The sequence below is a fragment of the Cellulosimicrobium sp. CpK407 genome (assembly GCF_051844275.1).
In the GTDB taxonomy this organism is placed as follows: Bacteria; Actinomycetota; Actinomycetes; order Actinomycetales; family Cellulomonadaceae; genus Cellulosimicrobium; species Cellulosimicrobium cellulans_G.
In genome coordinates, this window is record NZ_JBGNYC010000038.1 from 1 (window position 1) to 44,507 (window position 44,507).

A 44,507-nucleotide genomic window follows, 5' to 3' on the forward strand; every position below is an offset into this window, starting at 1 on the left:
CCGCGTCGCGGTCCGGACCCTCGCCGCGGCGGTGGTGGTGACGGCCGGCGTCGTGGTCGTCGAGGGCGGCGGCTCCGGCGACCCCGTCGGCGTCGCGCTCGCGCTCGGCGCGCTCGCGTGCGAGGTGTGCTTCTCGCTGCTCGCCGTGCCGCTCCTGCCGACGCTCGGTACGCTGCGCGTCTCCGCGTACGCGTGCGTCCTGGCCGTCCCGCAGCTCGCGCTGCTCGGCCTCGTCCGGCAGCAGGTCACGGGGCAGGCGTTCCTCGTCGTGCCCGACGCAGCCGAGCTCGCCGCGCTCGCGTACCTCGCCGTCGTCGTCACGGCCGTGGCGTTCCTCCTCTGGTACTCCGGGCTGGCCGCGATCGGCCCCGCGCGGGCCGGGCTGTTCGCGGGCCTCCTGCCCGTCGCGGCGCTCGGGGCCTCGGTCGCCCTCGGGTTCGAGTCGCCCGACGCCCGCTCCGTCGTCGGGACCCTCGTCGTCGGGGCCGGGCTCGTCCTCGGCCTCGCGGCGACGTCGCGGCGTCCCGACGCGCCGGCGCCCGCACGCCGCGCCGAGGAGCCGGCCCCCGCACCGAGCGCGAGCCTCGCCCCGCAGCGGCTACCGTGACGGTCGTGACCAGCACCGACCCCACCCCCGCAGCCCCCGCCGACGGCCCCCGCCCGCACGCGCTCCCCCGCCAGGTGTCGGAGACGTTCGACCCGGGCGCGTGGCGCGACGTCGCCGGGTTCGAGGGACTGACCGACGTCACCTACCACCGGGGCGTGGAGCGCGACGCGGACGGCGCCGTCGTGCGCGACCTGCCCGTCGTGCGCGTCGCGTTCGACCGGCCCGAGGTGCGCAACGCGTTCCGCCCTCACACCGTGGACGAGCTGTACCGCGTGCTCGACCACGCGCGCATGACGTCCGACGTCGGGACGGTGCTCCTCACGGGCAACGGCCCGTCCCCCAAGGACGGAGGGTGGGCGTTCTGCTCCGGGGGCGACCAGCGGATCCGCGGGCGCTCGGGCTACCAGTACACGACCGCGCCCGACGGCGGCGGCGAGGTGCACACGCGCGACGCCGTCGACCCGGGGCGTGCGGGGCGCCTGCACATCCTCGAGGTGCAGCGGCTGATCCGGACGATGCCCAAGGTCGTGGTCGCGGTCGTCAACGGGTGGGCCGCAGGAGGCGGGCACTCGCTGCACGTCGTCGCCGACCTGTCGATCGCGAGCCGCGAGCACGCGCGGTTCAAGCAGACCGACGCGAACGTCGGGTCGTTCGACGGGGGCTACGGCTCGGCGTACCTGGCGCGGCAGGTGGGGCAGAAGCGGGCGCGGGAGATCTTCTTCCTCGCGCGGGAGTACTCGGCGCAGGACGCGTACGAGTGGGGCGCGGTGAACGAAGTCGCGGACCACGCCGACCTGGAGGCCCTCGCGATCGAGTACGCGCGCGTGATCGCGACGAAGTCGCCGCAGGCGATCCGGATGCTCAAGTTCGCGTTCAACCTCGCGGACGACGGGCTCATGGGCCAGCAGGTCTTCGCGGGCGAGGCGACGCGGCTGGCCTACCTCACGGACGAGGCCGTGGAGGGTCGCGACGCGTTCCTCGAGCGACGCGACCCGGACTGGGGCCGGTTCGGCTACGCGTTCTGACCCGCGGGTCAGGAGCCGCCGACGAAGCTCGTCAGCATCTCGATGAGGCCGCGGCCGACGAACGCCGCGGCGACGGCGAGGCCGAACAGGAGCCCGACCGAGATCGCGACGGGCGCGGCCGAGCGGGCGACGCCGGGCTCGTCGTCGCGCGGCGTGCGCGGCGCGTAGGACGGCGGGAGCTGGCCCTCGGTCGGGCGCGGGGCGCCCTCGCCGGGGGTGCCGGGCTGGGACGGGTGGACGGGGTGCGGGACGACGGTTGCCATGACTCCACGGTGCCGCCCGGGACCCCGTCGGCGCGTCGGCCCCGCGGCTCGACCTGGACGTCCACCGGTCCCCCTCGGGGCGGAGCGGTCGTACGCCGTGGGGAGGACCCGGAGCCCGCCGCCGGGCGAGCGAGCCGTCAGGAGATCTCCCAGCTCCCCGACCCGACCGGCACGAGCTCGATCCACGAGGCCCCGGGCTCGAGCTCGACGGGCGCGCCGTCCGCCCCCGTGAGCACGAGCGGGGCGTCGACCGCCTCCTTGGACCAGGACACCGCCACCTGCTTGCCGCCGCTCGCGACGACCCCCTCGCCGGTCCCGACGAGCTTCGTCTCCGGGACGGGCACCCCCGCGGGATCCTTGAACGAGGTGTTCTCCATCGGCGCGGCGAGCAGCACGACGTTCGTGGCCGCGAGCCGCACCTCGTCCGACGACACGGCCGGGGTGTCGCCCTCGCTGCGCACGTACCGGCCCTCGTCGGCGCTCCACTCCCACACGGCGCGGCTCGCGTGCGTGAGCCGGACGTCGAGGCGCGCCGCGGACGCGCCTGCCGCGGTGGCCGTGCCGGACCCCGGCTCCCGGGCGAAGACGAGCTGGGCGGGCGGGGGCGACGTGCGGTCGCCGTCGGCCTGGGCCCAGAACTCCTCCGGGCTGCCGTACACGTTGTGCGGCGCCCGGCGCGCGCGCGTCGTGGTGAACCCGTCGTCGCCCTCGTCCATGACGACCGACTGGGTGCCCGCCGCACCGACGGCGTCGATGAACGGCTGCTGCCCACCGGTGTACGCGAGGATCCCGTGCAGCGGCCCGACGATCGCGGGGTCCATGGGCCGGACCGACCGGACGGGTCCCACGCGCTCGGGGACCTGCGAGTGGTAGACGGCGACGAAGCGCGTGATGCCGCCCTCGACGACCTCCTCCCACACGACGTCGGCCTGCTCGAGGCCCGTCTGCGGACGCGCCTGGGGCGCGTTCTCGATCTTCACCGCGAGCGCCGGCCGGTCGGCGACCTCCTCGGCCGCGACCCCGGTGAGCGGCCACACCAGCGGCACGTCCGGTTCCGGCGGCGTGCCCTTGTCCGCGGACACGTCGGCGTCGACCGTCTCCGTCACGGGCGCGGCGGGCTCGCCGCCGCACCCCGCGAGCAGGACCGTCGCCGCGGCGAGCGCGGCGACCAGCCCCGCCCGGAGCGTGCCGGCCCCTCGTCCCGTCCTCGTCATCCTCGACCTTCCCGTCGGCCCAGGACCGGTCCTGGGGCAGCCCCTGCGACGGACGTGCGTCTCCGGGCCACCCTACGGCCCGGCCTACGCTGATCCGGTGAACCGCGCCGTCGTCCCCGCCGATCTCGACGCCCTGGTCGCGGCGGTCGGCGCCGCCCTGGACGGCGAGGGCGCCCCGGTGGCGCCCGTCCCGCTGCTCGACCGTCCCGGGCGCGCCGACGTCCCACCAGGCGCCGCGCTCGTCCTGCGCACGTCGGGCTCGACGGGCGCGCCGCGCGAGGTCGTGCTGTCCGCGACCGCGCTGCGGGCCTCGGGCGCGGCGACGCACGACCGGCTGGGCGGCCCGGGCCACTGGCTCCTCACGCTCCCCCCGACGCACGTGGCGGGCGTCCAGGTCGTCGCCCGCGCCCACGCGGCCGGGCGAGGCCTCACCGTCGCGCCACCGGACGAGCCCTTCACCCCCGCCGGCTTCGCGGCGCTCGTCGGCCGCACCCCGCCCACGGAGCGCCGGTACGTCTCGCTCGTCCCGACGCAGCTCCACCGCCTCCTCGTCGCGGCCGACGCGGGCTCCGACGGCGGCACGGCGGGCCTCGACGCGCTCTGCGCCCTTGACGCGGTCCTGCTGGGCGGTGCCGCGACGCCTCCCACCCTGCTGCGCCGCGCGCGGGCGGCGGGCGCGCGCGTCGTCACGACCTACGGCATGACGGAGACGAGCGGCGGGTGCGTGTACGACGGCGTCCCGCTCGCGGGCGTGCGCGTGCGGCTCGGCGCGGGCCAGGAGGGGACGGACGCGTCGGGAGGGGCCGCGGGCGTCGTCGAGCTCGCCGGGCCCGTCCTCGCGGACGGCTACCTCGGTGACCCCGGCGCGACCGGGCACGCGTTCCGGACCGACGACGACGGCACGCGCTGGTTCCGCACGAGCGACCTCGGTCGGCTCGACGGGCCTCCGGACGACCCGACGCTCACCGTGCTCGGCCGGGCCGACGACGTCGTCGTCTCGGGCGGCGTCAACGTCGCCCCGGCCGCGGTCGAGGCCCTCGTCGCCGAGGTCGAGGGCGTGGGCGAGGCGTGCGTCGTCGGCGTGCCGCACCCGGAGTGGGGGCAGGAGGTCGTCGCGGTCGTCACGACGGCGGGGCGTCCACCCGCCCCGTGGACCGCCGACGGCGCCCACCCCGACGGCGGCGTCGCGGACGCCCCGACGTCGCTCCTCGCGGCGGTCCGGAACCACGTCGCGGATAGGCTGGAGCGTGCGGCGGCACCGCGTCGCGTGCTCGTCGTCGGGGAGCTCCCGCGCCGCGGGCCCGGCAAGGTGGACCGCGCCGCGGTGGCGCGGCTCGCCGTCGGGCACCTCCAGGTCCCCCCTGGGTGAGCCCGCCCGCGGTCCCACCACCCTGCACGACCCGCACGACCGAGACGGAGCACCATGGCCAGCACCACCGAGTGGGTCGCGGGCGCGCGCCCGCGCACCCTCCCCGCCGCCGCGACGCCCGTCATCGTCGGGTCCGGCGCCGCGGCCCAGGTGGACGGCTTCGCCTTCTGGCCCGCGCTGCTCGCCCTCGGCGTCGCGCTCGCGCTCCAGGTGGGCGTGAACTACGCGAACGACTACTCCGACGGCGTGCGGGGGACCGACCTCGACCGCGTCGGCCCCATGCGGCTCACCGCGACCGGCGCCGCGCGACCCGGTCAGGTGCGCGCCGCGGCGTTCGGCGCGTTCGGCGTCGCCGCCGTGCTCGGGCTCGTGCTCTGCGCGGTGACCGGCCACTGGTGGCTGGTCGCCGTCGGCGCCCTCGCGATCCTCGCGGGCTGGTACTACACGGGCGGGCGCAACCCCTACGGCTACCGGGGTCTCGGCGAGGTCGGGGTGTTCGTGTTCTTCGGGCTCGTGGCCACGCTCGGCACCACGTACACGCAGGCGGGCGTCGTGACGTGGCCGTCGGCCGTCGGCGCGGTCGCGGTGGGCCTGCTCGCGTGCGCGATCCTCATGGTGAACAACATCCGCGACATCCCCACCGACGTCGCCGCGGGCAAGCGGACGCTCGCGGTGCGGCTCGGCGACTTCCGTGCCCGCCGGGCCTACGTCGCGATGATCTGGTTCCCGCTGCTGCTGGCGGTCGTGTGCGCGTTCGCGGCGCCCTGGTCGCTCGCCGTCCTGCTGCTCCTGCTGCCCGCGGTGCTGCTCACGGTCCCGGTGATCGCGGGGGCACGCGGGCCGCTCCTCGTGCCCGTGCTCGCCGGGACCGGGCTGTTCGAGCTCGCGTACGGCGTGCTGCTGGGGGTCGGGCTGGCGCTCTGAGCGCCGTCGGTCCTGCGCCGGGTGCAGCGGCAGGGCTCAGCGGGCCGACGACGCCCCGGGCTGCTCGGTCGGCGTCGTGTCCGCACCTCTCGAGGCGGCGTCCTCCTGCGCGTCGAGGGCCGCGTCCTCGGCCGCCGCGTCGTCCTCGATCTCGCGCGAGAACCGCTCGCCCGTCCGGGCGCGGTGCTCGGCCCGCTCGGCGAGGTAGCGCGACGCCGCCTCACGGGGCGTGCGCAGCGTCAGGTAGGACAGCATGAGCGCGACGACCGCGGCGACCAGGACGAGCAGCCAGCCCCGGAGGCCGGCGAACCAGAGGACGCCCAGCGCGACCGCGAAGAGGAGCAGACGCAGGACGGAGTAGATCACGACAGGCACGACTCCAGGGTACGGCCCGTAGGCTGGAGCCATGCTTCGCGTGCTGCTCCCCCTCCTCGCCGTCGGCCTCGCGGTCTACGCGCTCGTCGACCTCGCCTCGAGCGACGAGGAGGAGCGCGGCGGCATCCCGAAGGGGCTGTGGATCGTCCTCATCATCCTGCTGCCGTTCCTCGGCCCGGTCGCCTGGATCCTCGTCAAGCGCTCCGCGTCGCGGTCCGGCTCGCGGTACGCGGCCGGTCGGCCGTCGGGCGGTGCGTCGAACGGCGGCACGCGCCGCCGTCGCAACGCCCCCGTCGCGCCCGACGACGACCCCGAGTTCCTCTGGCGGCTCGAGCAGCAGCAGCGCCGCCAGGCGCGGGACGAGGCGCCCTCGCCCGCGACGGACGACGCTCCCCCGGCGGCCGGGGGCACGACGGAGGACGACCGCACCGAGGACGACGGCGACGCGCACCCTCCCGGCGCGAGCAACGGGTCCGACGACGGCGACGACACCGCCCGCTGACCGACCCACCGCAGTGAGGTCGAGCGCGGTGTCGGACCGGGTCAGTCGCCCGGGTTGAGGCCCGAGTACGAGTGCTTGCCGTTGAACAGCAGGTTCACGCCCGTGAAGTTGAACAGGACGCACGCGTAGCCGACGATCACGAAGTACGCCGCCCGGCGGCCGGACCAGCCGCGGGTCGTGCGGGCGTGCAGGTACGCCGCGTACACGATCCAGACGACGAAGCTCCAGACCTCCTTGGGGTCCCAGCCCCAGTAGCGGCCCCAGGCGTGCTCCGCCCAGATCGCGCCGCCGATGATGGTGAACGTCCACAGCACGAACGCGACCGCGTTGAGGCGGAAGCTGAGCGCCTCGAGCTGGAGCGGGCCCGGCGTCGAGTCGAGCCAGCGCCAGCCGCGCGCGCCGAGGAAGGCGTTCCCGGAGTCGCGCGAGTCGCGCAGGAGCTGGAGCACCGACGTGACGAACGCGACGGTGAAGATGCCCGTCGCGATGATCGCGACGCCCACGTGGATGACGAGCCAGTAGGACTGGAGCGCGGGCTGCACGCCGGTCGCGGCGACGAAGAACGCGTTCTGCGCGAGCACGAGGAACAGCACCGCGAGGCCCGTGACGAACGACCCGAGGAAGCGCACGTCCCGCTTGAGCGACACGGCCAGGAACACCGCGAGCGCGACGAACGCGCCGACGAGCGTGAACTCGTACATGTTGGCCCACGGCGTGCGGCCGGCAGCGATCCCGCGCGTGACGATCGCGACGAGCAGCAGCGCCGTCCCGAGCCACGTCAGCGAGATCCCGATGTTGGCGGCCTTGCGCGACGGCTCGGGCGCGGCGACGGGTGCGGCGTCGACGACGTCGGGCGTGTCCGGGCCGTACGGCGAGACGGACGCGCCCGCGCCCGCGAGCACCTCCGCGCCGGGCACCTTCGCGTCGGCCCGTGCCTCGGCCCGCTCGTCGTCGGCGCGGCCCGCGAGCCGCGCGAGGTCGATCGCGAACGCGACGAGCGCGACGGTCAGGGCAGTCGCAGCGGCCCAGACGAGGTCCTGGCTCAGCTCGGCTACGGTCATCGGTCAGCCTTTCGTGCGCGGTCGCGCGGTCGGGTCCTGTGCGGGACGCGCGGTGGAGCGGGTGCGGTCGGCCGGTGCGCGTCCCGACGACGTGGTGAGGTCACCCTCACCCGATGGTGCCACGCCCGGGAGCGCGGCGAGAAGCGAGTCCACCTCGCCCTGGAGCCCGGCATCGTCCCCGCGGGCGAGACCCGCGACGGCGACGACGGTGCGCTCGCGCGGGCCGTCGTCCCCGTCACCGGGCACCTCCTCGCGCCACGCGCGCACCCACACGCGGCGGCGCGGGGTGAACAGCGAGACGGCGAGACCCGCGAGCGCGCCGAGCGAGAACACGAGCACCCACGTGAGCGACGGGTCGTGCCGCAAGTCGAGGGCGACGTAGCGCGGCAGCGAGTCGAACGTGATCGTGCCGAGGCCGTCGGGCAGGTCGACCGTCTCGCCCGGGGCGACGAGCAGCTTCACGCGCTCGCCGTCCGCGTCGACCGACGGCGTGAGATCGTCCGTGTCGAGGCGGTAGACGTTCTGCGGCAGGCCCTCGTCGAGACCGAGGTCGCCCCGGTAGACCTCGAGCACGAGGAGCGGGTTGATCGGCTGCGGGTACACCGACTCCGCGGTCTCGCCGTCCTCGCTGAGCTGGGCCGTCGGGAGGAAGTACCCGACGAGCCCGATCTGGTCGAGGCCGGACGACACGTCGGGCACCTTGATGACGCCGCGCGAGGTGTACATCGTGTCCTCGGGCAGGAACGGCACGCGGCCCGAGAACGCCACCTCGCCGTCGGCGTCGTGCACCGTGACCTCGGGCGCGAACCCGTTGCCCTGGAGGTAGATCTTGGCGCCGCCCGCGGTGAGCGGGTGGTTGACCTTGATGGTCTCCTCGTGGGACTCGCCGTCGGGGTCGCGCACGGTGACCGTCGCGGTGAAGTCGCGCGACTGCGCGAACGCGACGGAGTCCTGGGCGAACTCCGACTCGAACGCGTCGAGCGTCATCGAGAACGGCACGAGCGACGACGGCCGGAACCACGCGCCGTTCTCGAACGTGTCGTAGTCGACGACCGCGTTCGCGAACCCCCGGCCCTCCGTGACGATCGCCTGGCCGCGGTAGTGCAGGAGCTGGCCCGTCGCGACGGCGACCAGGAGGCCGACGAGAGACAGGTGGAACAGCAGGTTGCCGGTCTCGCGCACGTAGCCGCGCTCGGCGGACACCGTCCGTGCCGCGGGCCGCGCGGCGGCACGGCCCCGCGCCGGGGCGGCCTCCTCGGCGCCCGTGTCGACGCGGAACGTCGGCAGCCAGCGGAGCCGGCCGCGCAGGTGGCTGCTCGCCGCCGCGACGACCTCGTCCGGAGAGGCGTCGGTGACGGCGCGCGCCTGCGCGGGGAAGCGGTCGAAGCGTCGCGGCGTGCGCGGGGGCCGCGTGCGCAGCGCCTGCCAGTGCGCCTTGGTCCGCGGCAGGATGCAGCCGACGAGCGAGACGAACAGCAGGATGTAGATCGCGGAGAACCACACCGAGGCATAGACGTCGAAGAAGCCGAGCCGGTCGAGCCACTCCCCCGTCGTCGGGTTCTCCTGCAGGTACCGCAGCACGGCCGCCGGGTCCTGGGGGCGCTGCGGCAGGACGGAGCCGGGCACCGCTGCGACCGCGAGCAGCATGAGGAGCATGAGCGCGACGCGCATGCTCGTGAGCTGCCGCCACGTCCAGCGCAGCGTGCCGCGCCACCCGAGCCTCGGGAGCGCCGGGCCGCCGTCGCCTCCCGCGCCGCCCCCGCCACCCGACGGCGTCCGGTCACCCGGGCCGTCGCCCGCGGAGAACGCGTCGTCGATGCCCTCGGGGCGGTAGCCCGTCGGCGTCGGACGCTCTTCTGATCTCTCGGCCTGGCCGGTCCGCTCGGTCATCTCACACCACCGTCACGTAGCCGTCGATCCAGCCCTGCATGGTCGTCGTCCACGTCGTCCACAGGCCCGTGACCAGCGCGAGGCCGATGAGCACGAGCAGCCCGCCGCCGATCCGCATGATCGCGAGGCGGTGCCGGCGCAGGAAGCCGAGCATGCGCTGCGAGCTCTGGAGCCCGAGCGCGATGAGCAGGAACGGCACGCCGAGACCGAGGCAGTAGGCGACCCCGAGGACCGCGCCACGGCCCGCCGAGGCCTCGTTCAGCGACAGCGACTGCACGGCGACGAGCGTCGGACCGAGGCACGGCGTCCAGCCGAGCCCGAACACGATGCCGAGCAGCGGCGCTCCCCACAGCCCCGCCTGAGGGCTCAGGTGCAGGCGCCGCTCGCGCTGGAGGAACGGGACCGCCCCCATGAAGGCGAGCCCCATGAGGATGACGACCACGCCCAGGACGCGAGTGATGACGTCCTCCCAGCGGACCAGGTGCACGCCGACCGCGCCGGCGGCGACCATCAGCGCGACGAACACGAGCGTGAAGCCGGCGACGAAGAGCCCGACGCCCGCGAGGACGCGGCCGCGGCTCGGCGCCGCGACCCGCGTGGCCGTCGTCGTCCCTCCGGACGCGCCACGCCCGCTCCCGGCGTTCGCCGCGGCCATGCCCGAGACGTACCCGACGTAGCCGGGCACGAGCGGCAGCACGCACGGCGAGGCGAAGGAGACGAGCCCCGCCAGGATCGCCACCGGGACCGCCAGCAGCATCGACCCGCTCCAGACCGTCGCGGCGAACGTGTCGCCGACGCTCGTCGCGGCGGCGGGGAGCGCGGCGGCCGGGACGGTGGCGGCGAGGGACGCGAGGGTGACCACGGTCAGCCGGCCGCCTCGTCCTCGGCGAGCACGTCGTCGACGAGCGCGTTCAGGGTCGAGCCCTCGGCGAGCCCGATGACGCGTGCCGCGACGCGGCCCTCGCGGTCGAGCACGACCGTCGACGGGACCGCCTGGAGCGGCACCGTGCCGGAGAGCGCCGCGACGACCTCCCCGCTGCGGTCGTCGATCGACGGGTACGGCACCTCGAACCGGCGCTGGAACGCCTGCGCGGCCCCGGCCTCGTCCGTCGTGTTGATGCCGAGCACCTGCACGCCGTCGTCGGCGCGGTCGTTCGCGAGGGCCACGAGGTCGGGCGCCTCGGCGCGGCACGGCGCGCACGCGGCGTACCAGGTGTTGAGCACGACCACGTCGCCCAGCCAGGCGCTCGTGTCGACCGGCTCGCCCTCGTAGTCGGTGCCGGTGAGCGCGACGACGTCGCCCCGCTCGCCCGCGTCCCAGGTGCGGACCGAGCCGTCGCCGGAGACGTAGCCCTGCCCCACGACGTCCGTCGTCGCGCCGGAGTCCTGGGCGCACGCCGCGAGGCCGAGCGTCGCGGCGAGCACGACGCCCGCGGTCAGCACGCGGCGGACGGGCGGGAGGGCGCGCGCGGCACGCGCGCGCGAGCTGGCGGTCACAGCGGCATCACGGGAGGCACCCTGCCCGGGGTTCCTGGACGCCACCTGGGAGACGTGACCTCCGCCACTCCCGAACGGGACGGTTCGGGCGTCCGGACGGCGACGACTGCGCGAGACATGACCGACGTCACGCCCCCGCGACGGTCGCGGCGCCCGGGAGGAGGTCGGCGACCGGCTCGGAGTAGTGCAGGCCGACGAGGCGGTCGTCCTCGAAGTGCAGCGACGTGAGCGACGCGAGCGAGCACTGCCGCTTGCGCGGGTCGTGCCACAGGCGGCGGTTCTCGAAGCTCAGGCGCGTGAGCCACACGGGGAGCTGGTGGCTCACGAGGAGCGCCTCGTGGCCCGCGGCCTTGTCCCGGGCGTCGGCGACCGCGGCGCGCATGCGCGCGACCTGCTCGGTGTACGGCTCGCCCCAGGACGGCCGGAACGGGTTCCACAGGAAGCGCCAGTGCTGCGGGTGGCGCAGCGACCCGTCCCCGACGCCGAAGGTCATGCCCTCGAAGTGGTTCGCGGCCTCGATGAGCCGGTCGTCGGTGCCGAGCTCGAGCCCGAACGCCTCGGCGGCGGGCGTCGCCGTCTCCTGGGCGCGCTGGAGCGGCGACGCGACGACGACGGCGAGGTCCGCGCGGGGGCGGGACGCGCCGTCGGGCCCGGGCTCGCCCGCGAGGTGCGCGGCGACGCGGCGGGCCATCTCGTGGCCTCGCTCGGAGAGGTGGTAGCCGGGGATGCGGCCGTAGAGGACGCCGTCGGGGTTGTGGACCTCGCCGTGGCGCAGGAGGTGGACGATGGTGGAGACCATGCGCACCAGTGTCCCGCACTCCCGGCCCTGACCGGCACCCGCGGGCCGGCGGCTCCCGGAGCGACCCGGGTCAGGAGTCGCGGTCGGCCTTGCACGCCTCGGCGACGGCCGCCATCGCCTCGCCGAGCGCCCGGAACTGCTCCGGCGTGAGCACGTCGACCATGAACCGGCGCACGGCGGCCACGTGGGCGGGAGCCGACGCCACGAGGACGCGGTAGCCCTCGGTCGTCATCTCGCAGTTGACCCCGCGGCGGTCGCCCGTGCTCGCCGAGCGCCGGACCAGGCCGCGTGCCTCCATGCGCGCCACGGTGTGGGTCACGCGGCTGCGGGACCGGGCGAGCCCGTCGGCGAGGGCGGACATCCGCAGCGTGTGGTCCGGGCTCTCCGAGAGCCGCACCAGCAGCTCGTACTCGTTGAGCGACACGTCCGACCGCTCCTCGTGGTCGCGCCCCAGCGACTCGATGAAGCGCACGGTCCCGTCGAGGTAGGCGCGCCACAGGCGCTGCTGCTCGGCGTCGAGCCAGCGCGGCTCCGCGCTCGCGGCCGCGGTGGTCCCGCGGGCGGTCGTCGTCAGCTGGTGGTCGACGTCGTTGCTGGTCATGGGTCCTCGGGCGCTGGCGGACGGGGGCGGGTTCAGGGGTGGAACCTCGCCGAACATTGTTCCACCTCACCGGGAATAGACGGATCACCCCCTGCTGTTGATACGCTCGTACGAAGTTGAACCTTCAACCAAGTTCGGTCCCCCGGGACCCTCGACCCCTTCAGGAGCACCCATGGCCACGCCGCTGCCCGCCGGGCTCAACGCCGGTACCTACGCCCTCGACTCGTCCCACTCGCAGGCGGCCTTCACGGTCCGCCACGCCGGCATCTCCAAGGTGCGCGGCACGCTCGCCATCACGGCCGGCACCATCACCGTGGGCGACGACCTCGAGTCGACCTCCGTGACCGCCGAGCTCGACGCCGCGTCCGTGAGCACGGGCGACGCGAACCGCGACAACCACCTGCGCAGCGCGGACTTCTGGGACGCCGAGAACAAGCCGACGTGGACCTTCGCGTCGACCAGCATCTCCGGCGACGGCGACGACTTCGTCGTGGCGGGCGACCTGACCATCAACGGCGTGACCAAGCCGGTCGAGCTCGAGACCGAGTTCGCGGGCACCGCGACCGACCCGTTCGGCAACGCGCGCGCCGGGTTCGAGGCGACCACGGAGATCTCCCGCAAGGAGTTCGGCCTCACCTGGAACGCCGCGCTCGAGACCGGCGGCGTGCTCGTGGGCGACAAGATCAAGATCGCCCTCGACGTCTCGGCCATCAAGCAGGCCTGACGACCGGCTCCCGGGACACTCTTCCCCGGTACCGTTCCCCGAAACACTGCACCCCCGGCAGGGGTGCCGCCCCGAGGGGCCGCGTGCGCGAGCACGCGGCCCCTCGTCGTTCAGCGGTCCTGCGCCTCGGCGAGCGCGCGCGCCTGGGAGTGGAACGCGAGGATCTGCAGCTCGCTGCCGACGTCCACGCCGCGCACGTCGACGTCCGCGGGCACCTGCAGCGCACGCGGCGCGAAGTTGAGGATCTCCCGCACGCCCGCCGCCACGACCCGGTCCGCGACGGACTGCGCGTGCGCCGCCGGCGTCGCGAGGACCACGATCGACACCTTCTCCCGCGCCACGACCTCCTCCAGCGCGTCGACGTGCTCGACGACGAGGCCCGCCGCCCGCGTGCCCACGACCTCCGGCGACGCGTCGAGGAGCGCCGCGACGTGGAAGCCCCGCTGCTCGTACCCCGAGTAGTTCGCGAGCGCGTGCCCCAGGTTGCCGATCCCGACGATCGCGATGCGGTGCTCGTCCACGAGCCCCAGCGCCTCGGTGATGTACTGCGCGAGCGAGTCCACGTCGTAGCCCACGCCGCGCGTGCCGAACGAGCCCAGGAACGACAGGTCCTTGCGGAGCTGCGCCGGACCGACGCCGGAGAGCTCGGCGAGCTCGACCGACGACGTCGTCGCGACGCCCCGCGCCACCAGGTCGCGCAGCGCCCGCAGGTAGGACGGGAGCCGCGCCACCGTCGCGCTCGGGATACCCGGCGCCGTCACCTCACCGACTACCTGCTCAGCCACCCGTCACCCCGTCGTCCTGGGACCGTCCTCGTCGACGGTCGCGCTCCACCGGGAGGAATCATCCCAGGTCCGCGCGCGCCGTCGAAATCCGACCCACCGCGCGGGCGAGCCGGCGGGCGTCCACGCGCCAGAACCCCTGCTGCACGCCGCCGACCGTCACGACCGGGACGTACTCGCCGTACTGCTCGCGCAGCGCCGGGTCCGCGTCCGGCGCGTCCACGTCCACCTCCGCCCACGCGACGCTCGCCTCGGCGCACACCGCCGCGACGACGGCGCGCGCGTCGTCGCACAGGTGGCACCCCGCTCGGCCGTAGAGGAGGACGGGAGGGGCCGGCGCGTCGGAGGTGCTCACGCCTCCCAGGGTACGAGGACGCGGCCCCGGGCCGAGCGCGGGACCGCCTAGAGTGGGGACATGGCGACGTCTTCCGGTCCGGGCCCCGTCCCGACCCCCGGGTCGACCGCCTCCGAGGCCGCGCCCGACGCCGGCCGCACACCCCCCGCACCCGCGCACCGCACCGCCGCGTTCTTCGACGTGGACAACACGATCATCCGCGGCGCGTCGTCGTTCCACCTCGCCCGCGCGCTGTACCAGCGGGAGTTCTTCTCGACGCTCGACATCGTGCGCTTCGCCGTGCACCAGGCGCGCTACCTCCTGTTCGGCGAGAACAAGCAGCAGATCGACCGCATCCGGTCCCGCGCGCTCGCCCTCATCGCGGGTCGCTCCGTCGCCGAGGTCACCGCGATCGGGGAGGAGGTCTACGACACCGTCCTCTCGCTGCGCATCTACCCCGGCACGCGCCGCCTGCTCGACGAGCACCTCGCCGCCGGTCACCAGGTGTGGCTCGTCTCCGCGACCCCGGTCGAGATCGGGGAGCTCATCGCCCGCCGGCTCGGGACGACCGGCGCCCTCGGCACCGTCGCCGAGCACGAGGACGGCTTCTACACCGGCCGCCTCGTGGGCGACATGATGCACGGCCGCGCCAAGGCCGCCGGGGTGCGCGCGCTCGCCGAGCGCGAGGACATCGACCTCGACGCGTCCTACGCCTACGGCGACTCGCTCAACGACGTGACGATGATGGAGGCCGTGGGGCACCCGTGCCCCATCAACCCCGACGCCCGCCTGCGCCGCCACGCGCAGGACGTCGGCTGGCCCATCCGCGAGTTCCGCGGCCGACGCCGTCGCGTCGCCCGCAGCAGCGTCCGCACCGCGAGCTGGGCCGGCGCCGCCTGGGCCGCCGCCCTCGTCCTGCGCTCCGTCCGCCGCGCCGTCGACCGCCGCATCTCGCGCCTCTGACCACCCCGCTCCCCCGAGCCGGCGCCCTCGCCCCCGCCCCCGCCCCCGCGAGAGAGAACCCTGGTCCCGCGAGGTAGAGGCCTGGTAGGCCAGGGCTCCACCTCGCGTGATCGTCCGAGACGCGTCGAGCCCGGTCCCTCGGGAGGGGCCGGGCTCGACGGCGGGTCGGCGCGTCAGGACGCGCGCGACGTCACTTCTTGTTGCGACGCTGGTGACGCGTCTTGCGAAGCAGCTTGCGGTGCTTCTTCTTGGCCATGCGCTTGCGGCGCTTCTTGATGACGGAGCCCATACGGTCCTCGCAATGCTCGAGCGGCGTGTCGGTCGGCGACCGGTCGACCGGCCGCGTGTGGTCCACGGTTGATCGGGGCGCCCGGCGACCACGAGGGCGCCGCGAGCCGACCAACACGAGAGAAATCCGCCCCCTAGACTACCCGCTCGCGCTCGTGCCCCGGTACGCCGCCCGGCGCGCGGACCCGCACGACGCCCCGGGCATCCCGGGGGACGACCGCCTCAGTCGAAGTGCGGGTCGAGGCCGAGCAGCGGGAAGACGGCGCGGCGCGTGGCCGCGACGGCGCGGTCGACGTCGTCGTCGGGGTCGTAGCCGCTGCTCCAGCGGCGCACGTCGACGGGCGGGCCGAAGGCGAGCGGGGCGTCGAACCCGGCGACCTCGGCGACGCGGGCGCGCCACTCCTCGGGCAGCGGCTCGCCCGCCGTCACCGGCCGGTGCACGACCTCCCCCACGACCGCCGTCCACACGAGCGGCACGACGCGCGCGATCGCGTACCCGCCGCCGCCGAGCGCGAGCCAGCGTCCGCCGGTGAGCTCGTGCGCGAGGTCGTGCACCTGAGCGAGCGCCGTGCGCTGGGCGTCCACGGAGACGTCGAGGTCGGAGAGCGGGTCCTCGCCGTGCGCGTCGCACCCGTGCTGGGTGACGAGGACCTCGGGCCGGAACGCCCGCAGCACCGGCGGCACGACGGCGTCGACCGCCCGCAGCCAGCGCGCGCCGTCCGTGCGGCGGGGCAGCCCGACGTTGACCGCCGTGCCCTCGGCGCCCGCGCCCCCGACGTCGGTCGGGTGCCCGGTACCGGGAAAGAGCGTCGTGCCGCTCTGGTGGACGGACACGGTGAGGACGCGCGGGTCGTCCCAGAACGCCTCCTCCACGCCGTCGCCGTGGTGGGCGTCGAGGTCGACGTACGCGACGCGCGCGACGCCGTCGTCCAGGAGGCGCCGGATCGCGACGGCCGCGTCGTTGTAGACGCAGAAGCCCGACGCCGCGCCCGCCTTCGCGTGGTGCATGCCCCCCGCGACGTTCACCGCGTGCCCGACGCGCCCCGCGGCGATCTCCCCCGCCGCCTCGTAGGAGCCCGCGACGATCCGGGCCGCGGCCTCGTGCATCCCCGGGAAGACCGGGTCGTCCTCGGTGCCGAGACCACGGGCCGGGTCGGGGGTCCCGTGCTCCGACGCCGCGCGCACGGCCGCGACGTACGCCGGCTCGTGCACGAGGCCGAGGACGTCGTCGCTCGCGGGCTCCGGCCCGACGACGCGGGGCGCACCCTGAGGCGCACCGTCGCCGTCGAGCAGGCCCAGCGCGCGCACCAGACCCATGGTCAGGTCGAGCCGGGCCGGGGACATGGGGTGCCCGGGACCGAAGTCGTACCCGAGGAGCTCAGGGCTCCACACGACGCAGGATCCGGGCGCCGCGGCGCTCCCCCGGGCGGAGGCGGGCGACGACGGGGGGTCGGTCGTGGGCATGGCTCACGGTAACGCCCGGCGCCGCGGCCCCCGCCCCGACGGACCGGTCACCGGACCGCGGTGCGGCGCACGGGGGCCGGACGCGGCATGATGTCCCGGCGCCGGAGCGGCGACATGACGGGTCACCAGGCCCGTGGCAGAGTGACGCGAGTGGTGAGGGAGGCTCCATGCCGACGAGCATGACCGGGCGCCTGTTCAAGGGGCGGGAGATCGTCGACCGCCTCGCCCGGCAGTCGCCCGCACGCCTCGCCGTCACCGTGTTCGCCGCCGTCATCGCGGTCTTCACCGCGCTCCTCATGGCCCCCTGGGCGACCGCGAGCGGTCGCGCTGCCCCGTTCGTCGACGCCCTCTTCACCGCGACGTCCGCGGTGTGCGTCACGGGTCTGGTCGTCGTCCCGACGGGCACGTACTGGTCGACGTACGGGCAGGTCGTCATCCTGCTCGGCATCAAGATCGGCGGCCTCGGCGTCATGACGCTCGCGTCGATCCTCGGCATGGCCGTGTCGCGGCGCATCGGCCTCACGCAGAAGCTCCTCACCGCGTCCGAGACGAAGACGACGCGGCTCGGCGAGGTCGGCTCGCTCGTGCGGGTCGTCGTCATCACCTCGACGTCGCTCGAGCTCCTCATCGCGCTGCTCCTGCTGCCCCGGTTCATCGTGCTCGAGGAGACGTTCGGCGAGGCCGCGTGGCACGGCATCTTCTACGGCATCTCGGCCTTCAACAACGCCGGGTTCATCCCGACCGAGCAGGGCCTCGCGCCGTACGTCGGCGACTGGATGCTGTGCCTGCCGATCATCCTCGGCGTGTTCATCGGCTCCCTCGGCTTCCCCGTGATCCTCAACGTCATGCGCAACCGCAAGCGCGTGTCGAAGTGGAGCCTGCACACCAAGCTCACGCTCACGACGAGCGCGGCCCTCGTCGTGGTCGGCACGGTCCTGTTCGCGGCCGTCGAGTGGACGAACCAACGCACGCTCGGCCCGCTCGCGTTCGGGGAGAAGCTCCTCGCCTCGCTGTTCGCGGGCGTCATGCCCCGCTCGGGCGGCTTCTCCACCGTCGACACCGGCGGAATGCACGAGGCGAGCTGGCTCATCACCGACGCCCTCATGTTCGTAGGCGGCGGCTCCGCGTCGACCGCGGGCGGCATCAAGGTCACGACGCTCGCCGTCATGCTCATCGCGATCGTGTCCGAGGCGCGCGGCGACCGGGACATGGAGGCCTTCGGGCGCCGCATCCCCCGCGACACCCTGCGGCTCGCCGTCGCCGTGTCCTTCGTCGGTGCGACCGCGGTCCTGCTGGCGAGCCTGCTCCTGCTGGAGATCACGGGCGAGACGCTCGACGTCATCCTCTTCGAGACGATCTCCGCGTTCGCGACGGTCGGCCTCAGCACCGGCATCACGCCCAGCCTCCCGGATGCGGGCAAGTACGTGCTCGTCGGGCTCATGTTCGTCGGGCGCACCGGCACCATGACGTTCGCCGCCGCGCTCGCGCTGCGCGACCGTCGCCGCATCGTGCGCTACCCCGAGGAGCGCCCCATCATCGGGTGAGCGGACCGCCTGCCGCGGCGTACGCCGTCGGGCACCGCCACCGACCCACCCCGACCACACGAGAGGCCCCACCGTGACCGACCCCTTCTCCCGCGGCGCCGACCCGAGCGCCGGGCCGACGACCGGGAAGGACGCCCTGCCGGCGGACCCCGTCGCCCGGCGCATCGTCGAGCGCGGGCGCGCCGAGCGCTCCCGCCGCGACGAGGCGAAGGCGCCGCGCAAGGACGCCGGCGTGCTCGTCATCGGTCTCGGGCGCTTCGGGACGGCCATCGCCGCCACGCTCGACCGCCTCGGCCAGGACGTGCTCGCCGTGGAGCGGGACCCCGAGCTCGTCGCCCAGTGGAGCGGGCAGCTCCCCCTCGTCGAGGCCGACGCGTCCAACCCCGTCGCCCTCGAGCAGCTCGGCGCGCGCGACTTCCCCGTCGCGGTCGTCGGCGTGGGCACGTCGCTCGAGGCGAGCGTGCTCATCACGGGCAACCTCGTCGACATGGGCACGCCCCAGATCTGGGCCAAGGCGATCTCCGCCGAGCACGGGCGCATCCTCCAGCGCATCGGCGCGCACCACGTCGTGTTCCCCGAGGCCGACGCCGGGTCCCGCGTCGCGCACCTGGTCTCCGGCAAGCTGCTCGACTACATCGAGGTCGAGGACGGCTTCACGATCGTCAAGATGCGCCCGCCCAAGGAGGTCCAGGGCTTCACGCTCGCGCAGTCCAAGGTCCGCGAGCGCTACGGCGTCACGGTCATCGGCGTGAAGTCTCCCGGCGAGGACTTCCTCTACGCGACCCCCGAGACCCGCATCAGCGCCAACGACCTCCTCATCGTCTCCGGCCACGCCGACCTCCTGGAGCGCTTCGCCGCCCGCCCCTGAGCCCCCGCGGCGCCGGGTCGGGCCGGGCTGCGGCCGCGCGGTCGCGTCCGCGCCAGGTCAGGGCTGCGGGCGGTGCAGGAGGAACACCCCGCGGTGCAGGGGGCGGTCGAGGCGCTGGTCGTCGGTCGCGACGTACTCGTCGAGGACGGCGAGGATGCGCCGGTCGAGCTCGGCGACGTCGTCGTCGGAGAGGTGGAGGCCGAAGGTCGCGGCCGTCGAGACGGCGTCGGGACCCGCGGCGAGGGCGTCGTCGAGCGCGGCGGCGAAGGGTCCGAACCGGACGTCGGGCGCCGTGCCGCGCAGGGGGTCGTCGAGCCACCAGGTCGCACCGGTCGCGCGGTAGGGGCGTTCGAGCGCTCCCCCGGCGCCGGTGCGCACGTCGGCGGGCTCGAGCAGGCCGGCGCGGACGAGGAGCCGGACGTGGTGGAGGGCCGTGCCGGGGGCGACCCCGAGGTGGTCGGCGAGCTCCTTGTTGGTCATCTCGCGCGTGCCGCACTGCCGGACGATGCGCTGGCGCAGGGGGTGGGCGAGCGCCTTGGCCTCGAGCGCCGTGGGCGGACGCCGTCCGGGCACGGCGGGCGGCGTCGCACGCGTCGTCGCTGCTGGCTCCTGCGGCGTGGGCTCGGCGCTCATGGCACCCATCGTACGTCGATCGATCGAGATCCACCGATCGATTGGGATTTCTCGATCACTGTGCCATGCTGACGCCATGGCCCTCGCACCCCGCCGACGACGGACGGTCGGCACGCCCCTGGGCGGGCCGTTCCGGCGCCTCTGGACCGCGTCGACGGTCTCCAACCTCGCCGACGGCGTGCTCAAGGTCGCGCTGCCGCTCGTCGCGGTCCGCTACACCGACTCGCCCGCGCTGGTCGCCGGGCTGACGTTCGCGCTCACGCTGCCCTGGCTCCTCTTCGCGCTCCCCGCCGGCGCGCTCGCCGACCGGCTCGACCGGCGCCACGCGATGATCGGCGCCAACGCGGCGCGCGCGCTGCTCGTCGTCGCGCTCGCCGCCGTCGCGCTCGTGCCCGACGCCGGCAGCATCGCCGTGCTCTACGTCGTCGCGTTCGGCGTGGGCGTCACGGAGACGCTCTACGACACCGCCGCGCAGTCGATCCTGCCGCAGGTCGTCCCGCGCACCGCGCTCCCCCGGGCGAACGGGCGCCTGTACGCGGCCGAGCTCACCGCGAACCAGTTCGTCGGGCCGCCGCTGGGCGGGCTGCTCGTCGCGGCGGGCGCGGCGGTGGCGTTCGGCCTCCCGGGCGCACTGTGGGCGCTCGCCGTCGGGCTGCTCGTCGGCCTCCCGGGCTCGTACCGACCCGAGCGCTCGACCCGCACGACGCTGCGGGCCGACATCGCCGAGGGCCTGCGCTTCCTGTGGCACGACCGGATCCTGCGCACGCTCGCCCTGATGGTCGGCGGCATCAACTTCGCGAGCAACGCTGCGTTCGCGATCTTCGTGCTCTACGCCGTCGGCCCCGACTCGCCCCTGGGGCTGTCCGAGCCCGCGTACGGCGTGCTGCTCACGACGACCGCCGTCGGCGCGTTCGCCGGGTCCTTCGTCGCGGAGCGCGTCGTCGCGCTCGTCGGCCGGGCGCGCTCCTTGGCGCTGACCGTGCTCAGCACCGTCGCGCTCGTGGGCGTCCCCGCGGTGACGACGAACGCGTGGGTGATCGGTGCCGTCTACGCCGTCGGCGGGGCGGGGATCGCGGTGTGGAACGTCGTCACCGTCTCGCTCCGGCAGCGGATCACGCCCGACGCGCTGCTCGGTCGCCTCAACTCCTGCTACCGGCTCGTCGCGTGGGGGACGATGCCGCTCGGCGCGGCGGCCGGCGGTCTGCTCGGCGAGCTCTTCGGCCTGCGGAGCGTGTTCGTCGCCATGGCGGCGGTGTCGGCCGCGACGCTGCTGGGCATGCTCGTCGTCGACGACCGCGCGATGGACGCCGCGGAGCGTGCCGCCGACGAGCGCGACGACCTCGGGCGCCACGAGGACGAGCAGGCCGCGGGCGCGGCTACCGAGGACTGAGGCTCGCCCCGGTCAGGCGGCGGACCTGCCCTGGTGCGCCCGACGGCGCAGCGCGGCACCGGCCGCGACGGCCAGCCCCGCGAGCACGGCGGCCCCGACGAGCCCCGTGCCGGTCGTGGCGAGGCCGCCGGGGCGCGGGGAGGCGGACGCCCCGCCACCGGTCGTGCCGCCCGTGCCCGTGGACGGCGTGCCGCCGGGCTCCTGCGGCTCGCCCGGCGCGGCGAGGACGACGAACGGCTCGGACAGGACGTCGGCACCGTCACCCGGTGCGGCGAGGCGGATGTGGTGCTCCCCCGGTGCCGTCCCGGCGGGGATCGTCGTCACGAGCTCGAACGCGCCGTCGGCGTCGGTCGTGACCGTGCCGAGGAGCACGGGCTCGCTCTCGAGCCAGACCTCGTAGGTGGTGTGCGGCGCGAGGCCGGTGCCGCGCACCACGAGCTCGCCGCCGACGACGAACGGGCCCTCGCCCACGACGACGACGCGCGGCCCCGCGGGCACCTCGCGCTCGGTGATCTCGACGCTCACGCGCACGCCGTCGGCCGGGTCGGGGACGGTCGTGGTGAGCGTGGCGGCCGAGGCGGCGCCGGCGGGGACGACGAGGGAGCCGGCGATCACGAGGGCGGCGAGCAGCCTGCGGGTGGTCGTCACTGCGATGAACCTCTTCGTCCGGCCCGGGGTGGGCGCCGCTGGGTCCCCCCGAACCCGGCTGGACGAGCGTCCAGCCGCGATCATCTTGCCATCTTGGACGCCTGAACTGAACATCTGTCCAGGTTGTTCACCCGCTCGCCGCCGGCAGCACGAAGCTCGGCAGCACGAAGCTCGGCAGCACGAAGCTCGGCAGCACGAAGCTCGGCCCCCGCCGCTCCGAGGAGCGACGGGGGCCGAGCCGGACCCGGACGGTGCCGGCACACCACCCGGGGGTCTGTGGTCACCCACCGTGGCGAGGTCGAGGCGTGGTCACGACCACGCCTCTACCTCGCGGTACCGGGGCTCTACCTCGCGGTACCAGGGCTCTACCTCGGCGTCAGCCGCAGTCGAGCGCGTCGAACGGCGCGTCGACCGTGGCGGTCACCTCATGGGGTCCGTCGGGGCCGTCGACCGTGGCGGTCCCGGTGACGGTCGCGGTGCCGGCCGGGGCCGACGTCGCGCGCGTCGCGAACGACTGGTAGGCGTTCTTGCCGGGCGCCACGTCGGCGAACGCCTTCTCGCCGTACGGCGTCGAGAGCGTCACCGACACCGGGACGTCCTCGCCGTTCGTGACGCGCACGGCGACGTACGCCTTGCCGGCGAGGCACCGGGGCGACACCTCGACCGCGAGGTCCAGCCCCGGCTCGCCGCCCAGCGCGGGCAGCACGACCTGCTGGCGCGTCTCCTCGTTGCCCGCCGCGTCGGTCGCGGCGAACTCGATCACCTGCGGCTCGTCGGTGAGCGCGCGCGTGAACGGCTCGGTGTACGTGCCCCAGAACGTGCCGGGGCCCTCCCACTGCACCTTGTCGACGCCCGATCCCGCGTCCGTGGCCGCGAGCGTGATCTCGACGCTGCTGCCGACCTCGCGCAGCGTCGCGACCGTCACCGGCGCGACCGTGTCCACGCGGAGCTCGCGCGAACCCGTGCCGACGTTCCCCGCCGCGTCGGTCGCGCGCGCCTCGACCGTGCGCACGCCGTCCTCGTCGACCGCGAACGGGCCGTCGTAGGGAGCCCACGCGCCGCCGTCGACCGAGACCTCGACCGCCGGGGCCGGGTCGCGGTTGTCGGACGCCACGACCGTGACGGTCGGGTGCTGGACGTACCAGCCCGACGTCGCCGGGCCGGGCTGCGCCGTGACGGTGACGGTCGGCGGCGTCGTGTCCTCGCCGGTGTCCGGCGCGACGACGAACACGACGGCCTCGGCCGGCACGTCCGTGCCCTCGACGTCCCCGGCGACGAAGAACAGGCCGTCGGGCTCGGCGTAGTCGGCCGGGTCCACGGCGCCCCAGGTCACCGGGATGCGGCTGTCCTTGGACGCGTCCTCGTACTCGGCCGTGACGGTGGCCGGGAGCGCCGGGGCGGTGCCCGCGAGCGTCACGACGCTCACGTTGTCCACCGCGGTGACGTCCCCCGGCGCGCCGTCGCGCACGTGCACCGTGCCGCTCACCGGCTCGACGAGCGTGTCCGACGTCCCGGTGACCTCGAACGCCCCCGCGACGGCGACGTCGTCGGCCGTCACGTCGTCCCAGTCCACGGAGACCGTCTCGACGCGACCGTCGGTGAAGATCGCGTCGATCTCGGCCGGGAGGTCGGGCAGGACGCCGACGTCCGTGGGGATGTGGACGGGCGAGTAGTCGATCGGCCCGTTGGGGTCGACCGGCTCCGGCTCCTCGACGCCGCCCGTGCCCCAGACCTCCCACTCGGACACCCCGACGGCCGAGTACGTCGTCGCCGTGGTCCCCCGCAGCGCGTCGAACGTCGCGCGCAGGCGCGTCGTCGTCACCGCGTCGAAGGTCGTCTCGTTGGTCGTGAGCCGCTCGGTCGGGTAGCCGCTCGGGTTCGGGACGTCGACGAACGCGCCGGCGTCCGCGTCCCAGTACTGGAGCGTCCACGACGCCGGGACCCGCACGTTGTCGCCGTTCGCGTCCGTGCCGTCGGACCAGAACCGGACGACGGAACGGTCCACGGTGACCGGCGCGGGCCACGAGTACTCGAGCCACTGCGTCGCGGGTCGGTCGCCGCTCCACGTCGCCCAGGTCGCGTCGTGCGCTCCCCCGGTGCTCACGCCCGCGCCGTCGTTCACGGCCTCGACCTTGTTCCACGACGCGGTGTAGCTCGCCTCGGGCGTGCCGAGCAGCGCCACGTTCGACGGCGCCTCGTCGGCCGCCGCCAGGACCTCGTCCCCGGTGCCCGAGGTCGCGGCCCACGCCCCGACGCCCGCACCCGTGAGGGCGAGGGCGAGGACGGTCGCGGTGGCGACCACGCGCCGTCGGGCCCGGGGTGTCCCCGGCTCGTGCCCGAGTGGGATGAGCACGGCCGAGCCCGCGCCCCGCGATGAGTCGGTGCGCGCGCTCATGCCAGCCTCGCCTTCCCCGCCGTGACCAGGACCTTCTGACCGTCGCGGCGGCTCAGGAGGCCGTCCGCGGTGAACTGCTCGACCGTGCGCTGGACCTTCTGGAGGAACGCGGCGCGGTCGGCGAAGCCGCCGTCGCCCCACACGACGTCGAGGAACGTCGTCCCGTTCGGCCGCGCGGCGTTGGCGACGCCGCTGTCGAGCCCTGCGAAGACCACGCGGGGCTCGGAGCGCTCGACGTACATGTGGTACTGCGTGTCGTCGCCCGACCACGCGGGCTCGAACGTGAGGTCCCCGAGGCGGAAGTACCCGTTCCCGAGATCGGTGAACGCGCCCTCGAGCGTGCCGTCGAGGCCCATGTGGGCGTAGAGCGACAGCTTGAGGTACTCGCGCGACGCGCTGCGCGCGAGCAGGACGGTCGGCCCGTTCTCGATGCTCTGGATCGCGGGGTTGTCGATCGTCGGCACGGCGCGGATGCTCAGCGGCATCGTCACCTCGACGACGTCGCCGGGCGACCACGAGCGCGACACGCTCACGTACGTCCCCGGCACGGCGTCGAGCTCCTGCTCCACGCCGTTGACCGTCACCGTGAAGCCCTTGCGCACCCAGCCGGGCACGCGCAGGCGCAGGTCGAGCGGCCCGGAGCCGTTCACCGTGAGGCGGGTCGCGCCGACCTTCGGGTACTGCGTCTCCTGGACGACCTCGAAGCCCTTCTCCTCCCACGTCAGGGTCGAGGCGAGGTAGAGGTTGACGTACAGCACCTCGCCGTCGACGGACCGGAAGTACACCGAGTCGCGGTACTTGACGTGGTTCTCGAGCCCGGTCCCGCCGCAGCACGTGCCGGTGTTGCCGTACTCGCGCCGCGTGCCCGGGTTGACGCCGTACATGTACGTCACGTCGGGGCTCGTCGTGGACTGCGTGTTCTTCTTCGAGCCGACGATGTGGTTGAGCAGCCCGCGCTCGTAGTACTCCATGTACTTCGGGTCGAGCGAGTGGAAGTACAGCAGGCGCGAGAGCTTGAGCATGTTGTACGTGCCGCAGGTCTCTGCGTTGCGCGCGCCGATGTCGCCCGCGACGGTGTTCGGCGGTCCGAACAGCTCGCCCTCGCCGTGCCCGCCGTGCGCGTACGTGCGCCCGGGCACGACCATGCCCCAGAAGCCCTCGACCGCCTTGAGGTACCGCTCCTCGCCCGTGAGGTCGTAGACCTTGAGGTAGCCGGGGAACTGCGGGATGTGCTGGTTCGCGTGCTTGCCGTTGAGCGTGTCCGTGCCCGCGGCGCTCGCGTCGACGAGCGTGTTGAGGTCGAACAGCTTGGCCGTGGCGACGTACGTGTCGTCGCCCGTGATCGACGCGATGTCGGCGAGCACCTCGTTCATGCCGCCGTACTCGCCCGCGATGTAGATGCCCCACATCCGGTCGAGCTGCGCCTGCGGCAGCACCGACAGGCGGCTGTGCACCCACGCCGCCATGGACGACGCGAGCGCCAGCGCCTGGTCGTTCCCCGCGAGGCGGTAGGCCTCGAGCAGACCGGCCATGATCTTGTGGCACGTGTAGTACGGCGCCCAGATCTCGCCGTACGGCGCGTACTTCTCGAGCTGGCTGAACTGCCACTCGCCGTAGGCCGCGAGGAACCCGGGGTGGCTGAACCGCCCCATGGCCGCGAGCGCCGTCTGGACCTCCGCCAGGCCCTCGACGATCTGGTCCACCTTGTCGCGGAACACCGTCTCGCCCGTGCTCGCGTACGCGAGCGACACCATGGACAGGAAGTGCCCGCCGTAGTGGCCGCGCAGGAGGTTCGCGGTCTGGGTGTTCGCCCGGCCCGGGTAGTCGTCGGGTCCCCACGGCTGCTCGTTGGCGTGGCCGAAGCCCTCCCAGCCGCCGGGCGCGGACGCGCCCTGGGTGTCGAGCCCGGCGTTGCGCCGGAACACCGCGAGGACGCGGTCCACGGGGTACTCGCGCGCGAGGTGCAGGATCTGGTCCTGCGAGCGCGTCGCGACGCTCGGGGCGAGCGTCACGTCGGACATCGGGAACGGCTCGGCGGCCCAGCCGTCGAGGGTCACCGAGCGGTCGAGGGACCGCAGGAAGGCCCGGCTGACGGGCGGTCCGCTCGGGACCGTCAGTGCCGGGACCGGCGGCGCGGCGAGGGCGCTGCCGCCGCCCGCGAGCGCGACGGCGCCGGTCGCCCCGGCGGCCAGCGCCCCGAGCCGCAGGACGGCCCGCCGCGAATAGCTGGAGTCGTGCACGTGCATGAGCTGTCGCTCCTTCTCACTCGTCGTCGAGTGGTGGAAGCGTCGTCGGCGGCAAGGAGGGAAGCCCCGCGTCCGACGCTCGTGCTGGTTTCCGCCCGGCCGCCGCGTCGCCGAGGGAGGGCTCTGGTCCGTCGAGGGAGAGGCGTGGTCGTGACCACACCTCTCCTCGCGGTACCTCGCCTCTCCCTCGGCGGGGTGCGGCCTCGCGGGTGTCAGGCGCAGTCGAGCGCGTCGACCTGCGCCTCGCGCGTGGTCGTCACCTCCTTCCCGTCGAGGGTCGCGACGCCGGTCACCGTGACGGTCCCGGCCGGGACCGCCGTCGCGCGGGCGGCGAACGACTGGTAGGCGTTCTTGCCCGGCGCGACGTCGGCGACCGTCTTCTCGCCGTACGGCGTCGTGAGCGTCAGCGTGACGGGGACGTCCTCCCCGTTCATCGCGCGGACCGCGACGTACGCCTTGCCCGCGAGGCAGCGCGGTGTCACCTCGACCGCGAGGTCGAGCTCGGGCGCCGGCGGCTGCTCGCCGTAGGCCGCGAGGAGCGCGGCGTGCTCGGCGGCCGTGATCGGCAGGACGGTGCCGTGGCGGGGGCTGCTCGGCAGGTGGGCGTCGACGGACGTCCACACGCCCGAGTCGAGGTCGGTGGACTCGAGCGGCAGGTAGCCCTGGCCGCCGTGGTAGCTCGGCTGGTCGACGAAGAGGTACCACTTCTCCTCGGTGTTCGACTTGAAGACGGTCGGCCCCTCGCCCGCGGTGAGCGTGCCGCCCCACGGGTTGGGCTGGCCGTAGCCGATCTTCTCGGCGACGAGGTCCCAGTCGGTCGAGCGCAGGTCCGTCGACTTCTCGAGGCGCGGGATCATGTACGCCTCGTCCTTGGTGAACCGGTAGTACGTGCCGTCGTGCTCGACGATCGACGAGTCGATCATCCCGAGGCCGTTGCCGCGCTTCTCGTCGATCCACACCTGTGGCTCGGAGAACGTCACGAAGTCGCGCGTCGTGGCGTACATCATGCGCTGGTAGGAGTCGGCGATGCGGCGGCCGTCGGTCGACGTCGTCGGGTAGAGCGCCGAGGCCCAGTAGACGATGTACTCGCCGCGCTGCGCGTCCCAGAACGCCTCGGGCGCCCACGTGTTGCCCGCGTACGCGCTCGACACCGTGACCATGCGCTGGTCGGACCAGTGCACGAGGTCGGTCGACTCCCAGATCATCAGCGCGCGCGACCCGCGCTCCTGCGCGTTGCCGAAGTTGTTGCCGCCGTAGATCCGCAGGTCGGTCGCGAGGAGGAAGAACCGGTCGCCCTCGGGCGAGCGGATGATGAACGGGTCGCGCAGGCCCTTCTCGCCGAGCGTCGACGTGAGCACGGGCTCGCCGTCGTTGAGCTCCACCCAGTCGAGCGGGTCGTTGCCGTTGCTCGCGCTGAAGTAGACCGACTCGCCGTCCGCGGTGCTCTCCCCCTCGAAGTACGGGAAGAAGTAGCCCTCGTAGTCGGCCGCGGCGGGCAGCGGGCGGACCGTCGCGTCGTAGGTGTGCGTCGCGGTCGCACCCTCCTTGGTCGCGGTCGCGGTGAGCCGCACGACGGCGGCCGGCTCGCCGTGGGCGGGCCGCGTCACCTCGCCCGTGGCCGAGACGGTCGCGAGGTCGGAGCTCTCCCACGTGAGGGCGGAGCCGTTGGCCCCTTCGGCGGGCAGCGTGAGGTTGCCGCGCACGTCGTCGAGGTGCGGCACGACGACGTGGCTCGCGTCCCACGCCACGGCCTCGGCGGGGGCGAGGTGGGCGAGCACGGTGACGTCGAACGTCGCGGTGCGGGCGACCGCGCCGCGCGTGACGAGCGCCGTGAGCGTCACCGTCGCGTCGTCCTCGCCGGCGGCGGGCCGGGTGACCTTCCCCGTGGCGCTGACGACGCCCGCGTCCGACGACGTCCACGTGACGATCGACCCCTGCGCGCCCGTGGTGGGCAGCACGAGGTCGGTGGTGACGGTGCTCGTGTCGCCGAGGTCGAGCGCGGCGATGTCGGCGTCGGCAGCCGCCGTCGAGGTCTCCGCCGCGAGCTCGCCCGCCTCGGCCGCCGTGAGCGCGCGGTCGTAGAGGCGGAAGTCGCGGACCTGGCCCTTGAGGTACCGGTCGCCGGAGTAGAGCGAGCGGCCGACGTAGTTCGCGGTCGTCTGCCCGCCCCCGATCTGGCCGGGGTCGGTCGTGACGTTCGTGGCCTGCTTGACCTGCACGCCGTCCTCGTAGAGCGTCGCGGTCGTGCCGGTGAGCGTGTACGTGAGGGTCTTCCAGACGCCGCGCTGGAGGTTGGAGCCCTTGGTCACCGTCTGCTCGGTCGACCAGTTCCCGGTGGCGATCGAGGTCCGGTAGGCGTTGCCCGTCGTGAACAGGTAGCCGTTGCCCGCGGTCCCGCTCGAGTTGCCGAGCCCGTAGACGAAGTACGGCGTCCCCTGGTCCTGGCTCACGAGCACGTCCAGGCTCACCGTGACGTCGGTGAGCCCGGCGAGCAGGTGGTCCGGCAGGTCGACGTAGTCGTCCGTGCCGTCGAGCGTCGTGCCCTCCGCCGTGGCCGTCCCGCCCACCAGGGTGGCCGGGCCGAACGTCGAGCCCTCGGCGAGGTTCGCCGTCGTGCCGCCGGTCGTGCTCGCGGCGTCGAGCGGGTACCACGCGACGAGCCCGTCGTCGGTGGGCCCCCCGACGTCTGCGGCGGCCGGTGCGGCGACCGCCGTGGCGAGCGTGGAGACGGCGAGCGCCCCCACGAGCCCGGCGGCGAGCGCCGAGCGTCCTCGGTGTGCGGAAATCATGTCGTCCTCTCCTCGTCGAGATGCAGGTCGTGCCGCGAGGTAGAGCCCGCGGTCGCGAGGTAGAGCTCGGGGAGCTCTACCTCGCGACCTGCGGCTCTACCTCGGCGGGGTCGTCAGCCGCAGGCGTGCGCGGCGTAGGCGACGTCGTACGTCGTCGTGGCCGGGGTGCCGTCGAGCGTCGCCGTGCCGGTGACGGTCACGGTGCCGGCCTCGACCGACGTCGCGCGGGTCGCGAACGACTGGTAGGCGTTCGCGCCCGGGGCGACGCCCGCGAACGTCCTCGTGCCGTACGGGGTCGTGAGGGTGACGTCGGCGGGCACGTCGCCCGCGTTGGTCGCCCGGACCGCGACGTAGACCTTGCCCGCGAGGCACCGCGGCGTGGCCTCGACGGTCAGCTCGACCCGGGGCGCGGGGGTGACGTCGACCGGGTCCACGCTCTCGAGCGTCGGCACGACCTTCTGGATGAGGCCGTCCTCGCCGAACGTGAGGCGGTCGATCGTCGTCTCGCGGTGCGTCCCGTCGCCGCCGGGGATCGCGAACCGGTGGTACGCGATGTACCAGTCGTCCGTGCCCTCGACGTTGAGGATCGAGCTGTGCCCGGTCCCGAGGATGCCCTGCGAGGCGTCCTTCTCGAGGATCACGCCGCGGTACGTCCACGGTCCGTCGATGCTGTCCGACGTCGCGTAGCCGACCCGGTAGTTCTCCGAGCCCGTGTCGTCGATCGAGTACGTGAGGTGGTAGACGCCGTCCCGGTAGTTGAGGAACAGGCCCTCGCGGAAGTCGGTCAGGCCGGGGATGCGCCGCAGCGTGTCCTGCTTGATCGACGTCATGTCGTCGTTCAGCTCGGCCATGACCGGGCCGTTCGACGGGCCGCCGTTGCCCCACAGGAGCCAGTACTTCCCGGTCTCCGGGTCGCGGAACGCGGCCGGGTCAATGGCCTGTCCCGAGGTGACTGCCTCACCGTTGGTGATCATCGCCGTCGGCTGCGCGGTGAACGGGCCCTCGGGGCTGTCGGCCACCGCGACGCCGATCGTCTTCCGGTTGTAGGTCGGGTTGTGGCCGGAGAAGTAGAACCAGTACTTCCCGTCCCGCTCGATGATCGTGGGCGCCCACGCGTTGCCGGTCGCCCAGGGGACGTTCCCGTTCGCGCCGTCGAGCGTGAGGAACGGCTGCTCCGAGCGCTCCCACGTCACGAGGTCGGTGGACTTCCACACGTAGAAGTCCTTGCCGCCCCAGCCCGGCGTGCCGTCGGTCGTGGCGTAGAGGTAGAACGTGCCGCCGAACTGCGCGATGTTCGGGTCGGCGTACGTCCCCGGCAGCACGGGGCTGCCCATCTGCTTCGCCTGGACCGTCCACGTGCGCGACGACCCGTCCGGACCGGTCACGGTGTACGCCACGGGCTGCGTGAGGTCCTGCACCGAGCCGTTGGCGGGCGTGACCGTCGCGCGCGGCGAGACCGTGAGGACCGGCGCGAGCGCGGAGACGTCCGTGCCCGGTTCGACGGCGAGCGTCACGGTCGAGCTCGCCCCGTCGACGATCGCGGGCACCTTGAGCGCGTCGAGCTCGGCACCCGTGACCGCCGTGTGGTCGGCCCCGACCTGGTAGACCTCGTCCGCCGTGAGCGCGCGGTCGTAGATCCGGAAGTCCCGCACCGAGCCCTTGAGGTAGCGGTCGCCCGAGTACAGCGAGCGGCCGATGTAGTTGGCGAGCGTCGAGCCGTTCCCGATGTCCTTCGGGTCGATCGTGACGCCCGTCTGGCGGCCCACCTCGACGCCGTCCTCGTAGAGCACGGCCGTCGTGCCGGACAAGGTGTACGTCAGGTGCTTCCACACCCCGCGCTGGAGGTTCGCGTTCTTGGTGACGGTCTGCTCGGTCGTCCAGTTCCCCGTCGCGATCGACGTGCGGTACGCGTTGCCCGTGGTGAACAGGTACCCGTTGCCCGCCGTGCCGCTCGTGTTGCCGAGACCATAGACGAAGTACGGCGTCGCCTGGTCCGTCGCGACCTTGACGTCGAGCGCGACCGTGACGTCGGTGAGTCCGGCGAGCAGGTGGTCGGGCAGGTCGACGTAGTCGTCCGTCCCGTCGAGCCGGACGCCCTCCCCGGTGCCGGAGAACGCCGCGCCGTTGGTCAGCGTCGCCGGGCCGAACGTCGACCCGGGCGCGGTGTTCGCCGCCGCCGTGCCGCTCTTCTCGTCGAACGCGTACCGCACGACGAGACCCGGGATCTCCGTGGTCACCTCGACCGCCACGTACGCGGTGTGCGAGCCGTCGGCCGTGGTCGCCGTGACGAGCGCGTGGCCCTCGCCGACGCCCGTGACGACGCCGTCGGCCGAGACCGTGGCGACGTCCGCGTCGTCCGACGCCCACGTGATCGCGCGCGCCGTCGCGTTGGCGGGCGTGACGGTCGCGGTGAGCTGCCGCGTGCCGCCGACGCCCACCTCGAGCGACTCGGGGGTGACGCTCAGGCCCTCGACGGGGACGACGTCGTCGGTCACGGTGACGACCGCGCGGGCGCGGACGCTCACGCCGCCGCCGAGAGTGCCCAGCACCTCGAACGAGCCCGCCTGCGCGTAGGACGCCGGATCGACCGCGTCCCACGTGACGTCCACCGACCCCGTGGACCCGTCGGCGAAGCGTGCCGTGACGCTCGCGGGCAGCACCGGCGCGGAGCCGGTCTGGACGGTCACGGCGACGTCCTCGACGGACTCGACGAACGCGTCGGGCTGGTAGGTCTTCAGCAGGCGGTCGTACTCGGCCTGCGTCACGGGGAGCACCGTGCCGTGGCGCGGGCGCGACGGCATCTCGTAGTCGGTGGACATGGTCCACTCGGCCGCGTCGAGCGAGGTCGACTCGAACGGCACGTAGCCACGGCCGCCGAACTCGTCGATGAAGAGGTACCACTTCTCCTCGGTGTTCGACTTGAAGATCGTCGGGCCCTCGCCCTGGTTGATCCCGCCGCCGAGCGAGTTCGCCTTGCCGATGCAGTCGGTGATGAACTCGTAGTCCGTCGAGCGCAGCTCGGCCGCCTTCTCCGCGAGGATGAACTTGGAGCACGGCGTGGACGACGTGTTGTTCCGCTCGTCCTTGGTGAAGCGGTAGTACTGGCCGTCGTGCCGCGTCACGGTCGAGTCGATGACCGAGTAGCCCGGGTCGACCCACACCTGCGCCTCGCTGAACGTCACGAAGTCGCGCGTCGTGGCGTACATCATGCGGTTGTAGGTGTTGCCGGTGTGGTCCGGGTCGTCCTCCGCGTAGAGCTTCGAGGCCCAGAACACGACGTACGCGCCGATCGTCTCGTCGTAGTACGCCTCCGGCGCCCACGTGTTGCCGGCGGTGTCAGGCGAGACCTGCACGAGGCGCTGGTCGGTCCAGTTCACGAGGTCCGTGGACTCCCACACCATGATCGACTTCGAGCCCGTGCGCTGCGCCGCGTCCCAGCCGTTGCCGTCGTAGATCCGCAGGTCGGTCGCGATCTGGTAGAACTTGTCGCCCTCGGGCGAGCGGATGATGAACGGGTCCCGCAGGCCCTTCTCCCCCAGCTCGGACGTGAGGACGGGCTGGTTGTCGTTGAGGTTCTGGTACTTGAGCGGGTCGTTGCCCTGGCTGAGCCCGAAGTAGACCTGCTCGCCCGTGGCGGTGCCCTCGCCCACGAAGTAGGAGAAGAGGTAGCCCGCGAGGTCCTCCTGCTCGGGCAGCGCGGGGACGTGCGCCGCGAGCTCGCGCGTGGCGGTCGCCTCGCCCACGGTCACCGTCGCGGTGAGGGTCACGGTCTCCGCGTCCTCGCCGTGGCCCGGGCGCGTCACCTCACCCGTCGGGGTGATCGTGCCCGACGACGACGCCCAGGTCACGCTCGCGCCGTGCAGCCCGGTGGCGGGCAGGGTCAGGTTGCCGCGCACGTCGTCGAGGTTCGTCACCTCGAGCGCGGCGGCCGCGGCGTCCGCCTTGGCCTGGTCGCCGTCGCCCGGCAGGACCGTGACGTCGAACGTCCGCGTCTCGGTCGCGCCGCGCAGGGCCACCGTCGCGGTGAGCGTCGCGGTCGCGGGCTCGTCGCCCGCGGGCCGCGTGACCGCACCGCTCGCGGAGACGACCGCCTCGTCGGAGCTGGCCCAGGTCACCGCCGAGCCGCCGACGCCCTTCGCGGGGAGCGCGAGGTCGGTGACGACGGCGGTCGTGTCGCCGAGGTCGAGGGCCGCGGCGTCGGCCGCGACGGCGTGCTGCGCGCCGGTGGACGCGAGGTCGGCGACCTCCTGCGCGGTGAGCGCGCGGTCGTAGAGCCGGAAGTCCTTCATGCGGCCCTTGAAGAGGTTGTCGGCGGCGTAGGCCGACTTCCCGAGCGCGTTCGCGGTCGTCGTGCCGCCGCCGATCGCACCGGGCGTGATGGTCACCGCGGTGTTCTGCCCGACCTGCGCGCCGTCCTCGTACAGCCGCGCGGTGCCACCGCCGAGCGTGTACGTGATCGTCTTCCAGACTCCGCGCTGCAGCGCGGCGGCGGGGGCCTTGGCGGTGTTCTGCTCGCGACCCCACGCGAGGTCGGAGATCGACGCACGGTAGTTCGCGTTGCCCGTCGAGAACAGGTAGCCGTTCCCGGACTGCGGGGTGCCGACCGCCGGGTTGCCGAGGGTGTAGAAGAAGTAGTTGCCGGTCAGCGACGCGTCGACCCACACGTCCGCGCTCACCGTCACGGCGTCGTAGCCGGCGAGGAGGTCGTCGGGCAGGTCGACGTGGTTGGACCCGCCGAACGTCAGGCCCTGGCCGGGCTGCCAGCCGCCGCCGGAGCCGGTGAGGGTCCCGTCCAGGCCGTTGCCGGAGGCGTCGTGCGCGACGGTGCCCGCGGTCTCGTCGAGCGGGAGCCAGAGCCGGAGCCCCTCCGCGCTCGGCTCGGCCGCAGCCGGGACCGGCGCGGGTGCCGCGGGCATCGGGCCGGCGGCCGCCGCGCCCACGGGCGCGAGCGGTGCCACCAGCGCGAGCCCGAGCAGCGCGGCGAGCGAGCGGCGTCGGCGTCGGGCGCGGGGCTCCGCGGGCGTCGGGGGTGGTTCGTGGCGTGAGGTCATCGGTGACTCCTCGTCGTCGTGCCCGGCGGCAGCGCCGGTCGCAGGTCCGTCGTCGGACGCGCGTGTGAACGCTAACATGTGAGCGCAAACATGACGAGGGTCCAGGGCGCTCTACGTCGTCGAAACCGATATCGAGTTTCCTGCGGCGCCCGGCTCCAGCGGCGGAGCGGGCCGGCGTCCGGGACGCCGACCCGCTCCCGGGGGTCTCGGCGCGACGTGCGCGCCGTCCGTCCCGTCCTCAGCCCCCGCAGGCCAGCGCGTCGAACGCGGCCTCGTACGGCGTGCTCACGTCGGCGCCGTCGAGCACGGCCGTGCCCGTGACGGACGCGACCCCGGCCGCGAGCGACGTGGACCGGGCCGCGAACGACTGGTACGCGTTCGCGCCCGGCGCGACGTCCTCCACGACGCGCGTGCCGAACGGCGTGGCGAGCGTGACGTCGGCCGGGACGTCCCCGGAGTTCGTCGCACGCACCGCCACGTAGGCCTTGCCCGCGAGGCAGCGTGCGGACGCGGTCACGTCGAGCTCGACGGCCGGGGCGGCGGCGTCGGCCGCGAACTCCCACGTGTCCACCTCGACGAGGTCGGCGCCCGCGGGGCCGGCGAACGTGAAGTACACGTCGTGGACGCCGCTCGCCCCCTCGAGGGCGGCGGTCACGTCCGCCCACTCGCCGACGGGGGTGTCGAGGTCGAGCGTCCCGACGACGGCACCCTCGCGGTCGTCGAGGCGCACCTCGACGGTGGCGCCCTCGACGAGCGGCTTGACGCGCGCCGTGACGCTCGCGGCACCGTCACCGAAGTCGACCGACGACAGCGCCGACCAGTCCCCGGCGTCGACGTCGCGGACGACGAGGTTCGGCGCCGCGTCCCCGAACTGCACCGAGCCGCCGTCGACCTTCGCGGTGGCGAGGCCCTGCTGCCAGGCGAACGTCTCGGCCTCGAGCACCTGGAACGGGTCGAGGTCCTTGACCTGGTCCACGCCCGCGTAGTCCCCGACGACCTGCTGGACCGTGCCGTCCGCGTTGAACGTCAGCTCCTGGATGTGCGGGCTGCGGTAGCCCTGCGTGGTGTTCCCGTTGATGCGCTTGTTGAGCGTCGGCGCGTGGTACGTGAAGTAGTACCTGCCGTCCAGCTCGAACACCGACTGGTGGTTGTTGCCGCCCGTGCCCGCGCCGAAGAACTGCGACTGGTTCGGGAACATCACGCCGGCGTACGTCTCCTTGGGGAACGACATCGGGTCGTCGGAGATCATGTAGCCGATCTGCCCGCCGCCCGGGTACCCCGGGAGCGTGGCCTGGTTGCCGCCGAAGTCGTTCCCGCCGAAGTGCGACGAGTACGACAGGTAGTACTTCCCGTCGCGCTCGAAGACCTGCGCCGCCTCGAACGCCACGGGCGCGTCCACGACGGCCGCGGTGCCCTGCGTCGAGACCATGTCGTCGCCGAGCTCGATGACGCGGATGTTCTTCGGGTTGTTGAACCGCTCCGCCGCGGGCATCGACGTCGACGCCGGGCCGCCGCCGAAGTAGAGGTACGCGCCCTCGTCGGTGACGAGCGGCGCCGGGTCGAACTTCCAGGCCACGGCCTCGGCGCCCGGGGTGCGCCCGTCGATGAGCGTGCTGTCGCGCTCGCTCGTCCACGGCCCGAGCGGCGAGGCGCCCGTGATGACGTTCGACGACCCGCCGCCGTTGGCGTAGTAGAGGAAGTACTTGTCGACGCCGTCGACCGTCTTCTTCGCCATGCCCGGCGCCCACGAGTTGTTCGTGAACGGCGCGACGCCCTGCGGTCCGGCGACCTGGATCTCGCCGTGGTCCGTCCAGTTCACGAGGTCCTCGGACGAGATGAGCGTGATCTGGTTGATGCTGCCGTAGTTGATCTGCGGCGAGACGCCCGTCACCGGGTCGGGCGCGTAGCCCTGGGTGTCGTTCGTCATGTACATGTACACGCGCCCGTCCTCGACGAACCCGAACCCGTCGGCCCCGAACTTGTGGGAGATGAGCGGGTTGTGCTCGCCGGGCAGCTTGCCGAGGACCTCGATGGTCTTCGAGGGCGGCCCGGGCGGCGCCGCGCCGACGACGGAGACGTCGTCGAGCACGAAGTCCATGAGGTGCGTCGCCGGGTCGGCGGACGGGTTGCTCGTCCACGGCGTCTCGAAGAACAGCCGCGCCGTGCTGACGTTCTGGTCGGCCGGGATCGTGAACCGGCCGTCGAACGTCGCCCACTGGCCCTTGGTCGCGGTGACGCTCACCAGGTTCGTGTACGTCCCCCCGCCGTAGTGCATCGTGGCGAAGAACTGCTTGGTGGCCGGGGCCGCGGCGGCGTCGTACCGGATCTTCGCCGTGAGCTCGTACGTCTCGCCCGCGCGGACCTTGCCGCTGAGGTCCTGCATCGGACCGGAGCCGGTCGTCGCGCGCTCGGTGGTCAGGGCCGCGGCCTCGCCCGCGAACGCCTGGTCGGTGGTCGACAGCACGGCCTTGTCGGTCGCGTTGCCGTTGTTGACGAACCAGCCGGTCGTGCCGTCCTCGAAGCCGCCGTTGACGACCAGCTCCTCGTCCGCGGCGTACGACGGGAGCGCGGCGAGCGACGCCGAGAGCAGCGTCGCGAGCGCGGCCCCGGCGACAGCGCCGCGCAGGCGGCGTCGTCTGCGGTGGTGCGTGTCCATGGATCCTCCTCGATCGATGTGTGTCGTGCCTCGTCCGCGCGCCTCGCGCGGACGGTCGTGCCCGACGGCGGTGTCGCGCCGTCGTCGTGCGCCCTCCTCTCGTCCGGGACCGGCGGCCCGCCCGAGCGACCCGCCGGCGGGTCGGCGGCGCGTCAGCCGCCGTACGTGACCGTGCGGGTCGCGGTGGACCCGTCGGTCGAGCGGGTGACCGAGACCGTCACCTCGCCCGCCGGGGCGCTCGCGAGGCGGCTCGCGAAGGCCTGGTACGCGTGGCGGCCCGGCGCGACGTCGGCGAACGACCGGCTGCCGTACGGCGTGGTGACGACGACGTCGACGGGCACGTCCTCGTCGTTCGTCACGCGCACGGCGACGTAGTCCTTCCCGGCGAGCGCGCGCACGCTCGCCTCGGCCGTGAACGCGACCTCGGCGACGTCGGCCCGCACGAGCGACGCGACGGCGAGCGCGAGCGCCCGCGCGGGCGCGTCGGCCTCGTTCTGCGTCGACGGCGCGGTCGTGGCCCGCGCCGCCGCCAGCTCCTTCGCGACGGCGGACCACGACTCGGCCGTGTAGTGCGCCGGGTCGAGCCCCTCGGCCTCGGCGACGACGGCGTCGAGCGCCGTCCGGTCGGCGCCGCCATCCGCGTCGAGCACGTCGCTCAGGAGGAAGTGGTCGAAGTCCACGTGGCCGCCGGTCCGCTCCTTGGCGTAGGAGAAGAGGCCGAACCGGTACCCCATGAAGTGCGACAGGCTCCAGTCCATGACGAGCGGCCCCTGGCGGGCCCCGAGCGGCTGCCAGGTGCGCCCGTCGAGGCTGTAGGAGTACTGCACCCAGAGCTGGCCGTTCGGCGAGGCGAAGTCCGCGTCCGCCTTGAGGTGGACGTCCGTGCGCTCGCCCAGCGGGACCTGCGACCCGGGGACGAACGACTCGACCGCCTCGCGGTCGATCGTGTCGGCGAACGGCTGGAGCCGGGTGACGAGACCGAGCGTGCGCTCGCCGTCGACCTGCTGGATCCCCGCGTACGCGAAGCTGCGCCCGTAGACGGCGAGCCCGGCGACGTCGCCGTCGAGCATGCCGGAGACGTCGAGCCTCGTCTGGGCCGACGACGTCGGGCCGAACGTGCGCTGCCCGAGGGTGTTGCGCGCCTCCTCGAGATACGTGAGGTCGCGCCCGGGCGCCTTGGTGTACTCCGCCTCGCCGGTGACGACGTGCCCGTTGGTCAGGCGCAGCCAGCCCTCGCGCTCGGTGAGCGACCAGTACCGGTTGTCCGGCGCGTGGTTCCACTGCCACGCGAGGTCGAGGTCGGAGCCGTTGTACGACACCTCCTCGCGCGTGGGCGTCTCGACGTCCGGCGCGCGGCCGACGACGGACACGTCGTCGAGCAGGTACTCGACGCTCGACGACGGCGGCTGCGGGTTCGCCCACGGCGTCTCGACCGCGAGCTTGAACGTGCTCACGTCCGTGCCGGTCGGCACCGTGTAGGTGCCGCGGACCGTGGCCCACTCCCCGGGGGTCGCGTCCGCCCAGGCCAGGGTCTTCACGCCCGCACCCCAGTCGCCGACCAGGTTGAAGCGGACCGTCGAGGGCCCCGTGGCGTACCGGACCCGGGCCGAGACCTCGTAGGTCACGCCCGCCTGGATCTTCCCGCCGAGCTGCTGGTTCGGGCCGGAGCCGTTGAGCGTCCGGCCCGCGACGCGCAGCGCGCCCGTTCCCGACGCGGCGCCGCTCGTCTCGCGCGTCAGCGTCGCCCCGAACTGCGCTGCCCAGGGTGCGGTCGTCGGGTCCTCGAACCCGGGGTTGGCGACGAGCTCGACGCCGAGCAGGGACTCGTCGTACGTGGGCGCGTCGGGGACCTCCCAGACGGTGTCGCTGAACGCGCGGTGCTCGGCGTCGTTCGCGAAGTCGTCGGAGGCGACGATGCTCTTCAGCCGCTCCCGGCGCTCCGTCGCCGGGTCCAGCACGATCGGCTTGGCGAACGTGTCGCCGACGCGGACCACGCCGTCGTCGCCGAACGTGGGCCAGCCGTCCTCCCACGTCGCGGGGATGAGCGCGGGGATGCGTCCGAGCGGGTAGGTGTCGCGGAAGAACATGCCCCACCACTCGTAGCCGCCCGCGCCGTCGGGCACCTCGACGAGCCCGCCCTGGGCGAAGCCGTCGGAGTTCAGCGCGCTGCGCGCCACGTACGGGTTCGACCCGTCGGCGGTCTCGTAGCGACCCAGCAGGTGCGGCGAGCGGAAGAGCACCTCCTGGCGGTTCTGGCCGCTGGGCCACGTGATGATCGCGACGTAGTACTCGCCGTCGATGTAGTGCACCTGGGCGCCCTCGAACAGCCCGCCGACGAACCGCTCGCCCGCGTAGTCCTCGGCACGGAAGATGTTCGGGAAGTCCGCCTCGATCGCGGTGAGGTCGTCGTTCAGCCGGACGGCGCTCGTCGCGCCCGAGCCGTAGAAGATGTAGGGCGTCCCGCCGTCGGCCTCGTCGAAGAACAGCGACGGGTCGTGGAACCCCCGGCCGAGCGGGGTGCGCTCCCACGCGCCGTGCTCGACGTCGTCCGTGCGGAAGAGGTAGGACCCGCCCAGGTCGTTGGTGTTGAAGACCACGTAGAACGTGCCGTCGTGGTAGCGCAACGACGACGCCCACTGACCGTTGCCGTAGCCGTTCTGCCCGTTGCGCAGCGAGGAGACGTCGCCCACGCCGAGCCGGTCGTAGACGTACCCGACGATCTCCCAGTTCACGAGGTCGAACGACTTCATGATCGGCGCGCCCGGCGCGAGGTGCATCGTGGTGCTGATCATGTAGTAGACGTCGCGACCCTCGTCGCTCTCGGCCGCGGGGACGCGTGCCACGGAGATGTCGGGGACGTCGCTGCCCAGCAGCGGGACACCGTACGTCCCGTCCCCGTGGTCGGTGGTCGTCAGCCCGGTGATCGTGCTCGTTCCTCCCGGTCCTTCGCTCGACTCGTCCGCCACCGCCGCGGACGTCGTGCTCGCGCCGAGCGCGAGCACTCCCGCCAGCGCCGCCGCGACGGCCGCCCTCACCTGCCTGCTCATCTCTCTCTCCTCCTCGTCGAGGTCATGGTCGATCGTGCGGAGAGCGGTATCGATACCGATATCGCTCTCGGGCCCGCCCGGCGCGGGCCACGGTCCGCCGGGGTGGTCGCGGGGCCGTGGCCCCGGGACCTCCCCGGCGGACTGCGTCGCTCCGTCGGCGGGACGGGCGTCAGCCGCAGGCGCGGGCGTCGAGAGGGACGTCGTACGCCGTGGTGACCTCGCGCGGGCCGTCGGGGCCGTCGAGCACCGCGGAGCCCGTGACGGTCACGGTGCCGGCGGGGACCGACACCGAGCGCGCGGCGAACGACTGGTACGCGTTCGCGCCCGGGGCGACGGCCGGGTAGGACCTCTCCCCGTACGGCGTCGCCAGGGTCACGTCCACCGGCGCGTCGCCCGTGTTCGTCGCCCGCACGGCCACGTAGACCTTGCCCGCGAGGCAGCGCGGGGAGACCTCGACGTCGAGCGGCACGACGGCCGCCGCCCCCGGCACGATCTCGACCCGGTAGGTCGTGGCCGTCCGGTGGTCCTGCGCGACGCCGACGACCTCCACGGTCCGCGCGCTCCCGTCCGCGGGGAGCGGCACGACGCGACCCTGCGTGTCGTCGATCAGCACGCCGTCGACACGGACCAGGCCGCTCGGCACGTGCGGGTCGGCGTCCAGCACGACGCTCGTCGTGCCCTCGGGCACGGTGAGCGTGTAGTCCGTGACGGCCGGGTCGAACGCTGGCGCGAGCGCGCCGGTGTCGAACGCGAGCGCCGCGAGCCCGGGCGTCGCGTCGTAGGACGCCGCGCGGTCGACCCGGACGCCGAACACGCCTCCGGCCCAGCCGCCCGTCGCCTGGAAGCGCACGGTGACCACGGGGATGCGCTCGCCGTCCTCGTCGAGCACGTACTCGCCCGCGCTGTCGACCTTCCACCGCGTGTTCTCGCCGATCTCGAGGTACTTCGCGGGGAGCTGCGTCGTGTCGACGTAGAACCCCTGCTCGTCCTTGGTCGGGGCGTTCGCGACCGTGGTGATCGTCTTCAGCTTCTCGTCGTTCACGTACACGTCGAAGACGCGACCCTGGTCGCCCGAGTACAGCGTGACGCCCAGGTGGTTCGACGCCGAGGCCGGGTCGATCATCAGGTCGTAGCTGAACCAGCCCGTGCCGTTCGCGTGGCGGAACTGACGGCCGGAGAACGTCCCGACCGACGACCCGCTCTGCTTGAGGTTCTTCGCGTTCTCGAAGTTGTTGTTGTCGAAGCTCGTCAGGCTGTCGACGGTGCGGTCGGCGTCGCGCAGCTCCTGCTTGGCGCGCAGGATGCGCTCCTGCGACGCCGCGGAGTCCGGCTCGTCGAGGTTGAGGTAGAGCCCGTAGGTCACGTCCCAGTTGGTGTGGTGGGGCGTGAAGACGAGGTCGCCGCCGTCGGCAGTGTTCCGCAGCCGGAGCTGCACCCGGCCCTCGGCGTCGTCCTCGACGCGCACGAGGTTCTCGGCGATGCGCTCCTTCCACTCGTCGGCGCCCATGTTCGCCGCCGTGATGGTGGTCTGGGCGTCGGCGTCGCGCGTGGAGGAGCGGACGAGGATGCCCGTGCCCTGCCACGCGGGCTCGGGGACCTCGCCGAGGGTCGCGGAGAGGACGACCGGCCCGTACCGGAAGGCCACGAAGTACGGGTTGTCCGGGGTGTCGACGACGGACGCCGCCATCGGCATCGTGTACCGGACGACGTCGCCCGCGGCGACGGGCAGCACGACGTACCCGCGCGACACGACCGGCTCCACGGCGGCGCCGTTCACCTCCAGGCCAGGATCACCCGCGATCCACGACGGCACGCGCAGCCGCAGCGTCGCGTCCTCGGCGACCGCGCCGCCGTCGAGCGCGTCGACGCGGAAGGTCACCGTGTCCTCGTTCGGCAGGTTCGCCTCCTGCGTGAGCCGCAGGTTCTGCTCGGCGTGCTCGACCGTCGAGGAGAAGAACATGTTCACCCACACCGAGCCCTGGCCGGTGAAGTAGATCGAGTCGCCGAGCTTGGAGAAGCTCTCCATGCCCGTGCCGGTGCAGCACCAGAACTCGGTGAACGGCAGGTTGTACACGCGGTGGTAGCCCGACGCCATGGGGTTGAAGTACGTCGTCGTCCCCGTCTCCGGGTTCTGCGACGCGAGGATCGTGTTGATGAACGTGTTCTCGTAGTAGTCCGCGTACCGCACGTCCTTGCTCAGCGTGAAGAGCTCGCGCGCGAGCTTGAGCATGTTGTACTCGTTGCACGTCTCGGCCGTCTCGGCGTTGCGCGCCGTGCCCTGCTCGTCGGCGCGCTCGTGCAGCGAGCCGGGCGCGTGGAAGTGCTCGGCCTGGCTGTTCGCCCCGGTGACGTACGTGTGGTCGCGCACCACGATGTCGAAGAAGTTCTCCGCCGCCGCGAGGTACATCGGCAGCTCGTCCTTCTCGGCGGGCGTGAGCAGGTCGTAGTACTCGGGGTTCTGCGTGAACACCTGGTAGCGCTTGAGCGCGCCGAGCAGCTTGGGGATCTGCGTGTTGGCGTGCTTGCCCGGCAGCACGTCCTGGCCCGCGGCGAGCTGGCGGAAGAACGTCACCTCGTCGAACGCCTCGGCCGCCTCCTTGATCCGGACGTCGCCCGTGAGGTCGAACAGCTCGTACAGCGCCTCGTTCATGCCGCCGTACTCGGTGCGGAGCATGACGTCGGTGCTCGGCAGCTTCGCCACGCGGCCCTGGACGTAGAGCCCGAAGTCGGTCGCGACGGCGAGCGCCTGGTCCCCGACGGGGCCGTCGACGTACTCGGCGACGTCGAGCAGCCCGGCGAGCACCTTGTGCAGGTTGTACCAGGGCACGATGACGTTCTCGTCCGACGTCCCGGTGCCCTGCACCTGGTCGAGGATCGACTCGCGGAACGCCGAGACGTACCCGGCCGAGCCGGGGTGGGCGGCGGCGTACGCGTCCTGCACGCGCGCGAGCCCACCCACGCCCTCCTCGATCTCGGTGAACAGCGCGTCCTTGGTCTCCGGGTCCCGGGTCGAGGACCACGACATCGCGAGCGCCGACAGGTAGTGGCCGAACGCGTGGCCGCGGAAGTTCACCGCGTTGCTGCGCTCCCAGCCGCCGTACCCGGCGGCCGTGGTCGGGGTGAGCCCACCGACCTTGTAGAACTCGTAGAGGAACGTCTCGGAGTCGAGGCTCAGCAGGTACTCGTGCTCCTTCGCCGCGGCGTTCTGGAGGAAGTCGTCGGAGAGCAGCACGGACGGCAGCGCCGTGTCCTCGAGCGGCGTCTCGTCGACGAACGCCGGCACGACGACCTCGAGGTCGCGCGTCACGGGCTCGCCGTCGAGGTAGCGCACCGTCGCGGTGAGCGTGACGTGCGCGTCGTCCTCGCCGATCGCGGGCCGCACCACGGTCCCGTCGGTCGCGATCACGTCGGGGTGCGACGACCGCCACGACACGGTCGACCCGCGCGAGCCCGTCGTCGGGAGCACGAGCGCGACGGTCGCGCGCTCGGGCAGCGACAGCGCGTCGGCGTCGTCCTGCGCGACGGCGTCGCGATCGACCGTGCGCCCGCTCTCCTCGTACAGCCCGACGACGTCGCCCAGGTCCGCGACGGCGTCGTACACGCGGTAGTCGTCGAGCGTCGCCTTGAGGTACGCGCCGTTGTACTGCGGCCCGTTGAAGCCGATCGTCTTGGGCAGCGCCGGGTCGGAGCCGAGCACGCCGGTCGCGTCGCCGCCGACGGCGTTGGCCACCGTGGACGGGACCTTCTCGCCGTTGCGGTAGAACGCGACGTCCTTCGTCACGTGGTCGTACGTGACGACGACGTGCGTCCACTCGTCCGCCGGGAAGAACGCCGCACGGTCGGAGCTCGCGACGCGGACCTTGTACGGCTGGCCCGACGCCGGCCCGACCGACAGCGCGAGCGGCACCGTGTCCGACTCGGACGACAGGTACCAGCCGTCGGAGTTGTAGGCCCGCTTGTTCCACGTGATCACGTGCTCGCCCGAGAGCTTGCCGCTGGGCTCCACCCAGAACGAGAGCGTCAGGTCCTCGGGCTGCAGCGCGGTCGACGACCCGAGGTCGAGGTACGTGCTCCCGCTCAGGCGCAGGGCCTGGCCCTCCCCGTCGACACCGTCGACGTAGGAGTAGCCGGTCGGCACGGAGCCGGTGTGGCCGCGCAGGGCCACGGGATGGGCGAGGGAGCTCGCGTCGGCGACGTCGCCGTCGAACGCGAGGTCGAGGACGGGCGCGGGCAGGGCGTCGGCCGCGACGGCGGACGGTGCCCACGCGGTCACGGCGAGCGCGGCGGCGGCCGCCACGGCCGCCAGCCGGGCCGCGCCGCCGGGTCGACGGCGGACGCCGTCGGTCGGTCGGGGGTGCATCGTTGCTCCTCAGGGTCGCGCGCGGGCGTCGTCGTCCGCGCGTCGGACGGGTTCGTCGGGTGGGGCGGCCCGCGCGAGGCGCGCGCGGGCCGCGCCCTCGTGGCCTGCCGGACCGGCCACGAGGGAAGAGTTCTGCTCAGCCGCTGTGTCGCCGAGGTAGAGGCGTGGTCCGCCGAGGTAGAGGGGGGGGGGGGGGGA

33 protein-coding genes are annotated in these 44,507 nt (G+C 73.6%); 10 read left to right on the forward strand and 23 right to left on the reverse strand.

Translation table 11 applies throughout. The features are described from left to right. Nucleotides 1-607, forward strand: a 607-nt coding sequence (locus ABWU78_RS15265; protein WP_439158876.1) for an EamA family transporter, incomplete at its 5' end; no start/stop codon positions are given. A gap of 5 nt (nucleotides 608-612) precedes the next feature. After that, nucleotides 613-1,632 (forward strand): 1,4-dihydroxy-2-naphthoyl-CoA synthase, encoded by a 1,020-nt coding sequence (locus ABWU78_RS15270; protein ID WP_253055060.1) that lies wholly within the window; start codon nucleotides 613-615, stop codon nucleotides 1,630-1,632. An 8-nt stretch (nucleotides 1,633-1,640) separates the two neighbouring features. Here ABWU78_RS15270 and ABWU78_RS15275 read toward each other — a convergent pair whose 3' ends face one another. Both ABWU78_RS15275 and ABWU78_RS15280 read right to left on the reverse strand, forming a co-directional pair. Further along, nucleotides 1,641-1,895, reverse strand: a complete 255-nt coding sequence (locus ABWU78_RS15275) for a hypothetical protein (protein ID WP_353707751.1) — start codon at nucleotides 1,893-1,895, stop codon at nucleotides 1,641-1,643. Between the two features lie 137 nt (nucleotides 1,896-2,032). Continuing rightward, entirely contained in the window at nucleotides 2,033-3,109 is a 1,077-nt protein-coding gene (locus tag ABWU78_RS15280) for a DUF3048 domain-containing protein (protein WP_439158877.1), read from the reverse strand. 97 nt (nucleotides 3,110-3,206) lie between these two features. On the opposite strand from ABWU78_RS15280, the gene ABWU78_RS15285 reads away from it, so the two are divergent. Continuing rightward, nucleotides 3,207-4,478 (forward strand): AMP-binding protein, encoded by a 1,272-nt coding sequence (locus ABWU78_RS15285; protein ID WP_439158878.1) that lies wholly within the window; start codon nucleotides 3,207-3,209, stop codon nucleotides 4,476-4,478. Nucleotides 4,479-4,532: 54 nt separating this feature from the next. Next, nucleotides 4,533-5,402 carry a 1,4-dihydroxy-2-naphthoate polyprenyltransferase gene (locus ABWU78_RS15290; RefSeq protein ID WP_439158879.1) on the forward strand — a complete coding sequence of 290 codons (870 nt, stop codon included), beginning with the start codon at nucleotides 4,533-4,535 and terminating at the stop codon, nucleotides 5,400-5,402. 36 nt (nucleotides 5,403-5,438) lie between these two features. Here the strand turns inward: ABWU78_RS15290 and ABWU78_RS15295 are convergent, their stop codons facing one another. Continuing rightward, the gene (locus ABWU78_RS15295) at nucleotides 5,439-5,777 is read right to left on the reverse strand and encodes a DUF4229 domain-containing protein (RefSeq protein WP_253055055.1); all 339 of its coding nucleotides are present in this window, start codon (nucleotides 5,775-5,777) and stop codon (nucleotides 5,439-5,441) included. A gap of 31 nt (nucleotides 5,778-5,808) precedes the next feature. On the opposite strand from ABWU78_RS15295, the gene ABWU78_RS15300 reads away from it, so the two are divergent. Next, nucleotides 5,809-6,279 (forward strand): PLD nuclease N-terminal domain-containing protein, encoded by a 471-nt coding sequence (locus ABWU78_RS15300; RefSeq protein ID WP_439158880.1) that lies wholly within the window; start codon nucleotides 5,809-5,811, stop codon nucleotides 6,277-6,279. 41 nt (nucleotides 6,280-6,320) lie between these two features. On the opposite strand, the gene ccsB is transcribed toward ABWU78_RS15300, so the two are convergent. The 6 genes from ccsB to ABWU78_RS15330 form a co-directional block, all read right to left on the reverse strand. Further along, nucleotides 6,321-7,340: a c-type cytochrome biogenesis protein CcsB gene (gene ccsB, locus ABWU78_RS15305; protein ID WP_353707745.1), complete on the reverse strand. Its 1,020-nt coding sequence runs from the start codon at nucleotides 7,338-7,340 to the stop codon at nucleotides 6,321-6,323. A gap of 3 nt (nucleotides 7,341-7,343) precedes the next feature. Next, nucleotides 7,344-9,230: a cytochrome c biogenesis protein ResB gene (gene resB, locus ABWU78_RS15310; protein WP_439158881.1), complete on the reverse strand. Its 1,887-nt coding sequence runs from the start codon at nucleotides 9,228-9,230 to the stop codon at nucleotides 7,344-7,346. Nucleotide 9,231: 1 nt separating this feature from the next. Beyond that, on the reverse strand, nucleotides 9,232-9,987 hold the full coding sequence (locus ABWU78_RS15315) for a cytochrome c biogenesis CcdA family protein (RefSeq protein WP_439158892.1): 756 nt from the start codon (nucleotides 9,985-9,987) through the stop codon (nucleotides 9,232-9,234). A 107-nt stretch (nucleotides 9,988-10,094) separates the two neighbouring features. Beyond that, on the reverse strand, nucleotides 10,095-10,727 hold the full coding sequence (locus ABWU78_RS15320) for a TlpA family protein disulfide reductase (protein ID WP_253055051.1): 633 nt from the start codon (nucleotides 10,725-10,727) through the stop codon (nucleotides 10,095-10,097). Nucleotides 10,728-10,854: 127 nt separating this feature from the next. Beyond that, nucleotides 10,855-11,526, reverse strand: a complete 672-nt coding sequence (locus tag ABWU78_RS15325; RefSeq protein ID WP_253055050.1) for a histidine phosphatase family protein — start codon at nucleotides 11,524-11,526, stop codon at nucleotides 10,855-10,857. A gap of 70 nt (nucleotides 11,527-11,596) precedes the next feature. Next, nucleotides 11,597-12,127, reverse strand: a complete 531-nt coding sequence (locus ABWU78_RS15330; RefSeq protein ID WP_353707743.1) for a MarR family winged helix-turn-helix transcriptional regulator — start codon at nucleotides 12,125-12,127, stop codon at nucleotides 11,597-11,599. Nucleotides 12,128-12,299: 172 nt separating this feature from the next. Here ABWU78_RS15330 and ABWU78_RS15335 point away from each other — a divergent pair, with 172 nt between their 5' ends. Continuing rightward, entirely contained in the window at nucleotides 12,300-12,851 is a 552-nt protein-coding gene (locus tag ABWU78_RS15335) for a YceI family protein (protein WP_253055048.1), read from the forward strand. 110 nt (nucleotides 12,852-12,961) lie between these two features. Here ABWU78_RS15335 and ABWU78_RS15340 read toward each other — a convergent pair whose 3' ends face one another. Together ABWU78_RS15340 and ABWU78_RS15345 are read right to left on the reverse strand one after the other, a co-directional pair. After that, complete coding sequence (locus tag ABWU78_RS15340; protein WP_253055047.1) at nucleotides 12,962-13,636, reverse strand: redox-sensing transcriptional repressor Rex; 675 nt, start codon at nucleotides 13,634-13,636, stop codon at nucleotides 12,962-12,964. Between the two features lie 58 nt (nucleotides 13,637-13,694). Next, a complete protein-coding gene (locus tag ABWU78_RS15345) occupies nucleotides 13,695-13,988 on the reverse strand; it encodes a glutaredoxin family protein (protein WP_439158882.1) in 294 nt (97 codons plus the stop codon). 60 nt (nucleotides 13,989-14,048) lie between these two features. Here ABWU78_RS15345 and ABWU78_RS15350 point away from each other — a divergent pair, with 60 nt between their 5' ends. After that, nucleotides 14,049-14,930 (forward strand): HAD family hydrolase, encoded by an 882-nt coding sequence (locus ABWU78_RS15350; RefSeq protein ID WP_253055045.1) that lies wholly within the window; start codon nucleotides 14,049-14,051, stop codon nucleotides 14,928-14,930. Between the two features lie 190 nt (nucleotides 14,931-15,120). On the opposite strand, the gene ABWU78_RS15355 is transcribed toward ABWU78_RS15350, so the two are convergent. Together ABWU78_RS15355 and ABWU78_RS15360 are read right to left on the reverse strand one after the other, a co-directional pair. Beyond that, the gene (locus tag ABWU78_RS15355; protein WP_003792170.1) at nucleotides 15,121-15,219 is read right to left on the reverse strand and encodes a 30S ribosomal protein bS22; all 99 of its coding nucleotides are present in this window, start codon (nucleotides 15,217-15,219) and stop codon (nucleotides 15,121-15,123) included. 221 nt (nucleotides 15,220-15,440) lie between these two features. Next, a complete protein-coding gene (locus ABWU78_RS15360) occupies nucleotides 15,441-16,682 on the reverse strand; it encodes an acetoin utilization protein AcuC (RefSeq protein ID WP_253055044.1) in 1,242 nt (413 codons plus the stop codon). A 167-nt stretch (nucleotides 16,683-16,849) separates the two neighbouring features. Here ABWU78_RS15360 and ABWU78_RS15365 point away from each other — a divergent pair, with 167 nt between their 5' ends. Beyond that, the gene (locus ABWU78_RS15365) at nucleotides 16,850-18,226 is read left to right on the forward strand and encodes a TrkH family potassium uptake protein (RefSeq protein ID WP_253055043.1); all 1,377 of its coding nucleotides are present in this window, start codon (nucleotides 16,850-16,852) and stop codon (nucleotides 18,224-18,226) included. Between the two features lie 163 nt (nucleotides 18,227-18,389). Next, a complete protein-coding gene (locus ABWU78_RS15370; protein WP_253055131.1) occupies nucleotides 18,390-19,094 on the forward strand; it encodes a potassium channel family protein in 705 nt (234 codons plus the stop codon). A gap of 57 nt (nucleotides 19,095-19,151) precedes the next feature. Here the strand turns inward: ABWU78_RS15370 and ABWU78_RS15375 are convergent, their stop codons facing one another. Next, entirely contained in the window at nucleotides 19,152-19,727 is a 576-nt protein-coding gene (locus ABWU78_RS15375) for an ArsR/SmtB family transcription factor (RefSeq protein WP_253055042.1), read from the reverse strand. 76 nt (nucleotides 19,728-19,803) lie between these two features. On the opposite strand from ABWU78_RS15375, the gene ABWU78_RS15380 reads away from it, so the two are divergent. After that, a complete protein-coding gene (locus ABWU78_RS15380) occupies nucleotides 19,804-21,117 on the forward strand; it encodes an MFS transporter (protein WP_439158883.1) in 1,314 nt (437 codons plus the stop codon). A gap of 12 nt (nucleotides 21,118-21,129) precedes the next feature. Here ABWU78_RS15380 and ABWU78_RS15385 read toward each other — a convergent pair whose 3' ends face one another. The 9 genes from ABWU78_RS15385 to ABWU78_RS15425 all read right to left on the reverse strand — a co-directional run. After that, nucleotides 21,130-21,765 carry a hypothetical protein gene (locus tag ABWU78_RS15385; protein WP_439158884.1) on the reverse strand — a complete coding sequence of 212 codons (636 nt, stop codon included), beginning with the start codon at nucleotides 21,763-21,765 and terminating at the stop codon, nucleotides 21,130-21,132. A 376-nt stretch (nucleotides 21,766-22,141) separates the two neighbouring features. Next, entirely contained in the window at nucleotides 22,142-24,160 is a 2,019-nt protein-coding gene (locus ABWU78_RS15390; RefSeq protein WP_439158885.1) for an Ig-like domain-containing protein, read from the reverse strand. After that, nucleotides 24,157-26,406 carry a glycoside hydrolase family 127 protein gene (locus ABWU78_RS15395; protein ID WP_439158886.1) on the reverse strand — a complete coding sequence of 750 codons (2,250 nt, stop codon included), beginning with the start codon at nucleotides 26,404-26,406 and terminating at the stop codon, nucleotides 24,157-24,159. Before ABWU78_RS15395 ends, ABWU78_RS15390 begins: the two co-directional genes overlap by 4 nt. 212 nt (nucleotides 26,407-26,618) lie before the next feature. Then, a complete protein-coding gene (locus ABWU78_RS15400) occupies nucleotides 26,619-29,195 on the reverse strand; it encodes an immunoglobulin-like domain-containing protein (RefSeq protein WP_439158887.1) in 2,577 nt (858 codons plus the stop codon). Nucleotides 29,196-29,308: 113 nt separating this feature from the next. Further along, a complete protein-coding gene (locus tag ABWU78_RS15405; protein ID WP_353707734.1) occupies nucleotides 29,309-34,246 on the reverse strand; it encodes a family 43 glycosylhydrolase in 4,938 nt (1,645 codons plus the stop codon). A 238-nt stretch (nucleotides 34,247-34,484) separates the two neighbouring features. Beyond that, complete coding sequence (locus ABWU78_RS15410; RefSeq protein WP_439158888.1) at nucleotides 34,485-36,902, reverse strand: family 43 glycosylhydrolase; 2,418 nt, start codon at nucleotides 36,900-36,902, stop codon at nucleotides 34,485-34,487. A gap of 152 nt (nucleotides 36,903-37,054) precedes the next feature. Continuing rightward, on the reverse strand, nucleotides 37,055-39,949 hold the full coding sequence (locus tag ABWU78_RS15415) for a family 43 glycosylhydrolase (protein ID WP_439158889.1): 2,895 nt from the start codon (nucleotides 39,947-39,949) through the stop codon (nucleotides 37,055-37,057). A 169-nt stretch (nucleotides 39,950-40,118) separates the two neighbouring features. Continuing rightward, nucleotides 40,119-44,309 carry a beta-L-arabinofuranosidase domain-containing protein gene (locus ABWU78_RS15420; protein WP_439158890.1) on the reverse strand — a complete coding sequence of 1,397 codons (4,191 nt, stop codon included), beginning with the start codon at nucleotides 44,307-44,309 and terminating at the stop codon, nucleotides 40,119-40,121. Nucleotides 44,310-44,318: 9 nt separating this feature from the next. Next, the coding region (locus ABWU78_RS15425; protein ID WP_439158891.1) for a hypothetical protein at nucleotides 44,319-44,507 on the reverse strand (189 nt) is incomplete at its 5' end.

Excerpts from the sequence above, each read along its gene's own strand:
- ABWU78_RS15355 (WP_003792170.1), bottom strand. The coding sequence starts at position 15,219 with ATGGGCTCCGTCATCAAGAAGCGCCGCAAGCGCATGGCCAAGAAGAAG.
- ABWU78_RS15325 (WP_253055050.1), bottom strand. The coding sequence starts at position 11,526 with ATGGTCTCCACCATCGTCCACCTCCTGCGCCACGGCGAGGTCCACAAC.
- ABWU78_RS15365 (WP_253055043.1), top strand. The coding sequence starts at position 16,850 with ATGCCGACGAGCATGACCGGGCGCCTGTTCAAGGGGCGGGAGATCGTC.
- ABWU78_RS15395 (WP_439158886.1), bottom strand. The coding sequence starts at position 26,406 with ATGCACGTGCACGACTCCAGCTATTCGCGGCGGGCCGTCCTGCGGCTC.
- ABWU78_RS15275 (WP_353707751.1), bottom strand. The coding sequence starts at position 1,895 with ATGGCAACCGTCGTCCCGCACCCCGTCCACCCGTCCCAGCCCGGCACC.
- ABWU78_RS15415 (WP_439158889.1), bottom strand. The coding sequence starts at position 39,949 with ATGAGCAGGCAGGTGAGGGCGGCCGTCGCGGCGGCGCTGGCGGGAGTG.
- ABWU78_RS15300 (WP_439158880.1), top strand. The coding sequence starts at position 5,809 with ATGCTTCGCGTGCTGCTCCCCCTCCTCGCCGTCGGCCTCGCGGTCTAC.
- ABWU78_RS15380 (WP_439158883.1), top strand. The coding sequence starts at position 19,804 with ATGGCCCTCGCACCCCGCCGACGACGGACGGTCGGCACGCCCCTGGGC.
- ABWU78_RS15400 (WP_439158887.1), bottom strand. The coding sequence starts at position 29,195 with ATGATTTCCGCACACCGAGGACGCTCGGCGCTCGCCGCCGGGCTCGTG.
- ABWU78_RS15390 (WP_439158885.1), bottom strand. The coding sequence starts at position 24,160 with ATGAGCGCGCGCACCGACTCATCGCGGGGCGCGGGCTCGGCCGTGCTC.
- ABWU78_RS15280 (WP_439158877.1), bottom strand. The coding sequence starts at position 3,109 with ATGACGAGGACGGGACGAGGGGCCGGCACGCTCCGGGCGGGGCTGGTC.
- ABWU78_RS15350 (WP_253055045.1), top strand. The coding sequence starts at position 14,049 with ATGGCGACGTCTTCCGGTCCGGGCCCCGTCCCGACCCCCGGGTCGACC.
- ABWU78_RS15405 (WP_353707734.1), bottom strand. The coding sequence starts at position 34,246 with ATGACCTCACGCCACGAACCACCCCCGACGCCCGCGGAGCCCCGCGCC.
- resB (WP_439158881.1), bottom strand. The coding sequence starts at position 9,230 with ATGACCGAGCGGACCGGCCAGGCCGAGAGATCAGAAGAGCGTCCGACG.
- ABWU78_RS15360 (WP_253055044.1), bottom strand. The coding sequence starts at position 16,682 with ATGCCCACGACCGACCCCCCGTCGTCGCCCGCCTCCGCCCGGGGGAGC.
- ABWU78_RS15330 (WP_353707743.1), bottom strand. The coding sequence starts at position 12,127 with ATGACCAGCAACGACGTCGACCACCAGCTGACGACGACCGCCCGCGGG.
- ABWU78_RS15335 (WP_253055048.1), top strand. The coding sequence starts at position 12,300 with ATGGCCACGCCGCTGCCCGCCGGGCTCAACGCCGGTACCTACGCCCTC.
- ABWU78_RS15410 (WP_439158888.1), bottom strand. The coding sequence starts at position 36,902 with ATGGACACGCACCACCGCAGACGACGCCGCCTGCGCGGCGCTGTCGCC.
- ABWU78_RS15315 (WP_439158892.1), bottom strand. The coding sequence starts at position 9,987 with ATGCTGCTGGCGGTCCCGGTGGCGATCCTGGCGGGGCTCGTCTCCTTC.
- ABWU78_RS15290 (WP_439158879.1), top strand. The coding sequence starts at position 4,533 with ATGGCCAGCACCACCGAGTGGGTCGCGGGCGCGCGCCCGCGCACCCTC.
- ABWU78_RS15375 (WP_253055042.1), bottom strand. The coding sequence starts at position 19,727 with ATGAGCGCCGAGCCCACGCCGCAGGAGCCAGCAGCGACGACGCGTGCG.
- ABWU78_RS15420 (WP_439158890.1), bottom strand. The coding sequence starts at position 44,309 with ATGCACCCCCGACCGACCGACGGCGTCCGCCGTCGACCCGGCGGCGCG.
- ccsB (WP_353707745.1), bottom strand. The coding sequence starts at position 7,340 with ATGACCGTAGCCGAGCTGAGCCAGGACCTCGTCTGGGCCGCTGCGACT.